Annotated in this window: 53 protein-coding genes and 1 tRNA gene (2 of these 54 cut by a window edge); 13 read left to right on the top strand and 41 right to left on the bottom strand. The window is 67.1% G+C overall.

Annotated elements, in window-relative coordinates; translation table 11 throughout:
• The 3 genes in view from X946_RS04380 to nirB are tightly spaced (at most 55 nt apart) and all read right to left on the bottom strand, a layout consistent with a single transcriptional unit that may run on beyond the window.
• Positions 1–2624: the 5' portion of a nitrate reductase gene (locus X946_RS04380; RefSeq protein ID WP_038744468.1), read on the bottom strand. The gene continues 232 nt to the left of window position 1, outside the view; the window shows 2624 of its 2856 coding nt (coding positions 1–2624); it begins with the start codon at positions 2622–2624; its stop codon lies off the left edge, out of view.
• Positions 2621–3016, bottom strand: coding sequence for a nitrite reductase (NAD(P)H) small subunit (locus X946_RS04375; protein WP_038744467.1), 396 nt, complete (start codon positions 3014–3016; stop codon positions 2621–2623). The genes X946_RS04380 and X946_RS04375 overlap by 4 nt, the downstream gene beginning before the upstream one ends.
• A 55-nt stretch (positions 3017–3071) precedes the next feature.
• Positions 3072–5516: a nitrite reductase large subunit NirB gene (gene nirB / locus X946_RS04370; RefSeq protein WP_038744466.1), complete on the bottom strand. Its 2445-nt coding sequence runs from the start codon at positions 5514–5516 to the stop codon at positions 3072–3074.
• A 393-nt stretch (positions 5517–5909) separates the two neighbouring features.
• Here nirB and maiA point away from each other — a divergent pair, with 393 nt between their 5' ends.
• Complete coding sequence (gene maiA, locus X946_RS04365; RefSeq protein ID WP_038744465.1) at positions 5910–6554, top strand: maleylacetoacetate isomerase; 645 nt, start codon at positions 5910–5912, stop codon at positions 6552–6554.
• 111 nt (positions 6555–6665) lie between these two features.
• Here maiA and ftsY read toward each other — a convergent pair whose 3' ends face one another.
• Entirely contained in the window at positions 6666–7964 is a 1299-nt protein-coding gene (gene ftsY, locus X946_RS04360) for a signal recognition particle-docking protein FtsY (RefSeq protein WP_038744463.1), read from the bottom strand.
• Between the two features lie 255 nt (positions 7965–8219).
• Here ftsY and rsmD point away from each other — a divergent pair, with 255 nt between their 5' ends.
• The 3 genes from rsmD to X946_RS04345 all read left to right on the top strand — a co-directional run bounded on the left by rsmD (position 8220) and on the right by X946_RS04345 (position 9785).
• Complete coding sequence (gene rsmD / locus X946_RS04355) at positions 8220–8846, top strand: 16S rRNA (guanine(966)-N(2))-methyltransferase RsmD (RefSeq protein WP_038744461.1); 627 nt, start codon at positions 8220–8222, stop codon at positions 8844–8846.
• A gap of 111 nt (positions 8847–8957) precedes the next feature.
• The gene (gene coaD / locus X946_RS04350) at positions 8958–9458 is read left to right on the top strand and encodes a pantetheine-phosphate adenylyltransferase (RefSeq protein ID WP_038744460.1); all 501 of its coding nucleotides are present in this window, start codon (positions 8958–8960) and stop codon (positions 9456–9458) included.
• A gap of 63 nt (positions 9459–9521) precedes the next feature.
• The gene (locus tag X946_RS04345) at positions 9522–9785 is read left to right on the top strand and encodes a YfhL family 4Fe-4S dicluster ferredoxin (protein WP_038744459.1); all 264 of its coding nucleotides are present in this window, start codon (positions 9522–9524) and stop codon (positions 9783–9785) included.
• A gap of 153 nt (positions 9786–9938) precedes the next feature.
• Here the strand turns inward: X946_RS04345 and hisC are convergent, their stop codons facing one another.
• The 8 genes from hisC to X946_RS04305 form a co-directional block, all read right to left on the bottom strand.
• Positions 9939–11006 carry a histidinol-phosphate transaminase gene (gene hisC, locus X946_RS04340; protein WP_038744483.1) on the bottom strand — a complete coding sequence of 356 codons (1068 nt, stop codon included), beginning with the start codon at positions 11004–11006 and terminating at the stop codon, positions 9939–9941.
• Positions 11007–11084: 78 nt separating this feature from the next.
• On the bottom strand, positions 11085–11690 hold the full coding sequence (gene pth, locus X946_RS04335; protein WP_038744458.1) for an aminoacyl-tRNA hydrolase: 606 nt from the start codon (positions 11688–11690) through the stop codon (positions 11085–11087).
• Between the two features lie 123 nt (positions 11691–11813).
• Positions 11814–12428, bottom strand: coding sequence for a 50S ribosomal protein L25/general stress protein Ctc (locus X946_RS04330; RefSeq protein ID WP_038744482.1), 615 nt, complete (start codon positions 12426–12428; stop codon positions 11814–11816).
• 163 nt (positions 12429–12591) lie between these two features.
• A complete protein-coding gene (locus X946_RS04325; RefSeq protein ID WP_038744457.1) occupies positions 12592–13548 on the bottom strand; it encodes a ribose-phosphate pyrophosphokinase in 957 nt (318 codons plus the stop codon).
• Positions 13549–13594: 46 nt separating this feature from the next.
• A tRNA-Gln gene (locus X946_RS04320) sits at positions 13595–13671 on the bottom strand.
• A gap of 54 nt (positions 13672–13725) precedes the next feature.
• Positions 13726–14607, bottom strand: a complete 882-nt coding sequence (ispE, locus tag X946_RS04315) for a 4-(cytidine 5'-diphospho)-2-C-methyl-D-erythritol kinase (protein WP_038744456.1) — start codon at positions 14605–14607, stop codon at positions 13726–13728.
• A gap of 34 nt (positions 14608–14641) precedes the next feature.
• A complete protein-coding gene (lolB, locus tag X946_RS04310) occupies positions 14642–15271 on the bottom strand; it encodes a lipoprotein insertase outer membrane protein LolB (RefSeq protein ID WP_038744455.1) in 630 nt (209 codons plus the stop codon).
• Entirely contained in the window at positions 15268–17088 is a 1821-nt protein-coding gene (locus tag X946_RS04305) for a tetratricopeptide repeat protein (protein WP_038744454.1), read from the bottom strand. The genes lolB and X946_RS04305 overlap by 4 nt, the downstream gene beginning before the upstream one ends.
• A gap of 88 nt (positions 17089–17176) precedes the next feature.
• On the opposite strand from X946_RS04305, the gene mutM reads away from it, so the two are divergent.
• Both mutM and mutY read left to right on the top strand, forming a co-directional pair.
• A complete protein-coding gene (mutM, locus tag X946_RS04300) occupies positions 17177–18007 on the top strand; it encodes a bifunctional DNA-formamidopyrimidine glycosylase/DNA-(apurinic or apyrimidinic site) lyase (protein WP_038744453.1) in 831 nt (276 codons plus the stop codon).
• Positions 18008–18015: 8 nt separating this feature from the next.
• Positions 18016–19122, top strand: a complete 1107-nt coding sequence (mutY, locus tag X946_RS04295; protein WP_038744452.1) for an A/G-specific adenine glycosylase — start codon at positions 18016–18018, stop codon at positions 19120–19122.
• A 323-nt stretch (positions 19123–19445) separates the two neighbouring features.
• Here the strand turns inward: mutY and X946_RS04290 are convergent, their stop codons facing one another.
• The 11 genes from X946_RS04290 to kdsD all read right to left on the bottom strand — a co-directional run bounded on the left by X946_RS04290 (position 19446) and on the right by kdsD (position 28695).
• Positions 19446–20078, bottom strand: coding sequence for an LON peptidase substrate-binding domain-containing protein (locus tag X946_RS04290; RefSeq protein WP_038744451.1), 633 nt, complete (start codon positions 20076–20078; stop codon positions 19446–19448).
• A 26-nt stretch (positions 20079–20104) separates the two neighbouring features.
• Positions 20105–20998, bottom strand: coding sequence for an RNase adapter RapZ (gene rapZ / locus X946_RS04285; protein WP_006024491.1), 894 nt, complete (start codon positions 20996–20998; stop codon positions 20105–20107).
• A 75-nt stretch (positions 20999–21073) separates the two neighbouring features.
• Entirely contained in the window at positions 21074–22042 is a 969-nt protein-coding gene (gene hprK, locus X946_RS04280) for an HPr(Ser) kinase/phosphatase (RefSeq protein WP_004195225.1), read from the bottom strand.
• A 128-nt stretch (positions 22043–22170) separates the two neighbouring features.
• Positions 22171–22680 carry a PTS IIA-like nitrogen regulatory protein PtsN gene (gene ptsN / locus X946_RS04275; protein WP_059575819.1) on the bottom strand — a complete coding sequence of 170 codons (510 nt, stop codon included), beginning with the start codon at positions 22678–22680 and terminating at the stop codon, positions 22171–22173.
• Positions 22681–22913: 233 nt separating this feature from the next.
• Entirely contained in the window at positions 22914–23270 is a 357-nt protein-coding gene (gene hpf / locus X946_RS04270; RefSeq protein ID WP_038744450.1) for a ribosome hibernation-promoting factor, HPF/YfiA family, read from the bottom strand.
• Between the two features lie 150 nt (positions 23271–23420).
• Positions 23421–24929 (bottom strand): RNA polymerase factor sigma-54, encoded by a 1509-nt coding sequence (locus X946_RS04265; RefSeq protein WP_038744449.1) that lies wholly within the window; start codon positions 24927–24929, stop codon positions 23421–23423.
• Positions 24930–25096: 167 nt separating this feature from the next.
• Positions 25097–25873: an LPS export ABC transporter ATP-binding protein gene (gene lptB, locus X946_RS04260; protein ID WP_038744448.1), complete on the bottom strand. Its 777-nt coding sequence runs from the start codon at positions 25871–25873 to the stop codon at positions 25097–25099.
• A complete protein-coding gene (lptA, locus tag X946_RS04255) occupies positions 25870–26535 on the bottom strand; it encodes a lipopolysaccharide transport periplasmic protein LptA (RefSeq protein WP_038744447.1) in 666 nt (221 codons plus the stop codon). The genes lptB and lptA overlap by 4 nt, the downstream gene beginning before the upstream one ends.
• Positions 26536–26553: 18 nt before the next feature.
• Positions 26554–27168, bottom strand: a complete 615-nt coding sequence (lptC, locus tag X946_RS04250) for an LPS export ABC transporter periplasmic protein LptC (RefSeq protein WP_038744446.1) — start codon at positions 27166–27168, stop codon at positions 26554–26556.
• Between the two features lie 4 nt (positions 27169–27172).
• Positions 27173–27712: a KdsC family phosphatase gene (locus tag X946_RS04245; RefSeq protein ID WP_038744445.1), complete on the bottom strand. Its 540-nt coding sequence runs from the start codon at positions 27710–27712 to the stop codon at positions 27173–27175.
• Positions 27712–28695, bottom strand: coding sequence for an arabinose 5-phosphate isomerase KdsD (gene kdsD / locus X946_RS04240; protein ID WP_038744444.1), 984 nt, complete (start codon positions 28693–28695; stop codon positions 27712–27714). Before kdsD ends, X946_RS04245 begins: the two co-directional genes overlap by 1 nt.
• Before the next feature lie 126 nt (positions 28696–28821).
• On the opposite strand from kdsD, the gene X946_RS04235 reads away from it, so the two are divergent.
• From X946_RS04235 to purU, 5 genes are all read left to right on the top strand, one after another.
• Entirely contained in the window at positions 28822–30831 is a 2010-nt protein-coding gene (locus X946_RS04235; RefSeq protein WP_038744443.1) for a monovalent cation:proton antiporter family protein, read from the top strand.
• A gap of 96 nt (positions 30832–30927) precedes the next feature.
• The gene (locus X946_RS04230) at positions 30928–31494 is read left to right on the top strand and encodes an adenine phosphoribosyltransferase (protein WP_038744442.1); all 567 of its coding nucleotides are present in this window, start codon (positions 30928–30930) and stop codon (positions 31492–31494) included.
• Between the two features lie 79 nt (positions 31495–31573).
• A complete protein-coding gene (locus X946_RS04225; protein WP_038744441.1) occupies positions 31574–32188 on the top strand; it encodes a LysE family translocator in 615 nt (204 codons plus the stop codon).
• A gap of 11 nt (positions 32189–32199) precedes the next feature.
• On the top strand, positions 32200–33051 hold the full coding sequence (locus X946_RS04220; RefSeq protein WP_038744440.1) for an NUDIX hydrolase: 852 nt from the start codon (positions 32200–32202) through the stop codon (positions 33049–33051).
• Between the two features lie 55 nt (positions 33052–33106).
• Positions 33107–33988, top strand: a complete 882-nt coding sequence (gene purU, locus X946_RS04215; RefSeq protein WP_038744439.1) for a formyltetrahydrofolate deformylase — start codon at positions 33107–33109, stop codon at positions 33986–33988.
• A 285-nt stretch (positions 33989–34273) separates the two neighbouring features.
• On the opposite strand, the gene X946_RS04210 is transcribed toward purU, so the two are convergent.
• Positions 34274–35359 (bottom strand): AI-2E family transporter, encoded by a 1086-nt coding sequence (locus tag X946_RS04210; protein WP_038744438.1) that lies wholly within the window; start codon positions 35357–35359, stop codon positions 34274–34276.
• A 218-nt stretch (positions 35360–35577) separates the two neighbouring features.
• Complete coding sequence (gene uvrA / locus X946_RS04205) at positions 35578–38445, bottom strand: excinuclease ABC subunit UvrA (RefSeq protein ID WP_038744437.1); 2868 nt, start codon at positions 38443–38445, stop codon at positions 35578–35580.
• 212 nt (positions 38446–38657) lie between these two features.
• Here uvrA and X946_RS04200 point away from each other — a divergent pair, with 212 nt between their 5' ends.
• Together X946_RS04200 and X946_RS04195 are read left to right on the top strand one after the other, a co-directional pair.
• Positions 38658–39845, top strand: coding sequence for an MFS transporter (locus X946_RS04200; RefSeq protein WP_038744436.1), 1188 nt, complete (start codon positions 38658–38660; stop codon positions 39843–39845).
• 113 nt (positions 39846–39958) lie between these two features.
• On the top strand, positions 39959–40507 hold the full coding sequence (locus tag X946_RS04195) for a single-stranded DNA-binding protein (protein WP_038744435.1): 549 nt from the start codon (positions 39959–39961) through the stop codon (positions 40505–40507).
• A 94-nt stretch (positions 40508–40601) separates the two neighbouring features.
• Here the strand turns inward: X946_RS04195 and X946_RS36630 are convergent, their stop codons facing one another.
• From X946_RS36630 to X946_RS04115, 16 genes are all read right to left on the bottom strand, one after another.
• Positions 40602–41045: a MoaD family protein gene (locus X946_RS36630; protein WP_269435066.1), complete on the bottom strand. Its 444-nt coding sequence runs from the start codon at positions 41043–41045 to the stop codon at positions 40602–40604.
• 29 nt (positions 41046–41074) lie between these two features.
• A complete protein-coding gene (gene moeB / locus X946_RS04185) occupies positions 41075–42247 on the bottom strand; it encodes a molybdopterin-synthase adenylyltransferase MoeB (protein ID WP_038744433.1) in 1173 nt (390 codons plus the stop codon).
• Positions 42248–42413: 166 nt separating this feature from the next.
• Positions 42414–43091, bottom strand: a complete 678-nt coding sequence (locus tag X946_RS04180) for a hypothetical protein (RefSeq protein ID WP_052145004.1) — start codon at positions 43089–43091, stop codon at positions 42414–42416.
• 35 nt (positions 43092–43126) lie between these two features.
• On the bottom strand, positions 43127–44125 hold the full coding sequence (locus X946_RS04175) for a methyltransferase (protein ID WP_038744432.1): 999 nt from the start codon (positions 44123–44125) through the stop codon (positions 43127–43129).
• 49 nt (positions 44126–44174) lie between these two features.
• The gene (locus X946_RS04170; RefSeq protein ID WP_038744431.1) at positions 44175–45515 is read right to left on the bottom strand and encodes an MFS transporter; all 1341 of its coding nucleotides are present in this window, start codon (positions 45513–45515) and stop codon (positions 44175–44177) included.
• A complete protein-coding gene (locus X946_RS36035; RefSeq protein ID WP_038744430.1) occupies positions 45512–46126 on the bottom strand; it encodes a hypothetical protein in 615 nt (204 codons plus the stop codon). The genes X946_RS04170 and X946_RS36035 overlap by 4 nt, the downstream gene beginning before the upstream one ends.
• On the bottom strand, positions 46123–46731 hold the full coding sequence (locus tag X946_RS29470) for a TIGR02466 family protein (protein WP_161788635.1): 609 nt from the start codon (positions 46729–46731) through the stop codon (positions 46123–46125). The genes X946_RS36035 and X946_RS29470 overlap by 4 nt, the downstream gene beginning before the upstream one ends.
• Entirely contained in the window at positions 46721–47488 is a 768-nt protein-coding gene (locus X946_RS34935; protein ID WP_038744429.1) for an aKG-HExxH-type peptide beta-hydroxylase, read from the bottom strand. Before X946_RS34935 ends, X946_RS29470 begins: the two co-directional genes overlap by 11 nt.
• A 1-nt stretch (position 47489) precedes the next feature.
• On the bottom strand, positions 47490–48140 hold the full coding sequence (locus X946_RS04150; protein WP_052145002.1) for a TfuA-like protein: 651 nt from the start codon (positions 48138–48140) through the stop codon (positions 47490–47492).
• Positions 48137–49363, bottom strand: coding sequence for a YcaO-like family protein (locus X946_RS04145; RefSeq protein WP_038744428.1), 1227 nt, complete (start codon positions 49361–49363; stop codon positions 48137–48139). Before X946_RS04145 ends, X946_RS04150 begins: the two co-directional genes overlap by 4 nt.
• A gap of 157 nt (positions 49364–49520) precedes the next feature.
• Complete coding sequence (locus tag X946_RS04140; RefSeq protein ID WP_038744427.1) at positions 49521–49835, bottom strand: hypothetical protein; 315 nt, start codon at positions 49833–49835, stop codon at positions 49521–49523.
• Between the two features lie 847 nt (positions 49836–50682).
• Positions 50683–50958, bottom strand: a complete 276-nt coding sequence (locus X946_RS04135; protein ID WP_038744426.1) for a hypothetical protein — start codon at positions 50956–50958, stop codon at positions 50683–50685.
• 165 nt (positions 50959–51123) lie between these two features.
• Positions 51124–51441 carry a hypothetical protein gene (locus X946_RS04130; RefSeq protein WP_038744425.1) on the bottom strand — a complete coding sequence of 106 codons (318 nt, stop codon included), beginning with the start codon at positions 51439–51441 and terminating at the stop codon, positions 51124–51126.
• A gap of 127 nt (positions 51442–51568) precedes the next feature.
• Positions 51569–52537: a hypothetical protein gene (locus tag X946_RS04125; RefSeq protein WP_038744424.1), complete on the bottom strand. Its 969-nt coding sequence runs from the start codon at positions 52535–52537 to the stop codon at positions 51569–51571.
• Complete coding sequence (locus X946_RS04120; RefSeq protein ID WP_038744423.1) at positions 52534–52977, bottom strand: hypothetical protein; 444 nt, start codon at positions 52975–52977, stop codon at positions 52534–52536. Before X946_RS04120 ends, X946_RS04125 begins: the two co-directional genes overlap by 4 nt.
• A 422-nt stretch (positions 52978–53399) precedes the next feature.
• Positions 53400–56129, bottom strand: the 3' end of a protein-coding gene (locus X946_RS04115) for a toxin TcdB middle/N-terminal domain-containing protein (RefSeq protein ID WP_038744422.1). The gene runs 3369 nt beyond the window's last position; the window shows 2730 of its 6099 coding nt (coding positions 3370–6099); its start codon lies off the right edge, out of view; the stop codon is at positions 53400–53402.

Raw genomic sequence — 56129 nt, 5'->3', positions numbered from 1 at the left:
ACGCGGCCCGCGAACAGCAGCAGGCGGCCGAGCGCGCCGACGCCCGCGCCGCTCTCGACGTACTCGCGCAGCGCGGCCGCGCCGTCCTCGGTCGCGCCCGCCGCGCCGGCGACCGAGAACGCGACGAGCGCGCCGTCGACGATTCGCACGCGCCGGCCGGTGCCGCGCCGCGCGTCGCCGTAGCTCATCACGTCGGCCGCTTGCGCGGGCAATTCGAAGAGCGCCTCGATTTCGCGTTGCAGCTCGGCGGGCGCGGGCTCGTACGCGGCGACGCGCCACGCGAGCCCCGTGTAGCCGTCGGTGCCGAACGGCACGCAGCTCGCATACGGGAAGCGCGCGAAGAACGCGCGCGCGGCCCGCTGGCGAGCGAGCATCGCGTCGGCCGGCACGCGCGCGGCGATCAGCCAGCGCCACGGCAGGTCGGCCTTCAGCAGCTTGATCGCCGCGTGCTTGAGCTCGGGCTGCTGCGAGTACGGATCGCGCGCGGGCGTCGTGAGCGCGTTGATGCCCATCGCCGCGCGATTGCCCGCGACGCCCGACACGTATTCGTCGCCCCAGTGCATCGGCGCGAACGCCTGACCGGGGACGATCGCGTCGTCGGCGCGCGCGGGCAGGAGCGCGCTGCCGCGCCGCGACGTCAGATGGACGAAGTCGTGCGGGCCGAGCGCGAGCCGGGCGCAATCGCCGGGATTGAGCTCGACGCAAGGCTGCGGCGCGTGTGCGAACAGTTTCGCGACCGAGCCGGTGCGGCTGCCGCCGTGCCATTGGTCGCGCAGGCGGCCCGTCGTCAGCGCGAAGCGGTAGCGCGCGTCGAGCGCCTCGGCGACCGGCTGATACGGCGCGGGCACGAAGCGCGCGCGGCCGTCTGCGGTCGGAAAGCGGCCGTCCGCGTACAGGCGCGCGAGCCCGCGCTCGGCGCCCGCCGGAAACGGCCATTGCTGCGGGCCGTCGCGCGTGAGCAGCGGCCACGACAGCCCGCCGATGTCGCAATCGCGGCCGACCGTCGTCGCGCGGTGTTCGTTCCACACGGCTTCGGCGTGCGCATGCGCAAAGAGGGTCGGGCGGCCGGGCGCGAGCCGCGCTTCGAGCCGGCGGCCCACGTCGGCGGCGATTTGCCAGTCGGCGCGCGCGTCGCCGTACGGCTGCGTCGCCGCGCGCACGCGTGAAATGCGCCGCTCGGAGTTCGTCACCGTGCCTTCCTTCTCGCCCCACGTGGCCGCGGGCAGCAGCACGTCGGCGTAAGGCGCGGTGCCCGTGTGCGCGTACGCGTCCTGCAGCACGACGAACTCCGCGCGTTCGAGCCCCGCGCGCGCGACCGTCTGGCTCGGGATCGAGTGCGCGGGGTTCGTGCAGACGATCCAGATCGCCTTCAGCGTGCCCTCGGCGAGCCGCTCGAACATCTCGACCGCGGTGAGGCCCGGCTTCGCCGGCAGATCGGGCACGCCCCAGAGGCGCGCGATTTCCGCGCGGTCGGCCGGGTTCGCGAGATCGCGGTGCGCGGACGCGAGCGTCGCCATGCCGCCCACCTCGCGGCCGCCCATCGCGTTCGGCTGGCCCGTCAGCGAGAACGGCCCCGCGCCCGGCTTGCCGATCTGGCCCGTCGCGAGATGCAGGTTGATGAGCGCGACGTTCTTCGTCGTGCCGGTCGCCGACTGGTTGAGCCCCTGGCAGTACAGCGACAGCGACGGCCCCGCGCCGAACCAGCGCGCGGCCTGCACGATGTCGTCCGCGCGCAGCCCGCAAACCTGCGCGGCCGCGGCGGGCGTCGCGTCGCGCACCGAGTCGCGCAATGCGTCGAAGCCTTGCGTGTGCGCGCCGATGAACGCGGAATCGAGCGCGCCGTCCCAGATCAGCACGTGCAGCATCGCGTTGAACAGCATCGTGTCGGTGCCGGGCTGCAGCGCGAGATGCAGCGTCGCGTCGCTCGCCGAATCGGTGCGGCGCGGATCGGCGACGATCACCTTCATCTGCGGATTGCGCGCGCGCGCGGCTTCGAGCCGCCGGTACAGGATCGGATGCGCGTACGCGGGATTCGCGCCCGCGATCAGCACGGTGGCCGCATGATCGAGGTCCTCGTAGCTGCACGGCGGCGCGTCTGCGCCGAGCGTCTTCTTGTAGCCGACGACGGCCGAGCTCATGCAAAGGCGCGAGTTCGAATCGATGTTGTTCGTGCCGACGAGCCCCTTCGCGAGCTTGTTGAAGACGTAGTAATCCTCGGTCAGCAGCTGGCCGGAGATGTAGAAGCCGACCGCGTCCGGCCCGTGCTGCTCGACGATGCGCGCGAAGCGCAGCGCGACGTGATCGAGCGCGTCGTCCCACGACACGCGCGTGCGCGCCGCGTCGCGCGACAGGCGCAGCTCGGGATGCGTCGCGCGCGTCTGCGCGTAGCGCTCGGGCGTCGCCGTCAGATGCAGCGTGCTGCCCTTCGAGCACAGGCGCCCGAAGTTCGCCGGATGCTCGGGGTCGCCGCGCACGCCGACGATCCGGTCGCGGCCGTCGGCGTCGCGCCGGGTCTCGATCACGACGCCGCAGCCGACGCCGCAATAGCAGCACGTCGAGCGCGTTTCGCGCACGGCGTCGGGCGTGTCTTGCGCGGCGGGCTGCGCGAGCGTCTCGATCGTCATGCGGCGGCGCCCGGCGACACGAGCGCGACTGGCTGCGGCGCGCTGTCGATGCCGAGCGTCGCGAGCTCGGCGCGATCGAGCAGCACCGCGTCGCCGTCGCGCTTCACGCTGAAGACGGTCGTGCAGCCGTCGTCGGGCGGCAGCGCGCAGCCGCTCGCGAACGCGACGTTCAGGCCGTGCAGCGGACACGTGACCTGCTCGCCGTGGACGATGCCTTGCGACAGCGGGCCGCCCTTGTGCGGGCAGCGGTCGAGCAGCGCGAACACCGCGTCGCTCGCGGTGCGAAAGAGGGCGATCGGCGCGCCGGCGTCACGCGTGAGAACGCGTGCGCCGAGCGGCGGGATGTCGTCGAGCCGGCAGACGGCGATCCATTCGGGTTGCGTGGCGGACATGATTCGAATTCCTTGCTGATTGACTGGGCTCGGATGCGGCGCGATGCGCGGCGTCTCACGCATCGGCGGGCGCGACCGCGATCGGGATGAACTGGCGCAGATCGACCCGCGCGTCGTTCGTGTCGTGCCACGGATCGGGCTCGTCCTTCAACGCGAACTGCAGGCGCTCCCAGAGCGCGCGGCGGTTGTCGGCGTCGTCGAGCACGCGCGCCTTCACGTGATCGATGCCGACGCGCTCGAGATAGTGCACGGTGCGCTCGAGATACCAGCCTTCCTCGCGATAGAGCTGCAGGAACGCACCCGCGTATTCGAGCACTTCCTCGTGCGTCTTCACCTTGCAGAAGAACTGCGCGACCTCGGTCTTGATGCCGCCGTTGCCGCCGACATAGATCTCCCAGCCCGAATCGACGCCGATCACGCCGACGTCCTTGATCCCCGATTCCGCGCAGTTGCGCGGGCAGCCGGACACCGCGAGCTTCACCTTGTGCGGCGCGTACATCCGCCACAGCGCGCGTTCGAGCTGCTGGCCCATCAGCGTCGAATCCTGCGTGCCGAAGCGGCACCATTCGGAGCCGACGCAGGTCTTCACCGTGCGCAGCGCCTTCGCGTACGCGTGGCCGCTCGGCATGCCGAGATCGCGCCACACGCCGGGCAGATCCTCCTTCTTCACGCCGAGCAGGTCGATACGCTGCCCGCCCGTCACCTTGACGGTCGGGATCGCGTACTTGTCGACGACGTCCGCGATCCGGCGCAGCTCGCTAGCGGTCGTCACGCCGCCCCACATCCGCGGCACGACCGAATACGTGCCGTCCTTCTGGATGTTCGCGTGCGCGCGTTCGTTGATGAAGCGCGACTGCGGATCGTCCTTCGCGTCGTGCGGCCAGGTGCTGATGCAGTAATAGTTGAGCGCCGGGCGGCAGCTCGCGCAGCCGTTCGGCGTGCGCCATTCGAGAAAGCGCATCGCGTCGGGCACCGACAGCAGCTTGTGCTCGCGAATCGCCGTGCGTACTTCGGCATGCGTATGATCGGTGCAGCCGCATATGGGCTTCGCCTTCGGCGACGCCGAGTAGTCGCCGCCCAGCGTCGACATCAGGATCTGCTCGACCAGGCCCGTGCACGAGCCGCACGATGCGGACGCCTTCGTGTGCTTGCGCACGTCGTCGAGCGTGAAGAGGCCCTTTTCCTTGATCGCCGAGACGATCGTGCCCTTGCACACGCCGTTGCAGCCGCACACCTCGGCGTCGTCGGCCATCGACATCGCGCGCGTCGCGCCGCTGTGGCCGGTGTCGCCCAGGCTCGTTTCGCCGAACATCAGCGTGTCGCGGATGTCGGCGATGTTGCGGCCTTCGCGCAGCAGCCTGAAGTACCACGCGCCGTCCGCCGTGTCGCCGTACAGGCACGCGCCGACGATCTTGTCGTCCTTGACCACGAGCTTCTTGTAGACGCCCGCGATCGGGTCCGACAACGTGATGTCTTCCGTGTCGCCGCCGCCGAGGAAGTCGCCCGCGGAGAAGAGATCGATGCCCGTGACCTTGAGCTTCGTCGACGTGACCGAGCCGGCGTAGCGCCCGATGCCGAACTGCGCGAGATGGTTCGCCGCGACCTTCGCCTGCTCGAAGAGGGGCGCGACGAGGCCGTACGCGATGCCGCGATGGCTCACGCATTCGCCGACCGCGTAGATGCGCGGGTCGTAGGTCTGCATCGTGTCGCTGACGACGATTCCGCGGTTGCAATAGAGCCCCGCGCTTTCGGCGAGCGCCGTGTTCGGGCGGATGCCGACCGCCATCACGACGAGGTCGGCCTTGCATTCGCCGCCGTCCTTGAAGCGCACCGCGCGCACGCGGCCGCTTTCGTCGCCGACGAGCGCCTGCGTTTCCTTCGGCATCAGAAACGTCAGGCCGCGCGCCTCGAGCGACGCGCGCAACAGGCTGCCCGCGGTCGCATCGAGTTGGCGCTCGAGCAGCGTCGGCGCGAGGTGAACGACCGTCACGTCCATCCCGCGCAGCTTCAGGCCGTTCGCCGCTTCGAGGCCGAGCAGGCCGCCGCCGATCACCACCGCGTGCGTGTGCCGTGCGGCGGCGTCGATCATCGCCTGCGTGTCGGCGATGTCGCGATAGCCGAGCACGCCGTCGAGATCCGCGCCCGGGATCGGCAGCATGAACGGATTCGAGCCGGTCGCGAGCAGCAGCCGGTCGTACGCGGCCTCGGTGCCGTCCTCGGCGATCACGGCGCGCTTCACGCGATCGATCTTCACGATCTTCTTGCCGACGTGGAGCGTGATGCCGTGCGATTCGTACCACGCGTAATCGTTGAGGACGATCTGCTCGAGCGTCTGCTCGCCCGCGAGCACGGGCGACAGCAGAATCCGGTTGTAGTTCGGATGCGGCTCGGCGCCGAACACCGTTATGTCATACAGATCGGGCGCCAGCTTGAGCAATTCTTCGAGCGTGCGCACTCCGGCCATGCCGTTGCCGACCATCACCAGCTTCATCTTCCGCATCGGGGATCTCCTGACTGGGCCGCTTGTCGTGGGGGCCCGTGATCGATTCACGGAAAATAGCAATCGCCATGCCACTTTTTATTTGGCCGCTATTTAAAAGGAAGGCGGGGGATCGGGCGGCGATCGCGCGCGTGCGCGTGGTGCGCCGGCGCACGGCTGGCGAGCCGTTTCGCACGCGAAGCGTGCATCGCGGCGGCGACGCACCAGCAAAGTGCCGCCGGATCGGCGGCGCGAAACCGGCGCGGCGCGAGCCGCGTTACACTTTCGGCCGTTGCCGCGGCGTTCGGCTCGACGACGCCGGCGGGCGCCCGCAACGCGGCGGCGCGTTGCCCGCCGCCCGTCGCGCGCGAACGCCGGCGAGAAGATCGACGATCGAGACTATGAGGGACACTGATGAAGCTCTATAGCTATTTCCGCAGTTCGGCGGCGTTTCGCGTGCGTATCGCGCTGCATCTGAAGAAGCTGCCGTTCGACTACGTGCCGGTGCATCTGCTGCGCGACGGCGGCCAGCAATTGACGGACGAATATCGCGCGCTCAACCCCGACGCGCTCGTGCCGACGCTCATCGACGGCGATTCGCCGCTGCAGCAGTCGCTCGCGATCGTCGAATATCTCGACGAAGCGTATCCGGACGTGCCGCTGCTGCCGAAGGCGCCCGTCGACCGCGCGTACGTGCGCGCGATCGCGCTGCAGGTCGCCTGCGAGATTCACCCGCTCAACAATCTGCGTGTGCTGAAGTACCTGAAGCACACGCTGAAGGTCGACGACTACGCGAAGGACGCGTGGTATCGCCACTGGATCGAGGACGGCTTCAAGACGCTCGAGACGCGTCTTTCGAGCGACCCGCGCACGGGCAAGCTGTGCTTCGGCGATACGCCGACGCTCGCCGATCTCTGCATCGTGCCGCAGGTGTTCAATGCGCAGCGCTTCTCGATCGGCCTCGAGCGGTTCCCGACGATTCGGCGCATCCACGATCACGCGATGACGCTCGACGCTTTCAGGGCGGCCGCGCCCGCCGCGCAGCCGGACGCCGAGTGAGCGCGGCGTCGGCCGCGCGCCCATGAAAAACGGGCGCCTCGGGGCGCCCGTTTCGTTGCGTGGCGGGCCGGATCGCCGGAATGGCGACCGGCTGGCGCCGCGCGGCGCGGATTAGCCGAGCAGCGCGTCCGAGAATTCCGCCGCGCTGAACGGCTGCAGATCCTCGACCTTCTCGCCGATGCCGATGAAATACACCGGAATCGGCCGCTGCCGCGCGATCGCGGCGAGGATGCCGCCCTTCGCGGTGCCGTCGAGCTTCGTGACGATGAGGCCCGTGAGGCCGAGCGCGTCGTCGAACGCCTTCACCTGCGTGAGTGCGTTCTGGCCCGTGTTCGCGTCGATCACGAGCAGCACCTCGTGCGGCGCGCCGTCGTGCGCCTTGCCGATCACGCGCTTCACCTTCCGGAGCTCCTCCATCAGATGCAGCTGCGTCGGCAGGCGGCCCGCGGTGTCGGCCATCATCACGTCGATGTTGCGCGCGCGCGCGGCGCTGACCGCGTCGAAGATCACCGCGGCCGGGTCGCCGCTCTCCTGCTGGACCACCGTCACGTTGTTGCGCTCGCCCCAGATCGCGAGCTGTTCGCGCGCGGCCGCGCGGAACGTGTCGCCCGCCGCGAGCATCACCGACTGGTCGAAGCTCTGCAGATGCTTCGCGAGCTTGCCGATGCTCGTCGTCTTGCCCGCGCCGTTCACGCCCGCGATCATCATCACGAGCGGCTGCGCGCGCCCGAGCACGAGCGACTTCTCGAGCGGCTCCAGCAGATCGACGAGCAGGTCGCGCAGCGCGTCCTTCACCTGCTGCGGATCGGTGAGGCGGCCCGTGCGCACCTTTTCGCGCAGCGCGCCGAGCAGATGCTCGGTCGCGTCGACGCCGGCATCCGACATCAGCAGCGCCGTTTCGAGCTCCTCGTAGAGCGCCTCGTCGATCTTCGTGTTGACGAACACGTTCGTGATGCTCGAGCTCGTCTTCGAGAGGCCGGACTTCAGCCGCGCGAGCCACGATTTCTTCGCGGTCGGCTCGGGCGCGGGCGGCGGCACGATCTCGACCGTCTCGACGACGCCGTCGCGGCCGTTCGCCGACGGCGTGACCGTCATCACGACGGACGGCGCGGGCTCGGCGGCCGCGCGCGCCGGCGCGGCGGCGGGCGGCTGTCGGACCGGCGATTCCGGCGCACTGACGGAAGGGGCGGCAGGCGGCGTTGCGGGCGCGGGCGTCTGTGTCTGTGTGACGGCGCGCGACGGCGCCTCGTCGCGCGGGAGCGCAGCGGCGGGGGCGGCGGGCGCATCGACCCGCGCGGCCTCGGACGCGGCCGGGCCGCCGGTGTCGTCCTGCGGCGCTTCGGGCGCTTGCTGCGGCTCGGCCGGTGCGGCGTCGGGCGCTTTCTTGAATCGTTTGAAGAAGCTGAACATGGTTTCGCTTGCGGAAGAGGCGGCGCGCGGCGCCGGGTGCGCCGGTCGGCAGGGCTTGGTGAGCGAGCCCGGCGGCGCGCGTGCGGCGTGCTCGCGCGCCGGAAACCCGGTATTTTATCAGGCGCCGGGGCTTCGCCGCGCGGCAGCGGCATGGCCTGCGCGCCGCTTGTGGTAACGTGCGCGTCATCGCGGCGCATCGCGCCGCTTCCGATCGGTTGATTCCGTTTCCAACGTTTCCGTCACGAATTCTTCGGTATGTCCCGTTCCTCTTCGGCGCGGCCGCCGGCGCAGCGAGCCCCAGCGGCCGGCCGCGGCAAGCCGCACACGATCCGCATCATCGGCGGCGACTGGAAGCGCACGCCGCTTCCGGTGCTCGACCTGGACGGCCTGCGTCCGACGCCCGACCGCGTGCGCGAGACGCTCTTCAACTGGCTCGGCCAGGATCTCGAAGGCCGGCGCTGCCTCGATCTGTTCGCGGGCAGCGGCGCGCTCGGCTTCGAGGCCGCGTCGCGCGGCGCGGCGAGCGTCGTGATGGTCGAGCGCCATCCGCGCGCCGCGCAGCAGCTTCGCGCGCTGAAGGACAAGCTCGCCGCGCGCGCGATCGAGATCGCGGAAGCCGACGCGCTGCGCATCGCCGCGGGCCTCGCGCCGCGCTCGTTCGACATCGTGTTCGTCGATCCGCCGTTCGGCGACGCGGCCGCGTTCGCGCGCGCGCTCGCGCTCGCGCCGGATCTCGTCGCGCCGGGCGGCTATCTGTATGTCGAGATGGGCGCGCAGCTCGATGCGTCCGCGCACGCGTCGCTCGCCGGCTGGCAGGTGACGCGGCACGGCAAGGCAGGCGCCGTCCACTATCATTTGCTGCAACGCGAAAATGATGAATAATGCGCGTTCCAAACGAGGCGCCGCGCGCAGTCGCGACGTGCGCCCATGTCGGCGGCCGCGCGCGACGCGCATGGCCGTGACCCCAATTGGCTCGATGACAGGAGGAGCGACATGGTAGTCGCCGTGTACCCGGGTACGTTCGATCCGCTCACGCGAGGCCACGAGGATCTCGTTCGGCGCGCGTCGAGCATTTTTGATACGCTGGTCGTCGGCGTCGCCGACAGCCGCGCGAAAAAGCCGTTCTTCTCGCTCGAGGAGCGTCTGAAGATCGCCAACGAGGTGCTGGGCCATTACCCGAACGTGAAAGTGATGGGCTTCACCGGGCTCTTGAAGGACTTCGTGCGCGCGAACGACGCGCGCGTGATCGTGCGGGGCCTGCGTGCGGTGTCGGATTTCGAGTACGAGTTTCAGATGGCGGGGATGAACCGCTACCTGCTGCCGGACGTCGAGACGATGTTCATGACGCCGTCGGACCAATACCAGTTCATCTCGGGCACGATCGTGCGCGAGATCGCGCAGTTGGGCGGCGACGTCAGCAAGTTCGTGTTTCCGTCGGTCGAGAAATGGCTGACGGAGAAGGTGGCCGCGATGGCCCAGGAGCCGTCCGCGTGAGCGCCGCGCGCGCGGCAGGCGGCCCGAAGCGGCCGGCCGCGCGCCGGCGGAAGTGAGACCAGTATGGCTTTGATGATTACCGACGAGTGCATCAATTGCGACGTGTGCGAGCCCGAGTGCCCGAACGGCGCGATTTCGATGGGCCCGGAGATCTACGTGATCGATCCGAACAAGTGCACCGAGTGCGTCGGCCATTTCGACGAGCCGCAGTGCCAGCAGGTGTGCCCGGTCGAGTGCATTCCGCGGGACCCGAGTCGTCCCGAGACGAAGGACCAATTGATGGCGAAATATCGCGCGCTGATCGCGGCGGAGAAAAACGGCGCGTGATGCGCCGCGGCGATTGACGGGCGAAGCGCGCCGGCGCGGAAAGGCGGCGGCGGGCTGTCCGCCGCCGTACCGTCGCCGCCATCGGTTTCGCTCGTGTTCGTACGTGTTCGTACGTGTTTGTGCGGTTCGTCGCGAGTCCGTGCCGGCGAGCCGCTACGCGAGCAACTCGCGCAGCGCCGCGACGAGCGTGTCGCACTCGGCGTCGGTGCCGACCGTGATGCGCAGGTGCTGATCGATTCGCGGCAGCTTGAAGTGCCGCACGAAAATCTCCCGCTGCTTCAGTTGCGTGGCAAGCGTCGCCGCATCATGGCGCGGGTGGCGCGCGAACACGAAGTTCGTCGCCGACGGCACGACGTCGAAGCCGAGCGCGGCCAGCGCGCCGACGAGCCGCTCGCGGCTCGCGATCACCCGCTTTCGCGTGGCCTGGAACCACGCGTCGTCCTCGTAAGAAGCCTGCGTCGCGGCCTGCGCGAGACGATCGAGCGGGTAGGAGTTGAAGCTGTCCTTCACGCGCGTGAGCGCATCGATCAGCGCGACGTCGCCGAACGCGAAACCGACGCGCATGCCGGCGAGCGAGCGCGCCTTCGACGCGGTATGCACGACGAGCAGGTTCGGGTAGCGGGAGATCAGCGACACGGCCGATTCCGCGCCGAAGTCGACATACGCCTCGTCGATCACGACGACCGAGCTCGGATTCGCGGCGACGATCCGCTCGATGTCGGAAAGCGGCAGCGCGCGGCCCGTCGGCGCGTTCGGGTTCGGGAACAGCACGCAGCCGGCGTCGTCGAGATAGTCGTCGACGACGATCGAGAAATCGTCGGCGAGCGGCACCGTCTCGCACGCGACGCGATAGAGCCGCGCATAGGTCGGGTAGAAGCTGTATGTGATGTCCGGGAAGCGCAGCGGCTTGTCGTGCCGCAGGAGCGCCTGGAACACGTGCGCGAGCACTTCGTCCGAGCCGTTGCCGGCGAACACCTGCTCGGGCGCGACGCCGTGATGCGCGGCGACCGCCTCGCGCAGCTTGCGCGCGACGGGGTCCGGATAGCGGCGCAGCGCCTCGCCCGTGTCGCCGAGCTCGCGCCGGATCGCGTCGACCGCGCGCGGCGACGGCGGATACGGGTTCTCGTTCGTGTTCAGCTTGACGGGATGCGCGAGCGCCGGCTGCTCGCCCGGCACGTACGGCTCGAGTTGATGGACGATGTCGCTCCAGTAACGGCTCACCACGTGGCTCCTGATGCGGTAAAACAACCAGCTTAACCGATGCGCGCGCGGCGCGAGAAGGCGGGAAGAACGCCCGACTCAGGCGCCGTTGCGATGCAGCTGCATCATCGCGCGCTCGGTCTCGCCCTTGACGACGGTGGGCATCACGGCGAGCGCGCGTTCGATCGCGGCGTCGATCACGTCCTGCTCATCCTTGCGCGGCGGCTTCAGCACGAAGTTCGCGACATCGGGTTTCGCACCCGCGCGCGCGCTTTCGGGAATCAGGTCGCGCGGATGGCCGATGCCGATCCGCAGCCGCCAGTACTGCTGCGAAGACAGATGCGCGGAGATGTCCTTGAGGCCGTTGTGGCCGCCGCTGCCGCCGCCGAGCTTCAACTTGACCGCGCCGGGCGGCAGGTCGAGCTCGTCGTGCGCGACGAGGATTTCGTTCGGCAGGATCTTGAAGAAATGCGCGAGCGCGACGACCGATTGGCCGGAGCGGTTCATGTACGTCTGCGGCTCGAGCAGATGCACTTCCTCGCCGTGGAGGCGCGCTTTCGCGTAGAAGCCATGAAAGCGCCGCTCGTCGCGCAGCGTCGCGCCGGCTTCGCGCGCGAGCTGGTCGACGAGCCAGAAGCCTGCGTTGTGGCGCGTCGCGGTGTATTCCGCCCCGGGATTGCCGAGGCCGACGATCAGTTTGATCATGATGAACGCTTGCCCGTCAGGGCTCGCCCTGGCGGGCTGCAAAAATGAAAAACCCGCCGGGCAAGCCGCGGCGGGTCGTCGACCGTCGTGCGAAACGGTTCGAAAGGCGGGTTCGAAGGGCGCTTAGGCGGCCGGCGTTTCGCCTTCGCCCGCAGCCGCTTCTTCCGACACGGCGCCAGCCGGGATCGTCGCCGAAGCGACCACCGGGTTTTCCGCGTCGCCGTGCGCGGTCAGCGCGACGCCGTTCGGCAGCGCGATGTCCTTCGCGTGCAGCGACTGGCCTGCTTCGATCTTCGACAGATCGACTTCGAGGAATTCCGGCAGGTCGGCCGGCAGGCACTCGATTTCGATTTCCGTCACGACGTGCGACACGACCGCGCTCGACAGCTTCACGGCCGGGCTCGTTTCCGCGTTCAGGAAGTGCAGCGGCACCTTCGTGTGCAGCTTCTTCTTCGGATCGATGCGCTGGAAGTCCACGTGCAGCACGAGCTGACGGAACGGGTGGTATTGCACGTCACGCAGCAGGACGCGTTGCGACTTGCCGGCCACTTCGAGGTCGAGGATCGACGAGTGGAAGGCTTCCTTCTTCAGCGCGTGCCACAGCGCGTTGTGATCGAGCTCGATCATTTGCGGGGCGGTTTCACCACCGTACACGATACCCGTGGTCTTACCGGCGTTGCGCAGGCGGCGGCTCGCACCCGTACCTTGCTGTTGGCGCTCGAAAGCGACGACTTTCATGTGTTTCTCCATTTGCTGCCCGCGACCAGGCAGTAAAACGGGGCCCCGCGACTGCATGAGGCCCCCGATCGAATGGCCGGGGGTTCGTCGGTCCCGGCCGATTGTGCAAAAAGCGAAGCTCGTCGCTTCGCTTTTGCGCTAAACCACTTTGCGGCGGATCGCTTTACGATTCCGCGAACAGCGACATCACCGAATCGCCGCGGCGAATCCGCGAGAACGTTTCGGCGAGAAGGCCCGCGCTCGACAGCGAGCGGATCTTCGGGCACGAGAGCGATTCGGCGGACAGCGGAATCGTGTCGGTGACGACGAGCTCGTCGAGCGCCGAGGCGGCGATCCGGTCGCCCGCACCGCCCGAGAGCACCGGGTGCGTCGCGTACGCGAACACCTGCTTCGCGCCGCGCTCCTTCAGCACTTGCGCGGCCTTGCAGAGCGTGCCCGCCGTGTCGACCATGTCGTCCATGATCACGCAGGTGCGGCCTTCGACTTCACCGATGATGTTCATCACTTCGGCGACGTTCGCCTTCGGACGGCGCTTGTCGATGATCGCGAGATCGCAGTTCAACTGCTTCGCGAGCGCGCGGGCGCGCACGACGCCGCCGACGTCCGGCGACACGACGAGCAGATCCGAGTAGTTCTGCTTGCGCAGGTCGCCCAGCAGGATCGGCGTCGCGTAGATGTTGTCGACGGGGATGTCGAAGAAGCCTTGAATCTGGTCGGCGTGCAGATCCATCGTGATAATCCGCTCGACGCCGGCGATTTCCAGCATGTTCGCGACGACCTTCGCGGAGATCGCGACGCGCGCCGAACGCGGACGGCGATCCTGGCGCGCATAGCCGAAGTAGGGGATGGCGGCGGTGATCCGGCCTGCGGATGCGCGCTTCAACGCATCGACCATGATCATCAGTTCCATCAGGTTGTCGTTCGTCGGCGCGCACGTGGATTGCAGGACGAAGACGTCCTTGCCGCGCACGTTTTCCTGGATTTCGACCTGGATCTCGCCGTCGGAGAAACGGCTGACCATCGCTTTGCCGAGGGGAATACCAAGAATTTTGACGACTTCCTGAGCAAGCGCGGGATTGGCGTTGCCAGTAAAAACCATCAGGCCGTCATGGCTGCTCATCGTGCACCTGCTTCGGGCTTAGGCGGGAAATGCGGGAAAGAAATTTTGGCAGGGGAGGAAGGACTCGAACCCTCGCATGCCGGAATCAAAATCCGGTGCCTTGACCAACTTGGCGACTCCCCTACACTTAACTTTGAGCTCCACCGGAAGTGTAGGCCATCCGACGGCGCAAAAACTTTATGACGCGAAAGCGAAGAGTGGATGCTCACTCAAGCTCTCGGCAATTGCGCTGTTCCAGCCGGCCGGCAGTTTGGCTTGCGCCGCTTCTGCTTCAGCCTTGCTCCTGAACGCTGAAAACACGCTAGCTCCAGAGCCGGTCATCCGCGCGGGGGTCAGATTATAAAACCATTCGACCACCTTTGCAACTTCCGCGTACTTGCTCGTCACAACTTGCTGCATGTCATTCCGGCCGAAGCTGTCCGGCCATCCTGCGTCGCAGCTTTGCTGTGCAAGAAAGTCCGTAATTGTGATGGGCTTTGAATCCCTTGTCAACGATTTATCGGAGAAAATCGCTGCGGTCGGAACATGAACCCGTGGCGTCACAACCAGGAACCAACGAGCCGGCAATTGTACCTGCTGCAATGCTTCTCCGATACCCTCCGCGAACGCATTTTTGCCGAACACGAAAAAGGGCACGTCGGCGCCGAGCTTCACCGCGAGCGATTGCAGTTCCTCTCGCGGCAAATCGAGTTTCCACAGGCGGTTGAGCGCAAGCAGCGTCGTCGCCGCGTCCGAGCTGCCGCCGCCGAGGCCCGCGCCCATCGGCAGGCGCTTGTCGATCTCGATGTCGACGCCGGCTTCGACGCCCGCGTGCGCCTTCAGCAGCGACGCCGCGCGCACGACGAGATCGGTTTGCTCCGGCACGCCCGGCACGTCGGTTTTGCGTGACACCTTGCCGTCGTCGCGCAGCGTGAAATGCAGCGTGTCGCCCCAGTCGAGCAGCTGGAATACGCTTTGCAGTTCGTGATAGCCGTCCGGGCGGCGGCCCGTGATGTGCAGGAACAGGTTCAGTTTCGCCGGGGCGAGGCAGTCGCGCAGCGAGCGGGTCGTATCGGTCATGCTTGAGGAAACGTTGTCGGGCAAAAGCGCGCGTTCAGTGGTCGAGCACGAGCTTGATGTCGAGCGGCGGCGTTTGCCGCACCAGGTTGATGCGCTTCACGCCGGCGGCGGGCGCATCGGCGTACGCGATGTAATCGATGGTCCAGCCGTCCTGGCGGATCTCCTTGATCCGCGTGCCGTCCTGCGGGTCGCGCACCGTCGTCGCGGGCGTCGCTGGCGCGGGCGTGGGCAGCAGCCAGTAGCGCAGGCCGTCGAGCGGCAGCGCGAAGCCGAGCGCGCGCTGCATCAGCTCGCCGACGTCGGGCGCGTATTGCGGCTGGCGATTCGGCAGTTCGAGCGACGCGCCGCTCGGCGCCGACTTCACGACGGCCAGCGTCTGGCCGAGCGGGCTGCGCAGCTCGAGCGACACGCTCGCGTCTTGCTCCTGCCAATCGAAATTGCCGTAGACGTTGCGCGGATTGCCGAGCTGATCCTGGTACTGGACCGCGAAGCGGCCCGTGTAAGCGCGGTTCTGCTCGGTTTGCAGCGCGTTCGGCGCGATGGAGGCGCTCGCTCGCTCGGGCTGCGTCGCGCAGCCGGCGAGCGCGATGGCGGCCGCCGCGGCGAGGACAAAGCCGCGCGCGGCGTGCGCACGCGACCGGGCAAAACGCGGCGTCGTCATCAAAGTCCGTTCACCTGAAAGCGCTTGAGCGTCTGCACGAGCGTATCGTTGTCGGGCTCGAGCTTCTGCGCGGCGCGCCACGCGGCGCGCGCTTCGTCCTGCGCGCCGCTTTTCCACAGCACTTCGCCGAGATGCGCGCCGATTTCCGCGTTCGGCTGCAGGTCGTAAGCGCGCTTCAGGACCTTCGTCGCGCCTGCCGTGTCGCCGAGGCGGTACTTGATCCAGCCGAGGCTGTCCATGATGAACGCGTCGTTCGGCGCGAGCGAGCTGGCCTTCTCGATCAGCTTATCCGCTTCCTGCAGGCGCAGATTGCGATCGGCGAGCGAATAGCCGAGCGCGTTGTATGCCTGCGGATTGTCCGGCTGCGCGCGCATCAGCAGGCGCAACTGCTGCTCCATCATCGTGTACTGGCCGATCTTCTCGCAGGCCATCGCGTAGTCGTAGCGCAGATCGGGATCGTCCGGGTAATCCTCGACCGCCTGCGCGAGCCGGTCCGCAGCTTCCTTGTAGCGCTTCGACGTGAAGAGGATCGACGCGTCGGTGCGCGCGATCACCGCGGCGTCGCGCGGGTCGGACACCTGCAGGTTAGCGAGCAGCTTGCGCGCCTCGTCGACCTTGCCCTGCTTCTGCAGGAGCTGCGCGCGCGTGACCTGCGCGGGCACGTATTGCTGGCTCGATTCGTCGACCTTGTCGAGCCATTGGCCGGCGAGCGCATCGTTGCCCTGGTCGAGCGCGATCTGCGCGAGATAGACGTACGCCTGGCCGACGTCCGCCCCAGGCTTCTTCTGCGCGACCTTCACGTATTGCTTCAGGTACTTGGTCGCGTCGTCGAGGTGCTTCTGCTGGATCTTGATGAGCGCGATCGCCATGAGCGGCGTCGGGTCGCCCGAATCGTTGCGGCGCATCGCGTCGAACTGCTTCTGCGCGTCGTCGAGCCGATCGTCGGCGAGGTAGAGCTGCGCGAGCGCGAGGCGGCCATCGCGCGATTTCGGATTCTGCTGGACGAACTTCTCGAACGATTCGATCCCGGTCGCGCGCTCGCCCGGACCCATCTGCGACAGCATCAGCGCGGCCGGCAGATAGTCGGGCTTGAGCCGCAGCGCCTCCTTCAGCGATTGCGTCGCGCCGTTCTTGTCGTCGGTCGCGAGCTGCTGGCGCGCGATCGCGATCCGCGCCTCCGGCCGGTTCATATCGTTCTTCAGCAGATCCTGAAGCACCGTCAGGCCGCCGACGCGGTTCGGGCCGCGCGCGAGCAGCGCCTGCAGCGCGATGATCGCTTCGCCGCGGTTCGCGCCCGTCGCGCGCGCGAGCTCCTGCGCGAGCATCGGCTGCGCGTCGGCCGGCTTGCCGCCGAGCACGAGGAGCGCGGCGTCGACCTGCGCGGCGCGGGGCGAATCCGGCGAATACTCGCGCCACAGATTCGCGGCCGTCAGCGCGTCCGCGGGGCTCTGCGCGGCGAGCGCGATCTCGGTCGCGCGCTGGGCCATCCGCGGATCGCGGGTGTCGCGCGCGAGCGCGAGGTAGGTCTGGTACGCGGGGGCCGGGAGATTGCGTTGCAGCGCGACCTCGGCCGCGAGCACCTGGTAGACGATCTGGCTCGTCAGCGAGACGTTCGGCAGATCCTTCTGCTCTTCCGGCAGCATCGACGCGAACGCGGCCCGAGGGGCGTCGTCGCCTGCGTCGTCCTGCGCGTGAGCGGGGAACGCGGCGAGCGCCCACGCCGCGACGAGCGCGGCGCCGATCGCGCGGCGCACCGGGACGGCGCGCGGGCCGCGCGCAGCGGCAGGGCGCTTCTGGGACAGCTTCGAGGGCAAGGTCATGGAAATCCGTTCAATGTTTCAGCCGATTGTAACGCGCTCGCTACAATACGCGCACCAATGCCATTAGCCAGATAGAGACCCGTAAAACATGCCAGAGTTGCCGGAAGTCGAGGTTACGCGCCGAGGCATCGAGCCGTTCGTCGCCGGGCGACGCGTGAAGCGCGTCGACGTGCGCACCGCGATGCTGCGCTGGCCCGTGCCCGCGGGCTTCGCCGAGATGCTGAAGTCGCGCGAGGTGCTGAGCGTCGAGCGGCGCGGCAAGTACCTGCTGTTCGAAGTCGACGCCGGATGGTTCATCGTCCATCTCGGCATGACAGGCACGCTGCGCGTGCTGCCGAACGACGCGCCGCCGCCCGCGCCCGCGAAGCACGATCACGTCGACTGGATCTTCGACGAGTTCGTGCTGCGCTTTCGCGATCCGCGACGCTTCGGCGCGGTGCTCTGGCATCCGCGCGACGCGGGCGACGTGCATGCGCATCCGCTTCTCGCGAGCCTCGGCGTCGAGCCGTTCTCGGCCGCGTTTACCGGCGAGCTCCTTTACAAGCGCACGCGCGGGCGCAAGGTGGCCGTCAAGCAGGCGCTGCTCGCGGGCGACATCGTCGTCGGCGTCGGCAACATCTATGCGTCCGAGAGCCTCTTTCGCGCCGGCATCCGGCCGACCGCGGCGGCCGGGCGCGTGTCGCTGCCGCGCTACGAGCGCCTCGCCGAGGCCGTGCGCGCGACGCTCGCCGACGCGATCGAGCGCGGCGGCAGCACGCTGCGCGACTTCGTCGGCAGCAACGGCGAAAGCGGCTACTTCCAGCTCGACTGCTTCGTCTACGATCGCGCGAGCGAGCCGTGCCGGGTGTGCGGCTCGCCGATCCGCCAGATCGTCCAGGGTCAGCGGTCCACTTATTTTTGTCCGAATTGCCAGCGTTGAAATAAATCTTGAAACCGCCCCGCATTCCCCCCGCGCCGCCCGCCGTCACGCCGCTTCACGCCGCCTTCGCGCCGACGCTGATCGCATGGCAGCGCAAGCACGGCCGTCACGACCTGCCGTGGCAGAACACGCGCGAACCGTACCGGATCTGGCTGTCGGAGATCATGTTGCAGCAGACGCAGGTGTCGACCGTCGTGCCGTACTACGTGCGCTTTCTCCAGCGCTATCCGGACGTCGCCGCGCTCGCGGCCGCGCCGATCGACGACGTGATGGCGCTCTGGGCCGGGCTCGGCTACTACTCGCGCGCGCGCAATCTGCATCGCTGCGCGCAGGCGGTCGTCGAGCTGCACGGCGGCGCGTTCCCGGCGTCGCCCGAAGCGCTCGCCGAGCTGCCGGGCATCGGCCGGTCGACGGCCGCGGCGATCGCGTCGTTCGCGTTCGGCGCGCGCGCGACGATCCTCGACGGCAACGTGAAGCGGGTGCTCGCGCGCGTATTCGGCGTCGAGGGCTTTCCGGGCGACAAGCGCGTCGAGAACGAGATGTGGGCGCTCGCCGAGTCGCTGCTGCCCGATGCGGCCGAACAGGCCGACGTCACCGCGTACACGCAGGGCTTGATGGATCTCGGCGCGACGCTTTGCGTGCGCGGCAAGCCCGATTGCGCGCGCTGCCCGTTCGCGGGGGACTGCGCCGCCGAGCGAAGCGGGCGGCAACGCGAACTGCCCGCCGCGCGCCCGAAGAAGGCGGTGCCGACGCGCCGTACGTGGATGCTCGTGCTGCGCGACGGCGACGCGGTGCTGTTGCAGCGGCGTCCGCCCACGGGCATCTGGGGCGGTTTGTGGAGTCTGCCCGAAGCGGACGGCGACGCCGCGCTCGCGCGGCGTGCGCGCGAATTAGGCGGCGCGGCGCTCGCGGCGCTCGCGCCGTTCACGCATACGTTTACGCACTTCAAGCTCGAGATCGAGCCGAGGCTCGCCGAGCTCGCCAGCGCGATGGGCGGCGCGTTGCAGGCGGCCGACGACGAGACGGCATGGGTTGCGCTCGACAAGCTCGACGCGTACGGCGTGCCGGCCCCGGTGCGCAAGCTGCTCGACGGGTTGAGCGGGTCGTTGCTTTAGGCGGGGAGCGGTCGCGCGGACGCCGAGGGGGCGGGCGATTCGATGCGGCGAACACGTGCGGCGAAAACATGTGACGTCGACGGCGAAGCGCAAGAGCGGCGGCCGCGTCCGGCTCGCTTTCCTAGCGGAGCGACGGCGCTTGCCGGGATTGCCGTGATTACCGCGAGCGTCGTGCGCGAACGCGTGAGTTGCGCGGACGAATCGAGCATTCGATCGGGCGCGCGCACGCGGCTCGTGCCTGGAACGCCGATAACGGCAACGACGCCGAACGCATCAGGTCGGCTTGCCGCGATGCCCGCGGGGCAACCGCGCGCATTGCGCGTCTACAGCCAGCCGTGACGATTCAGTTCGCGATGAACCGCGTCGATTCGCGCGCCGACGTCGGGAAACTCCATCAGCTTCTGCCGCGCGCGCAGATCGAGCGGCAGCACTTCCGCGAGCCGGTTCGACACCCACGTCGGATCGCCGAAGCGAAACGGCTCGACGAACGGCAATTCGGCGTCGGATTTGCGCAGGACGTCGACGATCCGCTCGAGCGCTTCCGCGCATGCGCCGAATTGCGCGAGCGCTTCGTCGCCTTCGAGCGGGATGTCGTCCTGCATCGGCTCGGCGATGCCCACGAGGAGGCCGTTCGCCTCGACCCGATGCGACAGCAGCTCGAAGCGCTGCGTGCCGATCGTGCGCAGGAACAGCATGCCGAATTCGCCGGTGTCGCATTCGACGATGCGCGCCATGCAGCCGATCGTCTCGGGCACCGATACTTCGCCTTCCTGAGCGACTTCGGGGCCGCTCTTCAGCAGGCACACGCCGAATGGCGCCTCGTCGCGCATGCACGCGCGCGCCATGTCCAGATAACGCGCCTCGAAGACTTTCAGGGGCAACTGTCCGCCCGGAAACAACACCGTATGCAGCGGAAACAGCGGCAAATCGATGAGGGTGGTCGACAGAGAGGACATGGCGGGCACGCGAAAAGTGAGCGGCGCTAGGTGACGAGCCGCGACGACGCGTCCACGGCGACGGGCGCGTCACGATGCCGCACGATCACGTTGGCCTGCCTCGAAAGACGCGCGGCGAGCGTCTCCGCGAGGAACACCGACCGATGCTGGCCGCCCGTGCAGCCGATCGCGACCGTCAGGTAGCTGCGATTATCCTCGCGGAAATGCGGCAGCCACTTGACGAGAAACGACTCGATGTCGTCCAGCATTTGATGGACGACAGGCAATGCGTCGAGAAACGCGACGACAGGCTGGTCGACCCCGGTGAGCGGGCGCAGCTCGTGGTCATAGTACGGGTTCGGCAGCGCGCGCACGTCGAACATGAAATCGGCGTCGAGCGGCACGCCGCGCTTGAAGCCGAACGATTCGAACATCAGCACGAGATCGTCGTTCTTCTGCTCGATGAAGCGCTTGACCCACGTGCGCAGCACGTTCGCGCGCAGATTGCTCGTGTCGATCTGGTGGCCGAATTCGGCGAGCGGCGCAACGAGATCGCGTTCGCGCTCGATCGCCTCTTCGAGCGATACGAGGAGGCCCACGTCCGCGTCGTGCGACGGCGAGCCCGACAGCGGATGGCGGCGGCGCGTCTCGGAGAAGCGCTGGATCAGCGCCTGCGTGCTCGCGTTCAGGAACAGCACGCGCACGTCGTGCTCGCGCGACAACGCGCGGATGAGGCCGGGCATTTCGTCGAGCGATGCGCTCGAGCGCGCGTCGATCGCGACGGCGAGCCGGTTCTGGCCTTCGTTGGCGAGGTAGCGGGCGAGCTCGGGCAGCACGTGCGGCGGCAGATTGTCGACGCAATAGTAGCCCGCGTCCTCCAGCGCGTTCAGCGCGACGGACTTGCCGGAGCCGGAGATGCCGGTGATGAGGACAATGCGCATGGAAAGAGAAAATCCTGACGTTTCATCATAGCACCGGCTCGTTGCGCCAGCGTGGCGAGCGGGAGCCGGCGCGGGTTACACGAGCTTGCCGGGAAACTGGCTGTCCGGGTCCTGCATCGCGAGGCGCTGGCGGTCCATGAAGTCGCGCAGCGTGTCGATGCCGCGCAGCTGCAAGATCGTGTTGCGCACCGCCGCCTCGACGAGCACCGCGAGGTTGCGGCCCGCCGCCACCTGGATCGTCACCTTGCTGATCGGCAGCCCCAGCACGTCGACCGTCTGGCTTTCGAGCGGCAGCCGCTGGAACTCGCCGTCCGGCCGGCGCACGAGTTGCACGATCAGCTTGAGCTTCATCTTCCGGCGCACGGCCGTTTCGCCGAAGATCGTCTTGATGTCGAGGAGGCCGAGGCCGCGCACTTCGAGCAGGTTTTGCAGCAGCGGCGGGCAGCGCCCTTCGACGAAATCGGGGCCAAGTCGGACGAAGTCGACCGCGTCGTCGGCGACGAGCCCGTGGCCGCGGCTGATCAGCTCGAGGCCGAGCTCGCTCTTGCCGAGGCCCGAATCGCCCGTCAGCAGCACGCCCATTCCGAGGATGTCGAGGAACACGCCGTGCAGCGTCGCGCGCGGCGCGAGGATGCGCGACATGTAGAGGCGCAGGCTGTCGATTACCGCGGCGGCCGACATCGGCGTCGTGAAGAGCGGCGTCGACGAGCGCGTGCAGCGCAGGACGAGCTCGGGCGGCGCGGCGGCGCCGCCGGCGACGACGAGGAACGGCGGCTCGAGGGCGATCAGCTCGGCCATGTGGCGCGAGCGGTCTTCGTCGGTCTGGCGCTGGTAGTAGTCGATTTCGGCTTCGCCGAGCACCTGAATCCGGTTCGGGTGGATCAGGTTCAGGTGGCCGACGAGGTCGGCGCTCGACGTCGCGTTCGCGACCGTATCGGCGGAAAACCCGCGTTCCCAGCCTTCATGCCCCGTCAGCCAGCTGAGCTTCAGCATGGCTGCGTTGTCGTCGAAGATGCTCTGGGCGTTGATGCTGGACGTATCCATGAGTCCGTCACTCCAAGGAGCCGGCGCCCGGACGCTGCAACGACGGTTGCGGCGCCGGCCCGGCGGCGGGCGGCTCGACTCGGCGGCGCGGGCCGCGACGCAATGGGGAACGAACCGCCCCGATCAGCTTAAGGTTGCCACTGAGTCAGGAGTTGATGCAACTCGTCGCGATCCGGTTCGGTGTGCAGACGCTCGCGAGTGTCGCGGTCGGACAGCAGTTGGGCAATTTCGGAGAGGATTTCGAGATGCGCCTGCGTCGCCTGCTCGGGCACGAGCAGGAAGATCAAGAGCGACACGGGCTGGCCGTCCGGCGCCTCGAACGGGATCGGCTCGGCAAGCCGCACGAACGCGGCGAGCGGGTGCTTGAGCCCCTTGATCCGGCCATGCGGAATGGCGACGCCTTCGCCGAGGCCCGTCGAGCCGAGCCGCTCGCGCGCGAACAGATTGTCGGTGACGGTGCTGCGGGCGATGCCGTTCTGATTCTCGAAGATCAGCCCGGCTTGTTCGAAGACGCGTTTCTTGCTGGTGACGGAGAGGCCGACGACGACGTTCTCCAAAGGCAGGATTTTGGCTAAGCGATTCATGTTGGCAGGCATAGGGGCGGCCTGGGGTCTCCTCGCGGCGGACTGATTTTCCATGTCGGTCAAAAAGGACGGCGTTTGGCGACGGAGACCTGTGAAGCGCGGCGAACCGGTTCATCGCCCCCGATAATAACCGACACATTATAGAGCACTGCAGACGGCGCAGCGCACCGTGCAAAGCGCCGGGAATCGCCCGGGCGCCGCACATGCGCGCGTCGCGCCACAGCGGTTTGCACAATAAAAAACCGCCCGTCGAGGCGGGCGGTTCGGCCGGCGCTGTCGCGCCGCGCTCATTGCGGCGGAAGTTCGATCTGTTCGACGGCCTGATGCTTGATCGGCTCGTGCGCGTGCGTCTGCAGGCGCTCCATGTGCTTGACGACCTGGCGGTCGAGCTTGTCGATCAGCAGATCGATCGCCGCGTACATGTCGCCGTTCGCGCTTTCGACGAAGATGTCCTTTCCCTTCAGATGCAGCGTGATTTCCGCCTTTTGCCGCTTGTCCTTCTCCTTGTGGTTGTCGACCGTGAGGATCACAGCGCCATCAATGACCTGATCGCTATGCCGTAGCACCCTATCGAGCTTGGTGATCACGTATTCGCGGATAGCAGGCGTGACTTCGAGATGGTGTCCACTGATCTTCAGGTTCATAGTGCTTCTCCAAGCTAATGACCACCTTCCGCATAGAGGCGGCATGCCTGCCGGTTCCGCTTGCCGCCGCTCGGCGCGCGAGCGAATCGGTCGGCAGGCTTTGCCGTCGACTATGCGGCGGCCGGAAAACACCCGCCGCGTGGCGACGGGCTACAAAGACTTGCGCAGATTCACCGCCGGGATCTTGAGGGCTTCGCGATATTTGGCAACCGTGCGGCGCGCGACCACGAACCCTTGTTCCGCTAGCAGCTCGGCTATACGACTATCCGAAAGAGGGGATTTGGGGTCTTCGGCTCCTATCAGTTGTTTGATGAGGGCGCGGATGGCCGTCGACGACGCGGCACCTCCGGTGTCTGTCGAAACGTGCGATCCGAAGAAGTACTTAAATTCAAGTGTGCCGAACGGGGTCAGCATGTACTTGCCGGTTGTCACACGGGAGACAGTCGATTCGTGTAGGCCCAGCGTATCAGCTATTTCCCGCAAAACCAAGGGGCGCATCGCAATTTCGCCGTGCGCGAAGAAATTCTTCTGACGTTCGACAATCGCCTGCGCGACGCGCAGGATCGTCTCGAATCGCTGCTGAATGTTCTTGATCAGCCAGCGCGCTTCCTGCAGTTGCTGCTTGAGCGAGCCCGTGCTCGGATCGCCGCGGCTGTTGCGCAGGATGTTCGCGTACAGGTGGTTGATCCGCAGCCGCGGCACGACTTCCGGATTGAGTTCCGCCTGCCAGTTCTGGCCCGTCTTCTTCACGATGATGTCGGGCACCACGTAGTCCGCTTCGGCCTTGCCGTACGCCGCGCCGGGGAACGGCTCGAGCGAGCGGATCAGCGCGTGCGCGTCGCGCAGTTCGTCGTCGGTCGCTTTCAGTTGCTTGCGCAAGCGCGTGAAATCGCGCGCGGCGAGCAGCTCGAGATGCTGCGACACGATATCGAGCGCGAGCGCGCGCGTAGGGGACGGATCGAGGCGCAGCAGCTGCAGCTTCAGGCACTCGGATGCGGAGCGCGCGCCGACGCCGGCCGGATCGAAGCTGTGCAGGAGCGCGAGCGCCGCGCTCAGTTCGTCGACGTCGACTTCGAGCTCCGCCGGCAGATCGGAAAGCACTTCATCGAGCGGCGCCGCCAGATAGCCGTCGTCGTCGAGCGATTCGATCAGGAACGTGACGAGCGCGCGATCGCGCGGGCTCGCCTGCGTGACGCGCAGTTGCGCCATCAGATGGTCGCGCAGCGAGGTCGACGTTTCGTGGATCTGCATCGGCGGCAGATCGTCGTCGTCGGAGGCGGCGGGCGAGCGGCCGAAGTCGTCGAGGTTCCATTGGTTCGCGTCGCCGCTGTCGGCCGAATAGCTGTCGTATTCGTCGACGCCGGCGGGCTCGTCGCGCTCGGTGCGCTCATTCGTCGCACTCGTGCCGTTCGACGCGCCCTGCATCGGCTCGGGTGCGGGCGACGCGGGCGTCTGCGCGATCACCGAGCCGTCGGCCGCGACGCGCAGCGGGCTCGCGATCCAGTCGTCGTCGTTTTCGAGCAGCGGGTTCTGCGCGATCGCCGTCGCGACTTCCTGTTGCAGTTCGAGCGTCGATAGCTGCAGCAGCCGGATCGACTGTTGAAGCTGGGGCGTGAGCGCGAGATGCTGCGACAGGCGGAGTTGGAGGCTGGCTTTCATGGCAAAAAGGGAGTCATGCCGGAAGTTTGCCACGAGGGCGGCGCGTTGAGGCATTCGGGATGACGCTTGGCGCGCGGATGCGCACGCCCGGCGCATGCCGAACGTGCGGAGGGACGGCGCGGATCGCGCCTGGGAAAGGACGGCCGCGGGATCGTGTCCCGCGCCGCTCACATGCGGAAGTGCTCGCCGAGGTAGACGCGCCGCACGCTTTCGTTTTCGATGATTTCCTTCGGAGCGCCGGACGCGAGCACCGAGCCGTCGCTGATGATGTACGCGTGATCGCAGATGCCGAGCGTCTCGCGCACGTTGTGATCGGTGATCAGCACGCCGATATTGCGCTGCTTCAGGAACTTCACGATCTTCTGGATTTCGAGCACCGCGATCGGATCGACGCCCGCGAACGGCTCGTCGAGCAGAATGAAGCTCGGGTTGCTCGCGAGCGCGCGCGCGATCTCGACGCGGCGGCGCTCGCCGCCCGACAGCGACAGCGCCGGATTGTCGCGCAGGTGCGCGATCTGCAGCTCTTCGAGGAGCGCCTCCGCGCGCGCGCCGATCTCGTCCTTGGACAGCCGCTTGCCGTTGTCGCCGTGCTGCAGTTCGAGCACCGCGCGGATGTTCTGCTCGACGGTCAGCTTGCGGAACACCGACGCTTCCTGCGGCAGGTACGACAGGCCGAGCGACGCGCGCTTGTGGATCGGCATCAGGCTGATCGGGCTGCCGTTCAGCGAGATGTCGCCCGCGTCGAGCGGCACGAGGCCGACGATCATGTAGAACGACGTCGTCTTGCCGGCGCCGTTCGGGCCGAGCAGGCCGACGACTTCGCCGCTCTTCACGTCGAGCGATACGTCCTTGACGACGGTGCGCGAGCCGTAGCGCTTCTTCAGGTTGCGCACGACGAGCGAGCTCGACGTGCCGGCCGGCTGGCGATTGGGGAGCGCGTTCACGGGTTCGGTGCTCCCTGCAGGCTGTTCGACGGCGAGAGCTGCGCGGGGCCGCCGGACAGCGGCGCCGAGCCGCTGTTCTTCGGCGTCAGCATCGCGCGCACGCGCCCGCCCGGGTTGCCCGGTGCGACGACGTCCTTGCCGCCGCGCGCGGTGTAGAAGTCGCGCTGGCCGTCGTAGGTGATCACGCTGCCGTGAACCGTGTCGGCGACGGTGGACAGGCCTTGCAGGCGGCGCACGGTCGCGTTCGTCGTCAGCGTGGTCAGATCCTGCTTGCCGTCGTAGTCGATTCGCTCGGCGTCGCCGTCGATGTATTCGTCGAGGCCTTCGCGCTTCTGGCGAAACGATGCGTGCTTCTTGCCGGAGGCCGTCGCGGTCGCGTACTGGTAGCCCTGCGCGTCCTGGCGCACCTCGACGCGGTCGCCCTTGATCAGGATCGTGCCCTTCGTGATGACGACGTTGCCCGTCGCGACCGTGACCTGCTTCAGGTCGTCATAGGTCAGGTTGTCCGCTTCGACGTTGATCGGCTTGTCGCGGTCGGCCTTTTCGGCATGGGCTGCGGGCGCGACGCCCGCGAGCGGTGCCGCGACGAGCGCCGCCGCGAGCACCGCGCGGACGACGCGGCGTGCGCCGCTCTGGAATAAACAAGGGAACGATTCGTTCATGCAGTCCCGCGTGGTGAGTTACTTGGGTTGGCCTGGAGCGCCGCCGGACGCGTCGGAAGAGGCGATCGTGCCGCGCACGTTGCCGTAGAGTTCGATGACTCGGGTGACGTTGTTGTACTTCATCCCGGCGGCGGCGTTCGCGATCGACAGGCCGCGCTGAAGTTTAACCGGCTTTTCGGTCTCGATCACATCGTCGTTGACCAACACCCGGAAATGCTCGGAATCCGCCTGCATCGGCGGGTCGCCCGCGCCCGCTGCGCGTACGATCCGCGCTTCGTCATACAAATCGACGATCGACACGTCGCCGTTGACGACGCCGCGCTTGGCGGTCGCGGTCACGGTCGGCTTGCCGGGCTGGAACGCGCGCAGCGCGGGCTGAGTCAGGTCGCTCGTCTCGTCGTCTTCGTAGTGGACGAGGCCCGCCGCCGCCAGCCGGTACTGGGTCGAGCCCGTCTGGTCGAGCTCGGTGACGGAGAAATTGTCCGCGAAATAGTCGGGCGTGTGCGATTTCGGCCGCACGACCGCCTCGCCGGGCGGCGGCAGCGTCGCCTGCAGCAGCCAGTACGTGCCGCCCGCGAGCGCCGCCATCGCGACGAGCGGGATCATCGAAGTCAGCCGGAATTTGCCGTCCATCCGCTCAGACTCCGCAGGCGGCCGCGAGCAGCGCGTCGTAGCGGTGCTGCGCGCGCAGGATCGCGTCGCACACTTCGCGCACCGCGCCGTGGCCGCCGCGAGCCTCGGCGACCCAGTGCGCGCGCGCGATCACGTCCGGATGCGCGTTCGCCGGCGCGGCCGCGAAGCCGCAGCGCAGCATCACCGCGAGGTCGGGCCAGTCGTCGCCCATGTAGCCGCACTCGGCGGCCTCGAGGCCGAGCGCGCGCAGCAGCTCGCCGAACACGGCGAGCTTGTCCTCGACGCCCTGATGCAGGTGCGCGATCCGCATTTCCTTCGCGCGCGCGGCGACCGCTTCCGAGCGGCGGCCGGTGATGATCGCGGTCGCGACGCCGGCTTCGCCGAGGAGCTTCACGCCGTGGCCGTCGAGCGTGTTGAACGACTTCATCGTGTCGCCCGTCGCGGTGAAATGGAGGCCGCCGTCGGTCAGCACGCCGTCGACGTCGAAAATCATCAGCTTCACGCGGCTCGCGCGCTCGGCCGCCGTGACAGGGGGCGCAGACATCAAATCACCTTCTTCGAGAACAGATCGTGCATGTTGAGCGCGCCGATCAGCGCGCCCCGCTCGTCGACGACGAGCATCTGGTTGATCCGGTGGCGCTCCATCAGTTCCACCGCCTCGACGGCGAGGTGATCCGGCGCTATCGTGCGCGGATTGCGCGTCATTACGTCGGCGATCGGCAGGCGGCGGAAGTCGCCGTCGCGCTCGAGCACGCGGCGCAGATCGCCGTCGGTGAAGATGCCGGCCACGCGGCCCGCGTCGTCGACGACGGCCGTCATTCCCATCCGCTTCGCGGTGATCTGGAAGAGGGCGTCGGCGAGCGTCGCGCCGAGCGGCACGGCGGGCACCTCGTCGCCCGTGCGCATCACGTCGCGCACGTACGTGAGGAGGCGCCGGCCGAGCGCGCCGCCCGGATGCGAGCGCGCGAAATCGTCGGAGCCGAAGCCGCGCGCGTCGAGCACCGCGACCGCGAGCGCGTCGCCGAGCGCGAGCGCGGCCGTCGTGCTGGCCGTCGGCGCGAGGTTCAGCGGGCACGCCTCCTTCGCGACGCCCGCGTTCAGGTGGACGTCGGACAGCGTCGCGAGGCTCGACGCCGGGCGGCCCGTCATCGCGATCAGCTTCGCGCCGAGGCGCTTGATGAGCGGTAGGATTGCGACGAGCTCCTCCGATTCGCCGGAGTTCGAGATCGCGATGAACACGTCGTCCTTGGTGACCATGCCGAGATCGCCGTGGCTGGCTTCGGCCGGGTGAACGAAAAACGCGGGAGTGCCGGTGCTGGCGAGCGTCGCGGCGATCTTGCGGGCGATGTGCCCCGATTTGCCGATCCCGGACACGACGACGCGGCCGCGGCAATTCAGAAGCAGCCCGACCGCGGCGACGAATTCGCCGTCGAGCTGGTCGGCGAGCGCGCGCACGGCGTTCGCCTCGATGTCGAGCACGTCGCGGGCGAGCGCGAGCGCCCGATCATCATTGATTTTCGCTATCATGCGCGGAGTATAGCAAAGGCGTTTGTTCGCCGCGCCGGGCCCCTTGCGCCCATCTTCCCGAGTAGTCTCCCGGCCCAACCCGGCGTCCGTCATGCGGCGCCGACGACGAACGAGGACGCTTCGCCCGTGATTTCCCCGCTCGAAATGACGCTTCTGCTGCTGCTTGCCTCGGTGGCGGGCGTCGTCGTGTTCCGATCGCTGAACCTGCCGCCGATGCTCGGCTATCTGACGGTCGGCATCCTGGTCGGCCCGCATGCGCTGGGCTTCGCGGCCGATCTCGAGCGCGCCGAGCACCTCGCCGAATTCGGCGTCGTGTTCCTGATGTTCTCGATCGGCCTCGAGTTCTCGTTGTCGAAGCTGCGCGCGATGCGCCGGCTCGTGTTCGGGCTCGGGCTCGCGCAGGTGCTCGGCACGATCGCGGTCGCGCTGCTGCTCGGCGCGCTCTTCGAGCGCTGGATGCATATCACGTGGGAAGGCAGCGTCGCGCTCGGCGGCGCGCTCGCGATGTCGTCGACGGCGATCGTCTCGAAGATGCTCGCCGAGCGGCTCGAGATCGAGACCGAGCACGGCCGCAACATCTTCGGCGTGCTGCTGTTTCAGGATCTCGCCGTCGTGCCGCTGCTCATCGTGATCGCCGCGTTCGGCGGCGAGTCGTCGAAGGATCTCGCGATGTCGCTCGGGCTCGCGGCGGTGAAGATCGTCGTCGCGCTCGCGCTGCTGCTGATCGTCGGCCAGCGTTTCATGACGCGCTGGATGAACGTCGTCGCGCGGCGGCGCTCGCAGGAGCTGTTCGTGCTGAACCTGCTGCTCATCACGCTCGGCGCCGCGTTCATCACCGACCGCTTCGGGCTGTCGCTCGCGCTCGGCGCGTTCATCGCCGGGATGCTGATCTCCGAGACGCCCTACCGGCATCAGGTGGAGGAGGACATCAAGCCGTTTCGCGACGTGCTGCTCGGCCTCTTCTTCGTGACGACCGGGATGCTGCTCGACCCGAGCGTGATCTGGCGGCATCCGTTCCTCGTGCTCGCGTTCTTCGCCGGCCAGGTGCTGCTCAAGAGCGTGATGATCACGGGGCTCGCGCGCGCGTTCGGCGCGACGCCCGGCGTCGCGATGCGCACGGGGCTCGGGCTCGCGCAGGCGGGCGAATTCGGCTTCGTGCTGTTGAACCTGATCCTCGATCGGCATCTGGTCGACGCGACGCTCCTGCAGTCGATCCTCGCGTCGATGCTGTTGTCGATGCTTGCCGCGCCGTTCCTGATCCAGAACGCGGACCGGATCGTGATGCGGCTGTCCGCGGCCGAATGGATGCAGCAGTCGCTGCAGATGACGCGGATCGCGACGCAGAGCATCAAGCAGAAGGGCCACGTGATCATTTGCGGCTACGGCCGCGCCGGGCAGAACCTCGCGCGGATGCTCGAGCAGGAAGGGATCGCGTACGTCGCGCTCGACCTCGATCCGGACCGCGTGACGGCCGCCGCCGCGGCGGGCGAATCGGTCGTGTTCGGCGACGCGGCGCGCCGCGAGTCGCTGCTCGCGGCGGGCATCCACCGCGCGGCGGCCGTGGCCGTCACGTACGCGAACACGCCGTCCGCGCTGCGCGTGCTGCACAACGTGCACGAGCTCGAGCCGACGCTGCCCGCGATCGTGCGCACCGTCGACGACGCCGATCTCGAGAAGCTGCTCGCCGCCGGCGCGACCGAGGTGATCCCGGAGATCGTCGAAGGCAGCCTGATGCTCGCGTCGCACACGCTCGTGCTGATGGGCGTGCCGATGCGGCGCGTCGTGCGGCGCGTCGAGGAGATGCGCGACGAGCGCTACAGCCTGCTGCGCGGCTACTTCCACGGCGCGGACGACGCGGACGACGACGACCACGAGCAGGTGCGGCTACAATCGGTGCCCGTCGACGCGCGTTCGGACGCGGTCGGCCGCTCGCTGGCCGAGCTGGGGCTGTTCGCGCTCGGCCTCGAGGTGACCGCGATCCGCCGGCACGGGATTCGCGGCGTCGAGCCCGACCCCGAGACGAAGCTGCGCGCGAGCGACATCGTCGTGCTTCGCGGGCTGCCGGAAGCGCTCGCGGAGGCCGAGGAGCGGCTGTCGCGGCACCGGCGCGACGGCGGATCGGCCGCCGCGGCATGAGGCCGCGCGGCCGCTGATTTTTTGGCGTGGTTTTGGGGTAGTCGAGCGATCGGCGGGCGGCGCGAGATTCCGGCGCCGTTTTTTTCGGAGATTTTCATGATGTCCACGTCGTCGGACGCGCAGCTCGATTCCGTCGAGTTCATTCGCAGCCGCATCCGCACGGTGCCGAACTGGCCGCAGCCGGGCGTGATGTTCCGCGACATCACGCCGCTTCTGCAGAGCGCGAAGGCGCTGCGCGTGCTCGTCGACCTGTTCGTCGAGCGCTACGTCGACGCGAAGCTCGACTACATCGCCGGCCTCGACGCGCGCGGCTTCATCATCGCGCCGATCGTCGCGTACGAGCTGTCGGTCGGCTTCGTGCCGATCCGCAAGGCGGGCAAGCTGCCGTACAAGACGCAGCGCGAGTCGTACGCGCTGGAGTACGGCACCGCGGCCGTGGAGATTCACGAGGACGCGTGCCGGCCGGGCGAGCGCGTCGTCATCGTCGACGACCTGATCGCGACGGGCGGCACGATGCTGGCGGGCAAGAACCTGCTCGAGCGGCTCGGCGCGGTCGTCGTCGAAGGCGCGGCGATCGTCGATCTGCCGGATCTCGGCGGCTCGGCGCTGCTGCGCCAAGCCGGCCTGCCGCTTTATACCGTGACCGAATTTTCCGGACACTGAGCGCGGCGCGCCGTCAGCCCATCCGGTTCAAGTTGCAGTCAACGCCAGTTCATCGTCCACCGATACAAGCGAGCTCACGATGCCGAACTTCATGCTGTTCCTCGCCACGTCGATCGCGATTACCGTCGCGCCCGGCCCCGACAACCTGCAAGTGCTCGCGCGCGGCATCTCGCAAGGCCGCGCGGCCGGCGTCGTCGCGGCGCTCGGCTTCGCGTCGGGCGTGCTGTTCCATACGACGCTCGCCGCGTTCGGCGTGGCCGCGCTGCTGCGCTCGTCGCCCGTCGCGTTCCATCTGCTCAAGCTCGCGGGCGGCGCGTATCTGATCTGGATCGGCATCAAGGCGCTGCGCAGCAAAGGCCTCGCGACCGCGCACGAGCGCGCGCCGCAGCCGCTGTCGACGATCTTCCGCCAGAGCGTGATCGGCAACCTGCTGAACCCGAAGGTGACGCTCTTCTTCGTCGTGTTCCTGCCGCAGTTCGTCGATCCGCACGGCGCGCAGCCCGTTGCGCTGCAGATGCTCGAGCTCGGCGCGCTCTTCATGGCGCAGACGGCCATCGTGTTCTCGGTGTTCGGCGCCGGCGCGGGCGTGATCGGCACGTGGCTCAAGCGCCGCCCGCGCGTGGGCGTGTGGCTCGACAGGCTCGCGGGCGCGGCGTTCATCGCGCTCGGCCTGCGTGTCGCGCTGAAGGACTGACGGAGCGCGCGATGACGTTTCCGTGCATCGCCGCCGCGCGCCGCTTCGATCCGGCCGCGCACGTGCCGTTCCGGATCGCCGGCCGCCGGGTCGGCTGGCTGCGCCGCGACGACGTCGCGCGCCTTGCGCGCTGGCCCGACGTGTTCGAGTTTCCGGCGGGATGCGTCGAGCTCGCCGCGCGCTACGACAGCGTCGACGCGCGCAGCATGGCGCTCGCGAGCCCGATCGGCGCGCTGGCGGCGGAAGGCGCGATTCCCGGCTGGCGCGACGAGATCTACGCGATCCGCAACCGTTTCGACGATCCGCCGCTTGCGTACATCGAGCGGGCGGCGTCGCGCTTCTTCGGTACGATGACGTACGCGGTGCATCTGAACGGCGTCGTAGAATACGCGCCTTCGGCGCCGCTCGCGATGTGGCTCGGCCGCCGCAGCGCGACGAAGGCGACCGATCCGGGCATGCTCGACAACGTCGTCGCGGGCGGCATCGGCTGGGGGCTCGGGATCGAGGACACGATCGCGAAGGAATGCTGGGAAGAAGCGGGCATTCCGGCCGAGCTCGCCGCGCGCGCGATTCCCGGCCGCGTCGCGCACGTGCTGTGCTCGCTGCCGGAAGGCACGCAGGCCGAGCAGATCTTCGTCTACGATCTGCCGCTGCCCGCCGATTTCGCGCCCCACAATCAGGACGGCGAAGTCGCCGAGCATCTGCTCGCCGGCGTCGACGAAATCGTCGCGTGGCTGCGCGCGGGAGAAGCCACCGTCGACGCGAGCCTCGCGATGCTCGACAGCCTGCTGCGCCACCGCGCGATCTCGCACGACGACGCGCGCGGGCTCGACGCGCTGTTCGCGCCGCCGCCGCTCGGCTGAGCGCGGCACGAATCCATTGTTCGCAAGATTAGAGTAAGAGAAGGGAGTCCCGGTCATGTCGGCCGATCACAGCTTTATCCTGAAACTGTCGTGCCCGGACCGGCGCGGCATCGTTCACGCGGTCTCGGGCTTCCTGCTCGAGCGCGGCAGCAACATCCTCGATTCGGCGCAGTTCGGCGACAGCCGCACCGGCGAATTCTTCATGCGCGTGCATTTCGAGCAGACGGGCGGCGCGCCCGCCGCGGCCGCGCTCGACGGCCTGCGCGCCGAGTTCGCGCCGCTCGCCGAGCAGTTCGCGATGCGCTGGGAGCTGCACGACGCGTCGGTGAAGCCGCGCGTCGTGATCCTCGTGTCGAAGATCGGCCATTGTCTGAACGACCTGCTGTTCCGCTATCGCACGGGCCAGTTGCCGATCGAGATCTCGGCGATCGTGTCGAACCACAAGGATTTCTATCAGCTCGCCGCGAGCTACGACATCCCGTTCCATCACTTCCCGCTCGCCGCGGGCGCGTCGGCCGACGCGAAGGCCGCGCAGGAGGCGCGCGTGTTCGAGGTGATCGACGAGCATTCGGCCGATCTCGTCGTGCTCGCGCGCTACATGCAGATCCTGTCGTCGAACATGTGCGAGCGGCTCGCCGGCCGCGCGATCAACATCCATCATTCGTTCCTGCCGAGCTTCAAGGGCGCGAAGCCTTATTACCAGGCGTTCGACCGCGGCGTGAAGCTGATCGGCGCGACCGCGCACTACGTGACGACCGATCTCGACGAGGGCCCGATCATCGAGCAGGAAGTCGAGCGCGTCGATCACAGCATGACGCCGGACGAGCTGACAGCCGTCGGCCGCGACGTCGAATGCGTGACGCTCGCGCGCGCGGTCAAGTGGCACGTCGAGCATCGGATCGTGCTGAACGGCACGAAGACGGTGGTGTTCCGCTAAGCGGGCCGCGTGCGTCTTCCGGCCGGTCGGCGTGCGTCGGCTCGGCTGCGGGAGGCGCGCGCCGCCTCGCCGCGGCCGAACCGCGACCGAAATAAAGAAGGCCGCGTCCGGTGACGGACGCGGCCTTTGCCTTCTTTGGGTTCGCCGCGGCGCGTTCGCGATGACGCGTTCGCGCGACGCGGCGTCTGCGCGGGCGCGTTCGCGACGATGCGTTCGCTACAGCGTTCGCGCCCGCAACGGAATTCGCCGACGCATCCCGCCGGACGGCCGCGCGGCGCGCGCCGCTCAGATGAGCCGCAAGTAGATCAGCTCGCGCTTGATGTACGCATAGAAGATCGGCGCGGCGATCACGCCGGGCACGCCGAACGCGGCTTCCATCACGAGCATCGCGAGCAGCAGCTCCCATGCGCGCGATTCGATCTGCCCGCCGATGATCCTCGCGTTCAGGAAGTATTCGAGCTTGTGGATCACGACGAGGAACACGAGCGACGCGATCGCCGTGCCCATGCTGACCGACAGCGACACCGCGACGATCAGCGTGTTCGAGATCAGATTGCCGACGACGGGCAGCAGGCCCGCGATGAAGGTGACGAGCACGAGCGTCTTCGACAGCGGTAGCCGCTGATGGAAGACCGGCAGCGCGGCGAGCAGGTAGATCGCCGTGAAGAACGCGTTGAGCGCCGAGATCTTGATCTGCGCGAACACGATCCGGCGGAACGCGTCGGCGAAGCGCGAGATCCGCGTGACGAGCGCGGTCGACAGCGGCTGGCGCGGTTTGTGGCGATCGACGCCGATCGCGATCATCGCGCCGATGATCATCCCGAACAGCACATGCCCGAACCCGCGCGCGACGCTCTTGCCGCCTTGCTGCAGCTGATCCATGTGCTTGTTCATCAGGCCCGCCGCCTTCGCGCGCATCTGCTCGGCGTCCACGGGCAGCAGGTTCGCGATCCACTCGGGGGTGCGGGTGCGCGCCTGGTCGATGATCTGCATCACCTGGCCGAGCAGATTCTGCGCGTTCGGCACGGTGTGCTCGAAATGCTCGATGACCGCGATCGTGAGGCTCGCGAGCCCGCCGACGATCGCGGCCGACAGCAGCACGACCGCGAGCCAGCGCGCGCGCTGGCTCGACATGTGGCGTTCGATCGCGGGCGCGATCATGTGGACGAGCTGATAGACGAGCAGGCCGGCCAAGAGGCCGCCGAGCAGCTTCAGGTGCAGGACGAGCCACAGGCCGACGAGGGCGAGGAGGTAGCTGCCGATCTCGATCGCCGAAAGCTTCGGCAGGCTGAAATCGCTCGTCAGCCGGACGCTGCGCAGGTGCGGCTCCCGCGTCTGCGGCTCGCGCGGCGGCTCAGATTGCTTCTCCATGACTATCCCTGTATTCGGAGGCTACTCGGCGCGCTTGTGGCCGCAAGCGGGCGTAACCCTGTATCGCCGCGAAGTATAGCAACGATTATCGACCTAAATATTAGGATCTTGTAAGGAAGAATGTAGCGCCGTATCGGCCGCGCGAGGCCGGCACGGCGCCGCGCGCCGCGCGCGAGCCGGGCGGCCGCCGGACGTTGCGCCCGGCGGCCGCGTCCCGCTTACTTGCCGCGCTTGAGGAGCGGCGCGAGGTACTTGCCGGTGAAGCTCGCCTTCGTCTTCGCGATCTGCTCGGGCGTGCCTTGCGCGATGATCTGGCCGCCGCCCGCGCCGCCTTCCGGCCCGAGATCGATCACCCAGTCGGCCGTCTTGATCACGTCGAGGTTGTGCTCGATGATCACGACCGTGTTGCCCTGGTCGCGCAGCCGGTGGATCACTTCGAGCAAGAGCGCGATGTCGTGGAAGTGCAGGCCGGTCGTCGGCTCGTCGAGGATGTACAGCGTGCGGCCCGTGTCGCGCTTGGAGAGCTCCAGCGACAGCTTCACGCGCTGCGCCTCGCCGCCGGACAAAGTCGTGGCCGACTGGCCGAGCCGGATGTACCCCAGGCCGACGTCGAGCAGCGTCTTCAGCTTGCGCGCGACGACGGGCACCGCGCCGAAGAACCCGTACGCGTGCTCGACCGTCATCTCCAGCACTTCGCTGATGTTCTTGCCCTTGTATTGGACTTCAAGCGTCTCGCGGTTGTAGCGCTTGCCGTGGCAGACGTCGCACGGCACGTAGACGTCCGGCAGGAAGTGCATCTCGACCTTCAGCACGCCGTCGCCCTGGCACGACTCGCAGCGCCCGCCCTTCACGTTGAACGAGAAGCGGCCCGGATCGTAGCCGCGTTCCTTCGACGCCGGCACGCCCGCGAACAGCTCGCGGATCGGCGTGAAGACGCCCGTATAGGTGGCCGGGTTCGAGCGCGGCGTGCGGCCGATCGGCGATTGATCGACGTTGATCACCTTGTCGAAGTGCTCGAGGCCCTCGATCGACTCGTGCGGCGCCGGCTCCGTGGCCGAGCCGTACAGGTGGCGCGCGACCGCGTTGTACAGCGTGTCGTTGATGAGCGTCGACTTGCCGGAGCCCGATACGCCGGTGATGCAGGTCAAGAGGCCGACGGGCAGATCGAGGTCGACGTCCTTCAGGTTGTTGCCGTGCGCGTCGACGATGCGCAGCATCCGCTCGGGATCGGGCCCGATTCGCTCGTCCGGATACTCGATCGTGCGCTTGCCGACGAGGTACTGGCCCGTCAGCGAATCGCCGTTCGCCTGAACCTGCTTCGGCGTGCCTTCGGCGACGATCGCGCCGCCGTGCTCGCCCGCGCCCGGGCCCATGTCGACGACGTAATCGGCCGTGCGGATCATGTCCTCGTCGTGCTCGACGACGATCACCGAGTTGCCGAGGTCGCGCAGGTGCTTGAGCGTCGCGATCAGGCGGTCGTTGTCGCGCTGGTGCAGGCCGATCGACGGCTCGTCGAGCACGTACATCACGCCTGTCAGGCCCGAGCCGATCTGCGACGCGAGCCGGATGCGCTGCGCCTCGCCGCCCGACAGCGTTTCCGCGCTGCGCTCGAGCGACAGGTAGTCGAGGCCGACGTTGTTCAGGAACGTGAGCCGCGCGACGATTTCCTTGATCACCTTGTCGGCGATCTCGCGCTTCGCGCCGTCGAGCGTGAGGCCGTCGAAGTAGCCGAGCGCGTCGCGCAGCGGCCAGCCGCTCACTTCGTAGATCGCGCGCGCGTAGTCGCCCTGGCCGACGCGCACGAAGCGCGCCTCGCGGCGCAGGCGCGTGCCGTCGCACGACGGGCACGGCTGGTTGTTCTGATACTTCGCGAGCTCCTCGCGCACCGCGGCCGAATCGGTCTCGCGGTAGCGTCGCTCGAGGTTCGGGATGATCCCTTCGAACACGTGCTCGCGGATCGTCGTGCGGCCGCGCTCGTTGATGTACGAGAACGGGATCGTCTGCTTGCCCGAGCCGTACAGCAGGATCTTCTTGATCTTCTCGGGCAAGTCCTCGAACGCGGTGTCGATGTCGAAATCGTAGAACGCCGCGAGGCTCTGCAGCATCTGGAAGTAGAACTGGTTGCGCCGGTCCCAGCCCTTCACCGCGCCCGCCGCGAGCGACAGCGACGGGTGCGCGACGACCCGCTTCGGATCGAAGAACGTGATCTGGCCGAGGCCGTCGCATTCGGGGCACGCGCCCATCGGGTTGTTGAACGAGAACAGGCGCGGCTCGAGCTCCTGCAGCGAGTACGAGCACACCGGGCACGCGAACTTCGAGCTGAACAGGTGTTCGCGGTCGGTGTCCATCTCGAGCGCGATCGCGCGGCCGTCGGCCAGGCGCAGCGCGGTCTCGAACGATTCGGCGAGCCGCTGCTTCATGTCCGGGCGAACCTTCAGGCGATCGACGACGACGTCGATCGTGTGCTTGTCGTTCTTCTTGAGCTTCGGCAGCGAATCGACTTCGTGGATCTTCGCGACGCCTTCGTTCGCCGCGCCGCCGCCCGAGCGGACGCGAAAGCGCACGAAGCCCTGCGCCTGCATTTCCTCGAACAGCTCCGCATGCTCGCCCTTGCGGTTCGCGACGACGGGCGCGAGGATCATCAGCTTGGTTTCCTCGGGCAGCGCGAGCGCCGCGTCGACCATCTGCGACACGCTCTGCGCCTCGAGCGGGATCTCGTGATCCGGGCAGTACGGCGTGCCCACGCGTGCGTACAAAAGCCGCAGATAGTCGTGAATTTCGGTGACGGTGCCGACCGTCGAGCGGGGATTGTGCGACGTCGCCTTCTGCTCGATCGAGATCGCGGGCGACAGGCCCTCGATCAGGTCGACGTCCGGCTTCTCCATCAACTGCAGGAACTGGCGCGCATACGCCGACAGGCTCTCGACGTAGCGCCGCTGGCCTTCGGCGTACAACGTGTCGAACGCGAGCGACGATTTGCCCGAGCCGGAGAGGCCCGTGATCACGATCAGTTTGTGCCGCGGAAGGTCGAGATTGACGTTCTTCAGGTTGTGGGTGCGCGCCCCACGGATACGTATTTGTTCCATGAACCCGGCGGAAGATGAGAGAACCAAACCTGCTACTATAACGACTTTTCGAGTCCGTCGTTTCAGGCTCCCAACCAATTCCCGCGCCACCCGGCAGCGGGCTTTCGCGACGCCCGGGCCGCAGCGAGGCGGCGCGCGGCGGCAGGCGGCCGGCCCGGATCTCCCGCCGCCCGGCAGCGGGCGGACCACCGATTCAATCGAACACACGCCCGATGTCCAATCCGTCCGCTACCTCCACTCGCATGAGCGCACCCGAGCTGCGCGCGACCGCGTCGCTCGCGGCGATCTTCGCGCTGCGCATGCTCGGTCTGTTCATGATCATGCCGGTGTTCTCCGTCTACGCGAAGACGATCCCGGGCGGCGACAACGTCGTGCTCGTCGGCATCGCGCTCGGCGCTTACGGCGTCACGCAATCGCTGCTTTACATTTTTTACGGCTGGGCGTCGGACAAGTTCGGGCGCAAGCCGGTGATCGCCGCGGGCCTGCTGATCTTCGCGCTCGGCAGCTTCGTCGCGGCGTTCGCGCACGACATCACGTGGATCATCGTCGGCCGGGTCATCCAGGGAATGGGGGCGGTATCGTCGGCGGTGCTCGCGTTCATCGCGGATCTGACGTCCGAGCACAACCGAACGAAGGCGATGGCGATGGTGGGCGGCTCGATCGGCATGTCGTTCGCGGTCGCGATCGTCGGCGCGCCGATCGTGTTCCACTGGGTCGGAATGAGCGGGCTCTTCGCGATCGTCGGCGCGCTGTCGATCGCGGCGATCGGCGTCGTGCTTTGGGTCGTGCCGGACGCGCCGCGGCCCGTGCACGTGCCGGCTCCGTTCGCCGAAGTGCTGCACAACGTCGAGCTGCTGCGCCTGAACTTCGGCGTGCTCGTGCTGCACGCGACGCAGACCGCGCTCTTTCTCGTCGTGCCGCGCCTTCTCGTCGACGGCGGGCTGCCCGTCGCGTCGCACTGGCAGGTCTATCTGCCGGTGATGGGGCTCGCGTTCGTGATGATGGTGCCGGCCATCATCGTCGCGGAAAAACAGGGAAAGATGAAGCCCGTGCTATTGGGCGGAATTGCGGCTATCCTGATCGGCCAACTGTTGCTCGGCATGGCAACGCATACGATATTGATTGTCGCGGCAATCCTGTTCGTCTACTTCCTGGGCTTCAACATTCTGGAGGCGTCGCAGCCGTCGCTCGTGTCGAAGCTCGCGCCGGGTTCGCGCAAGGGCGCGGCCACAGGCGTGTACAACACGACGCAGTCGATCGGGCTCGCGTTGGGCGGCGTGGTCGGCGGCGTGCTGCTGAAGCACGGCGGCGCGGACACGGTGTTTTTCGCGTGCTCGGCGCTCGTAGCCGTGTGGCTTATAATCGCGGCCGGCATGAAACAGCCGCCGCGCAAAGCCTGACACGCGAACGCCCTTCGAAGCGCACGGCGTGTTGCCGCTCCGGCACACGCCGGCCGATGAAGCCGTGAACGGTTTTGCCGCGCTGTTTGGCATCGAATCAACTGGAGAAACACATGGCATCCGTCAACAAGGTCATTCTCGTCGGCAATCTCGGCGCCGATCCCGAAGTGCGTTATCTGCCGAGCGGCGACGCGGTGGCGAACATCCGCCTCGCGACGACCGATCGCTACAAGGACAAGGCGTCCGGCGAATTCAAGGAAATGACCGAATGGCACCGCGTCGCGTTCTTCGGCCGCCTTGCCGAGATCGTCAGCGAGTATCTGAAGAAGGGCTCGTCGGTGTACATCGAGGGCCGCATCCGCACGCGCAAGTGGCAAGGCCAGGACGGCCAGGACCGTTACTCGACCGAAATCGTCGCGGACCAGATGCAGATGCTCGGCGGCCGCGGCGGTTCGGGCGGCGGCGGTGACGAAGGCGGCTACGGCGGCGGTGGTTACGGCGGCGGCCGCGATACGGAGCGCAGCGGTGGCGGTGGCGGTGGTCGCGCGTCGGGCGGCGGCGCGGCGGGCGCGCGCAACGGCGGCGGTGGCGGTGGCGCGAGCCGCCCCAGCGCGCCGGCGGGCGGCGGTTTCGACGAGATGGATGACGACATTCCGTTCTGAGACGCCCCGACCGTCTCTCTTCGAAGCGGTAGCCAGAAAGCTCGCAGCCCTCGTGGTTGCGGGCTTTTTTGTTGGCAGTGCGTCGCGGCGCGGGCTAGCCGCCGGCCACGGCCGGCAGGATGGTGATCGTATCCCCGTCCCTCAGACGAGCAGAAAGGCCGCCGTTGAAGCGGATGTCGTCGTCGTTGACATAGATGTTGACGAAGCGATGCAGTTGATCGCCCTGCATCAGTCGTCGTTGCAGGCCCGGGTAGTTCCGCTCGAGGTGGGCGATGGCTTCGATGACGGTCTGGCCGTGCGCTTCGACGTATTTCTGATCGCGCGTCAGCGAGCGCATGATGGTCGGAATCTGAATCGTAATAGTCATGGCGGGCAAGAAAAGGGAATCGGTTGGGCGGGAAGCGGGGGCGTCGGCAACACGGCGAGGTTGCCGACCGATGCCTTCCGCAGTTGTTTCGGCCGTGCGAACGCTCTGCATGTGCCTTCGCGCGCGCCCCGGCCGCAATGCGTCGGCGTCGCGCGCCGGATTCGTCTGCATCGCAACGGTTGCGTCGACGCCCGACGCGCTCAATATGACGGCAGCGACGGATCGATCAGGCGGACCCAGGCGAGCACGCCTCCGTCGAGATTGCTGACGTCCGTGAAACCGGCGCGCCGCATCGCCTGCACGACTTCTTGCGAGCGGGCGCCGCCTTTGCAGTAGATGACGGTTCGCCGAGATTTGTCGAGCGTCGTCATGCCGCCGGCGAGCATCTGCTGTTTCGGGACGAGCCGCGCGCCCGGAATGCGAACGAGATCCCACTCGTTCGGCTCGCGCACGTCGATGAGCTCGAGCGGCGCGCCGGCGTCCAGCAAGCGCTTGAGTTCCGCAACGTCGACGCCGGGCGCGATCGTCTCCCCGTTCGGCGGCTGCCGCACGGCGGGATTGCAGAAGTGCCGATAATCGGCGAGCGCGGTGATCGGCTGGCGCCCGGGCGCACGCCGCAGCGGCAGGAACCGGCAGCGCATCTCCAGCGCATCGTAGACCGCAAGCCGGCCGAGCAGCGAATCACCCGCACCCGTGATGAGCTTGACGGTTTCGGTCGCCATGATCGACGCGATCGATGCGCACAGCACGCCGAGCACGCCGCCTTCCGAGCACGACGGCGCCAGTTCCGGCGGCGGCGGCTCGGGATACAGATCGCGGTAATTGACGCCGATGCCGCCCGGCGCCGCTTCCCAGAACACCGACGCCTGCCCCTCGAAGCGATAGATCGATCCCCAGACATACGGCCTGTCGGCCAGGACGCAGGCGTCGTTGACCAGGTAGCGGGTCGCGAAATTGTCGGTGCCGTCGACGACGATGTCGTATTGCCGGAACAACGGCACGGCGTTGTCGTTGTCGAGCCGTTCGTCGTGAGCGCGCACGTCGACATGCGGATTCAGATCGAGAATCGCGTCGCGTGCGCTGTCGGTCTTCAAACGGCCGACCGTCGACATTCGGTGGATGACTTGCCGCTGCAAATTGGAGATATCCACGCGATCGAAATCGACGATGCCGAGCGTACCGACGCCCGCCGCCGCGAGATAGAGCAGCACGGGCGAGCCGAGCCCGCCCGCGCCCACGACGAGCACCCGGCTTCCCTCGAGGCGCTGCTGACCTTGCAGGCCGATCTCGGGAAGCAGGATGTGCCGGCTGTAGCGGGACAATTCCTCGCGGGATAACGGCGGGCGTCTCGTGACGAGCGGGGGCAGTTTCATGGGGCGTGGTCCGATTGCGATTGAAGGCGGTGGGGGGCGCGATGAGCGAGCCGATTCGCTGCCCGCGCGCCCGCGATCGCTCCGGACGGGCGAGCTGCCGAGAACCGCGGATGCGGAGGTTCGACGAGCGCATGGGATCGGCGATCACGATGTCGATGGCGGCGTCCTAGTTTTCCCGCTTCAGAAACCAGTCGCTTTGCGACAACGCCGAATCCCCCATGCCGATTTCCATGTACGCCTTGCCGCTTCGGCGGCCGATCTGCAGGCAGGGAAACGGGTATTTCCCGAGCGGGTTGTTCGTATAGAAAAACGGGATTCGGCTGCGATGCGGCTTCAATATGTCGGGCCCGCACACCACGTCGTCGTAGTGATCGAATGCGAATCGCGGGTGCCCGATATCGAAGTCGTCAATGCAGATCACGCCGCGATCGATCAGCTCCAGCTCTTGCCCGAGCGGCCAATCGTCGTACCAGTGCGCGTCGAGATAGACGAAGGGGCGCTGATATTTCGGCAGATGGCGGCGGAGAAATTCGCGGGAATCCGCATGTGTGGCGGTGACGTTTGCCTGCGCGCGCAACCGGACTTGCGCGAACTTCGCGTTGTCGGGATCGATGTCGCAGGTCAAGACGGGCAGGTCCGGGTAAGCGTGGCTGAGATAGGCCGTTGTGTCGCCGCGGAAGCTGCCGGTTTCCAGTATGGCGTCGCATCGATGGAAGCGAATGAGGTAATCGGCCTGGAGCGCCACGGTGATGTCGAAGCCGAACGGCCCTCCGCCGTCGCTCAGATGATCTCCGCCCGTTCGCTCGACTTTGTAGAAATTGCTGTAGACGTTGGATGCGTTCATGGTGGCAGCCGAAGCAGTGAGTGGATCGATGGGGACTAGCGAGAGAAGAGCCAGGTTCGTTCGTTGATCTGCGTGCGTACCGGATAGCCGGCATCCGAGAAGATCGATCCGATTTCGGACTCGGTGTAGCTTTCCCAGTGCGGCGAGGTGGCGGCCATGTACGCGTTGTCGATGAAGCAGGGGCGGGGCCCGGTGCGCGCGTCGTTCAGGAATCGATTGATGACGAGCATCTTGTCGACGTGCTCGAACGTGTTCCGGGCCCGCTCGAGCAGCATCCGGACTTCGTCGGGCGGAAGATAGTGGAGCGTTTCGCGGAATATCGCCATGTCGACCGCGGGCAGCGGCGCACGGCGATCGTCCTCGCGGGCTGCTCGCCGCAATTCGAACGGATGGCATTGCACGCGCTCGCCGACGCGCATCAGCGACGCGACGCGCCGCGCGACGCTCAGGACGTCGGGCCGATCGAGCAGCACGACGCGGCAGCGCTCGGAAAATTGCGCGAGCGCCATGCCGAATACCCCCGCGCCGCTCGCGAAGTAGGCGACGTGGCTGTCGGGACGCACCTGGCCTCGAGCAACGAGGTCGCTCCAATCCTGCATCGCGAGTCTCGCTTCGTCCGGCCAGGACACCAGGCTCTTTCTCGCATAATGAACCCACTCGGGCTGAAAGGCCGCAGACGTGACGTCGATCGCGGGCGCGTCGTCCCGCAATGCCGAATCGAGGTTGCGCAGCGCTTGGAGCCACTTGTCGTAGATGGCCGCGCAATAGCCCGTCCCGTCCGGATGCAGGAACGTCGCGGCTTCTTCGCTCGCGCTATAGCGCGTGTCCGAATCCCGTTCGACGAGCCCGATCAGGACCTGCGAGTCGAGCAGCACGCTGGCCGCGCGCCGCGATAGCCCGAGCTTCCGCGCGATCGCCTCCGCCGGCGCCGGCGCGCGCGTGAGCGCCGAATACAAGCCGACGCGCAAGGCGGCGAAGAATGCATGAGGCAAGATGCTTTGCGCAAAGATGATTTCCAGGGAGTTCGGGCTCATGGTATGGGTCGATGGAGTGGCGAACCGGATTGCCTGCCAGGCTGATCCGTCAGCCGGCCATCTCGCGGCCGCCGGCGTCAGGTTTGAGGAACGCAGCGGGATATAGCCGCTGATACGCGTTTTCGGCGTCGCGCTCGGTCATCTCGAGAACCTTGCGCGAGTTCGGAATGAAGTAGATCGCGACCGCCGACACGATGCAGATGCCCGCGATCGATCCGAGCGCCGCGTCGATTCCCGCGCGTTGCGTGGCGAACGTGACGAAAGCGATTCCGGGCGTGATCGAAAGAGAGACGAGAAACGATGCGGTGGCGAACATGCGGGTGCGATAGTGCTTCGGCGTGGCCACCGCGCGCAGTCCGCCGATATTGACGAAGATCGTCATCATGAACATCCCGCCGATGAACAATGCGCCGCTCATGACGACGGGCTGACGCGTGACGGTGAACGAAAAGATCATCGCGGCGAGCGCGGCCATCGACAGAAACACGGCATGCTGCTTGCCGACGGCCCGGTTGAGCCACATCACCACGCGCATGCCTCCGACGAACATGCCGGCGCAAAAAATGCCGTCGAAGATGCCGAGCATGCTGGCGGGGAAGTTGAGCACCTGAATGACCAGGTAAGGAAGCGCGACCAGAAAAAACGCGGGGAGCGCGAAGTTCGCCATGCACGTCATGACGCAAAAATAGAAGTCGACCTTCACTTGATAGAAGGTGCGGAGGCCGGCGGCGGTCTTGCGCGCCCATGACGAGAGAAACGACATCGCGCCGGGCTGCTCGGCGCGATTGTCGTCGTCGATTCGAAGCGGAACGAAGATCAAGCAGGAGGCGCCGGCGAATGCCGCCGAGGCGAGCAGGGTTCCGGCCGCGCCGAGGACCGACACCATTGCGCCCGCCATGAGCGGGCCCAGCAGCTTCGTTCCGCTTGCGAGCGCGCCCCGTTGCGCCATGACTCGCGTGACCTGCCCCGCCGGCGCGATGGACGCGATCGCAACGTTGGTCAACGGTTCGATCGCGCCGACGAACAGCGACAGGACGATCGACAAGAGCATCGCGAGCGGGAAATGATACGGACCGAATCCGGCCCACGCCGCGAGGATCGCAATCGTCGCGCCCTGAAGGCACACGGCCGATCGCAGCACCTTCATCGGATTCCACATGTCGCCGAGGGCGCCCACGCCGAGCGTCGACGTGGTCTGGGCGAAGGTCATCGCAGCGAGCAGGCTGCCGAATTCGACCACCGAGCCGTTGATCTTCAGCACCCACCATGCGAACGCGTAACGGAACGCGTCGCTGGCGAGCCCGACGCAGACGAGGCCGATCTGGAGCCGCGTCACGTTGACCGAGATCGATTCGATCTTCAGGATCTTCAGGATTCGATTGGCGTTCATGCCGAGGCGCGCGAACGGTCGGCGCGTTCGATGTCGTTTACGTCCGGGCGCCCGTCGAGATCGAGTTGACGGTGCTCGGGCCGATCGTGCGCGCCGGGCCGCTTCATGACCAGTTTGGCGCGCAACAGGCGGATCTCGTGACCGGCGTTGACGGGGAGAACCGCGCAGCGCAGCCATGCCGGGTAGCAGACGTATGCGCCGGGCCGCGCGACGAATTCGAACGGCCGGCCATACGGCAGGCCGGGAACGAAGACGCTGGCGCAGCCCGCGCGGGGGTCGCGGATCATCAAGGTGCCCGAATAATTCGCCGGTGGCGCGGCCTCGTCGCTCGACACGTCGAGCACGACGATGACGATGTGCGTCGCGTCGGGCATGTCGTCGCACAGCGCTTCGAGGTGTCCTGCGTACCAGGTCTCGATCCGCGGCTCGCGGAGTTCGGCGTCGCCGAGCGCCCGCGCGTGCGGCGCGTCCGCGACGATCGGGCCGATCGCGTCCTCGAGACGCAGGATGCCGGCCGGATCGGCGGCGCGCTTTTGGGCGGCGGCCAGCGCATCCGGCGGCATCGTTCCCGACAGGATGTAGGTGGGCCATTCGAGTATCAGGTCGATCATCGGCTCATCCTCGGCATCAGGTAGATGTTGAACGGCACGCAGATGCGCTCGCCGGCCTCGTAGTGAGGATGCACCCAGTGCTCGAGCCAGCTCGGGAACAGCAGCAGCGATCCGCCGACCGGGCGGATCGTCCGGATGCTGCGCGCGGTCACGGGCGCGGCATGGCGAGGGTCGATGAATTCGATCGCGCCGTCTCGCGCGGCGGATGCGCAGCCGGCCGGGGTGCGAACGTAATACACGCCGGACCAGACCGAGCTGTGGTGGATGTGATGGTTGTGGTGATGCCCCGCGCGATTGATGACGCTCCACCCTTCCAGGATGACGTCGAAGTCGTCGGTGGTGATGCCGGACAGCCGGTTCATCTGGCGCATCGCGGTGGTGATGCGCTCGACGAGGAACGTCCTGTCGGCGTCGTCGTGACCGAAGAAGTCCGCCGCGGATTGCCATGCGTCGGCGTTGCTGGCCTTCGCGCTCGGCTCGGTCGACGCGCGCTTCGAGATCGCGTCGGCGAGCCGCGCGTTGATCTCGGCCGCGTCGTCGAGCACCTGCCGGTAAATGAACACGGGCCAGCACTGCCACAGTGACGGAGCAATTTCACGAAACAAGATCGCCTCTCCTGGGGAATCGTTCATTGGATCGGGCAAGGAGCGACGCGATTTCGGCGCCGGCCGGAAGCAATGAATCGTGCGGCAGCGCGCGCAGAATGCCGACGCAGCCGTCCAGATAAGTGAGCAGGTCGCGGACGCGCCGTTGCGACGGCGCATCGGCCTGCCTCGCGTACCAATGCGCGAGCGTCGCGGCGACGTGCGCCGCGCCGATGACTTCCGTCGGATTGCGATTGGCGGTTCCGGAAGGCAGGACGAAGACTTCCCGGTAGTCGATTCGATGAAACGGCATCAGTTCCTCGAGGAAGTACATCCAGTTATGGCAATGCTCGTGGATGATCTGCTCGCAGAGTTCTCGTGGCGTGGCGAATGCGGCGTCGGAGAGGAACACGCGTTGCGGTGTCGCGTAGCACGAGCACCCGATCACGTCGCTGCTGTCGAGCCGGTGGTATTTCACCGGGAACAGGATCAGCCGCTGCCATTCGGGCGCCGCTTCGACGATGCTCGCGCGCGCCGATCGCACCTGCTGCAATTGCAGGGCGGAGAGCGGGAGCAACGGGAGATCGCAACCGATGCCGGCGGCGCCTCGAAGCTTCAGGGCTTGATCGGGATCGAGCCAGTCGGCGTCGATGGCGGGACCGACGATGTCGTCGCCCAGGATTTTTCGCACCCGGCCGATCAGCGTCAGCAGCAGGTCCGATTTGAACGGCTCGTCGAGGAAAGGGAGTCCGTGAAAAATCTCGTCGATTTTTTTCATGTCAACTTGCCCAGGGCTCGTCATGGAGGAAGTTCTCCAGGTCCCGCGACTTGACCCGGTAGCGCTGCGGATCGCCGAGCGCGCGAAGGAGCGCGCTTCGGTCGATGCCCTGTTGCGCGGCCGAATCGATCAGCGTCTCCCAGGTCCGCTCGCCGAACCATCGTTCGCGCAGATCGCCGATGATTCGCGCTGCCTGTTCATCGGACAAAATTTCGCGGGCGACCAGGTGGCGCGCACCTTCGCGCAAATGAACCAGCGGCTCCGAAATCGGCGCGTACGGAGGGCGAGGCGAGTGAAGCATCATCACTTCGTCATCCGGAAGATCGGGATCGTCGACGAAGCGCTGCGCCACCGAGCCATACGGCGTCATGCCGTACCGTTGCAATTCCGCGGCGCGTATGGCTCCCATCGAGGACAGCCCGAAGACGCGCACGCCGGCGTCGAGCATTTCCAGAATCTCCCAATGGGCGACGGACGGCACGTCTCCAAAGCGGCCGTCGATCAATGCGACGGCCGCGCCGCGCGAAAGCGTGCCGCCCAACGCGCGGATGTCGCCGCGCGCGGCCGGTCCGTGAATCACCAGATCCGGGCGGACCAGGAGCCGATTCGGCAAGCCGAACGCGGTGGGGCCGACGAACACGTGGCAGATCACGGCCGCCCTCCCGTCGAGCGAATGTAATCCAGCAGGCGCCGCCCCACCTTGCCGGTGGCGCGGGAGAAGTGCTCCATTTGCGGAATGACGACGCGCACCACCTGGAGAGGATCGTCCGGCTGCGTGAAACGATGGCGCAGGACCCGCGCAAAGCCGGCCGAGCGGATCTTGTCGATCAGCCGCGCGACGGCGTGCTCGGGCGAGCGCTTGCGGATGTCCTGTTCCGTGACCTCGATGCCGCTCGAATACGCGTCGAGGATGTGTTCGATCTCGGCTTTGCTGGCGTCGTACGTCTTGCTTTCCGATGGCGCGAGACGTTCGTCGAGATCGTCGCGGCCGCCGTGGATCACCGTCAGGCGGCTTTGAACCGCTTCCAGCAGGGCGGCGCGAGCGGCCGACTGGAAATCCGAGTGGCACGCCGTCCCGCCGTTCACGTACGACAAGCTGGCGCCCTCCGTGGCCGCCACGACGGCGTCGACGAAAAAGAGGCCCATGTCGTACCGGGAGCGCATCTTGAGCGTCAGTCCCGCCGCGTCGATCCGCTGCGCAAGCTCGGCCGCGTCCCCGGCCAGCAGGCGCAGCGGCGTCGCGCGGGAGCGGGGCGAGACGGTGTCGAACGACTGCTGATGCCGTTCGACCACCTCGCAGATCGCGTGCAAGGTTGCTTGTTCGATCGTCGTTCCGCACGCCATCCCGCAACTGGTGGCCCGCAGGAAGTTCGCTCCGTACGGGGGCGGGCACGGCATGAACACGCACTCCATCGGCACGAATACGTCGCCCGCGCCCGAGAGGTTTTCGAGCGGCACCCAGCCGATGGGTTGCGTGCGCTTCAACGTCGCGCCCAGTTCCGGGCAAAAGTCGAGTATCGAAATGCCGTGCTCGGCCTGCATGGCGGCCGAGGACGCAAAATGCGCGGTCTCGGCCGGTATCCGCTCCGCATGCCAATACTCGATCGCCTCCATGATCGCGCTGATCCTGGCCGCTTCGCGCGTCATGCCTTTGCCGGCATTGACGGCGAGCGTCAGCGACAGCGGGCGAATGGCCGAATACACCGGCACGCCGATGACGTCCATCCGCGTGATATCCGTCACCCGCGTGATTCCGCAGCGTTCGAGATAGGGTTGCGTCAATGCCAGCGTTTCGGCCAGGTCATGTGACGACGGCGGCATGAACGACTGATTCGAAGATGAGGATGTCTCGAAATAGACCGGATGTTCTTGCATCACACTGCCTGTATGAAAAGCAAATGTGGCATGTCAGTCATGCGCAATAAAGATGGAAATCATTGAGGCGATAAATGAATCGATAATCGCCCGACAGTAAATGCTGCACTGCGGGGCGACTTGAATCATTTAGGGGTGATTCGTCGAGACGAAAGGATCAGTTCTTGAAGACCTTTTTCGATTCGATCGTTTCGTCGATGGTGCTGCGACTGACGATTTCCTCGACCCTGGCGCCGTCCTCGCTCTGGATCGGCCGGGACAGGCGGACGGAAACCTCGGCGCGGATCTGGAAGTTGTTTTGCACGGCGGCGCTGTGAAATTGCGCCGTTTCGCGCAGGCCGTCGCGGAACAGATCGACGAGACGTTCGATGTCGCCGTCGTTCAGATCGATGCGTTCGATTTGAGCACGTTCCTCGTCGGTCGTGCGGCGCGTGATGTTTTCATACGGGAAAGGTCCAGCGACGATACTCATATATTGCTCCTCAATGGATAGATCAACATAAGAAGACATCAGTCAGCATGAAGTCGGATTGCCGCCATGGAATTTTTGTAAATAATCAAAAAAATTGATTATCCGGTTTGACAAATATCCAAGGCCTGGGAAGGCTAGCATGTTAAATAAACAAACAGCAAGCTAATTTAAAGGTTCCTGTCTAAGATGACAGGTTATTGATTCGGCGCCTGAATTGAATCGAAAGACATGGCCCTAATTCACGGTAATGGCGAGTTGCACGAAAACCGCGATGTTCGGAGGGCGGCGTGCCGTGTGAAATCGGTTCGACGGCGCTTCGGCGGCGTGCATGGATCGCACGCGTGCGGCCTTGCGCGATACGCGGCGTGAAACGATCGGCCGGTTAGTGAGGACGGGTGGTCCGGCTGGCGCCGCGCGTGCTCGCATGCGGCATTCGGAATATTCCGCGTTTGTCGAGATTGTCGCGTTTATTGCGTTGATCTCGTTGATCGACGCGCATCGGGAACGAGAGATCCTCGGATTTGTGCGACGCGTAACCGGCGACGGCCGAACGTTCAACAGGATGTCGCCGAGTTACGCAGTGCGCGCGGCGCCGCGCCGGACACAGGCGCGCCGAGCGCATGTTCGATTCAAGTGTCGGCGATGGCCAAGGTTGCCCGTCTGCATTGAACGTTCGCGAATGAGTTTGCTGCGGTCGTCGCGCGATCGATGGCGGCCCGCCGACGGCATGCGGGACGTTTCCGGTTCGGATGATGTCGGAGCCGTCGAGATGCCGGCTTCGCGCATGCAGCGGCGGACGATTTCGGCGTACGCGTTCGGGCGGCAACGCATCGCGTGCCGGTCACGCTCAGGTGTGCTGGCTGTCGTTCGCTTCGTCGAACGCGCCCGTTTCTAAATCGTTCTTGAAGTGCTGGAGCCAGTCGCTCGCGTCGCCGAGCGGATATTCCTTCGTCACGTGCGTCGAGCGTCGGGTGATCGTGACGAAGCCCATCTGGCCGAAGTTTTCGTCGCTCTTCGGGTCCGTCGTGTCCGTTTCGCGAAGCGCGAAATCGCTTCCCGACAGGCCGCGGCCGTGCAGCGCCGCGAGATAGTCCTTGTGTTCGTTCGGTTCGATCAGTCGCATGGTCGTTCTCCCGTGCGTTCGATGTTCAATGAGCGCGCCGCGCGTTTCGCCGCGCCGACGCGATCGGCGTCGCGCGCCTCACGCGCGGCGGGGCCGACGATCGACCTACGTCGTCTCGCGTGGCGGGGCGTCGTGCGGGGCGGCTTCGTGGCGCGGGAAGGGGCGTCACCGACGCAGGCCCTTCATGTTTTCCGCTTCCATGGCCGCTCGCCATTCCTCGTTTGCCTCGATGGGGTCCATCTCGTCTTCCACCGACGACATCGCGCGTTCGGCGACCGCTCGCGTCTCGTCCGACAGGAAATCCGCCGCGCCGGCATCCTCCTCCGGCGGCAGCATCATGTCGCGAATCATCGCCTGCAGTTCAGGCGTGTCCCACGGTAAGCCGCGCTGAGTTCGAATCTTGATGTAATGCCTTACTTCAGCGTTCTGCTCGGGCGTCAACGGCAAGCCGCGGAAGGTGCTTTCAGGGTCGGGAGGAATCATGGTGTGTTCTCCGGCTTTGGCGCCTTTAGTTTAGCGCTGTGGGACGGCCGGAGGGGATAGCGGAAGTTGATCCATGCGGAGATTCGCGCCTGTTCGGCCGTCGGTCGGCATGCGCACCGGTGTGTCGTCACGCGCCGTTCGTCGTTCGCGTCTTGCCTTCGTCGCCGGCTTTCGGATGCACGTACGGCAATTCATGGGGAATCCCTTGGCGCAGGAAATTGCTGATCGCCTGGTTGATCCGCCTCTCGGAGGCCAGGTTGTCGGCCATCGGAAAATGCAGCCCCTTGACCATGTCGAACCGGTGGATGTCGATGGCCGCATTCATCACCGCGCCGAAGGCGGCGGCCGATTCCACCGCCGCGCGGTAGCCGAGGCATGCCATCGCGACGAACCCGAAGGGCACCAGAAGCCAGTATCCGTGACGCAACAGGAATCCGAACGACACGAGTGCGCAGACGACGAACGTGGGCACGAGACGAACGGAAACGTCGAGCTGGTTGCGGGCGCTATCGACGAGGCGGCCCAGCCCCTCGCCGATGTGCGGGTAGAGCCTCGGCCAGACGGTCACGGCGTCGAGCCCGTAGCGGCTGGTCGCGAGATCCTCGGCCGCTCGGAGCGCGTTGCCGAGGCTCGTCGGAAGCAGCCGGTCTTCGGCGGGGTAGTACTTGAGCAGCCGGCGCGCCGCCGAGTCGACTTCCGATTTCCGGCTCGGTGTCGGCGGCTGTTCGATGTTTTGCACGATGGCGACCAGCGCGTCTCTTTTCTTCTTCTGCCGATTCAAGAAGAACTTCCCGAGGCGGCTGGATGACGCCAGTTTTCCCCAATAGCCCTCGAGCACCCGCACCAGCGCTTCCTGCAACGGCATGGTGAGGAGGGACAATACGAGCACGGCGAATATCAGCCCGAGCGATTGGGTCAGGTCCAGTTCTCGTATCGCCTTCGCAAAACTCGCCCATGACGGGGACGCCGCAGGCGCGCCCGACGCATTCAGTCCCACGATCAACACGGCCACCGACAGGATCGGCAGGAACGCGACGAGGAAGAACCTGGCGCCCAGCTCCTTGAATCCCGCTTCGAACAGCGCGTCGAACTTCATGCCGGGGACCCCGCCGCGACTTCCATTTCACGGGGCGAATGGCCGTTCTGACACTTGGGCGGCGGCACGCCGTCGAGTGGAATGATGTCCACCTGGCGATGACATTCCGGACATTCGTATGTCCGCAGCACGAATCGGGCGACGCCCGGCAGCGATCCTTGTCCGGCGCCGCCGAAACTGGTCAAGAGAAGCTGAAAGTCGCCGGAACGTTTCGCCTGCGCCATCGATTTCTTCGTCACCAACGCCGAGATCGATTCGAATTTGGGATTGGCTCGGTGGATATAAAGTTTTACGACGAATTCAGGATGGGCGTCCAGGTAGCCGCTTATCCAGTCGAAAGTCGCGGTGACGTCGGTTTTAACCGGAATCCCGATGCGAGCCGATACGGGCTCCACCGTCTCGGCCTGAATGGCGTCGAATATTTGCCTGAACGCTTTCATCGCACTCTCCAGCCTCGCGGCATCTCGCTTCGGCGCCGGCGTCCGGTTCAGTCGGCCGGTCGCGCCTGTCGGGGCACGCTCGAAATCGAGCGCGTGCGGCCTCGCGCGAAGCCACACGCGCCGATCGGAGCGGCGGGCGCTTGCGTCGACGCTCGGTCGCGTGCGCGCGGGTTCAAAAGCGCCGACGCGTCGAGCGCGCGAGACGACGCGCGCTCAGGAGAGCGAACGGATCTCGGCGAGGTTCCGCGTGAGCGAGCTCGCCGCGGGCGAGCATTGCGCGGCGGCAAGCGATCGCCGACATTCGACGCCCGGCGATGCGTGCGATGCGTGCGGCGTCGAGCGCTTCCCATTTCGTTTTCTGTCTCGTTTCCCATGTCGTTCCGTTTGCGAGCACGGCGAACCGCGATCCGGGTTCGTTTGCGTCACCCCGTGTTGCTCGGATTCCCCGATCCGAACGCCTTGTTGAACGCCGTCTCGAAGCTGTTCACGCCGTTCGCGTCGACGATTTGCGCCATCGTCGCCGCGTAGTCGATGAAGTAGGGCGCGGCGCCGAGCAGCAGCGAGATCTGGTGCGCGTAGCTGAGCCCCGCCTGGTCGAGCGCCATCGACGTGTCGACGAGCCCCGCGAATCCCGCGTCGTTCAGCACGCCCGGCCCGAGCCATCCGATCGGAATCGAGAACCAGCCCGCCGCCTGTTCGTTCGTCGTCACGAGGTTCGGCAGCAGGCCGAGCATGTTGCTCGCGTTGAAGCCGTTCGGCATCGACAGTTGCGCGAGCGATTCGGTCACGCCCGCTGCGTTGTCGGCCGAGTTGATCGCCGTCGACGTGCTCGTGAAATCCGTGAACTTCTGGCCGAACGCGCCGATGTTCAGGAAGTTGTCCGGCTTCGCCGCGCCGCTGATGCCCGTGCCCGCGATCGCGCCGATGCCCGCGCCGAGCAGCGTGCCGAGCACCGCGCCCCATGCGGCGCCCTTCGCCATCGCGATCAGCATCGATTCGGCGTTGCCCTTGCCGCCCGCATAGCCGATCGCGAGCCCCGTGCCCGCGCCCGCGAGCGTGCCCTGGATCGCGCCCGCCGCGACGAACGACAGGAATGTTTTCGTGCCGCCGATCAGCGTGTCGATGCCGGCCGCGGCCGCGCCGCCGAGCGCGCCGCCGATCAGCGACGTCGCGCCGCCCAGGAACGCGCCGAGGAACGCGCCCGCCCACAGATTGCCGCCCGCCTTCTGCGCGGCGAGCTCGCCCGCGATCGCGCCGCCCAGGCTGCCGAGCGCGACGCCCGCGAGGAGCCACCCGCCGATGTTCGCGGACAGCACGCCGAGCGCGACGAGTGTCGCGCCGCCCGTGAAAATCGCGCCGACGACGCAAGCCGCCGCGAGGATCGCGACGCCGATGATCTCGAGCACGCTCAGGAAGCTGCAGCCGTTCGGGTCCGCGAGCAGGATCGGATTGCCGAGGCAGTACGCGTACGGGTTCCACGAGCCGACCGTGTACACGCTCGTCACGACGGGGTCGGGGCTGATGAACTGGCCTGCGCGCGGGTCGTACCACCGCAGGCCGTGGCAGACGAGGCCCGTCGCGTCCGTCGCGCCGAGCGCGAGCGCCACCACGGCGACGCCGCCCGCAAGCGCCGCGCTGTCGGCCGGGCGCGCGTAACCGAACGGCGTTTGCCGCACGCGCGTGCCGTACGCGCCGTTCGAATCGGTGACGAGATCCATCACGCCGAGCGCGTTCGGATGCACGAAGGTCAGCGCGCCGCCGATGTCGGCCGCGATCCGCTGCCTGCCGAACGTGATCCATACGATCGCCGCGTCGCCCTGGAATTCGATGTCCTCGGTCGGGCTGAAGTAGGTTTGCGCGCCGTTCTTCGTCGAGCGCGCGCGGCGGCCCTGGTAGTCGTACGTGTGCGCGATCTGCGTCGCGTCGGGCAGCGTCACGCCGCTCAGATGATCGGCCGCGTCGAACGCCGCCGCGCCGAAGCGGCCCGTCGTCATCCGGCCGGCGGCGTCGAACGCGATCGCCGCGCCGCCGATCGACGCGAGCCGGTGCGTGCCCGGCTCGTACGTCAGCGCGCCCGCGTCCGTGGCGGCCGTCGCGTTGAACGCGTCGTCGAAGGTCCAGCCGTGCGTGTCCGCGGCCGTCGCGCCTTGCCGGTAGTTCGCGCTCGTCAGGCGGCGCAGCGCGTCGTAGCCGAAGTCGACGCTGTCGTCCGCGGCGTTCGCGCTCGCGAGCGTCGTGGCGAGGCCGTCGCGGCGCGTGAGCGTCGTGTCGCGCAGTACGTTGCGCGATGCGTCGAGCACGCGTATGCGCGCGATGCCGCCCGCGTTCGCCGCGTAGTCGATCAGCGTCGACGCGCCGTTCGCGTAATCGATCGACGTCAGGCGTCCGAACAAATCGTAGGCCGCGTCCTTCACGACGCCCGATGCGCTCACGAGCCGCCCGTCGGCCGCATAGCCGTAGTCGATCGTACGGGCCGCGCCGCCCGGCGCGGTCGCGGGCAGCGTCGCATTCGCGAGGCGACCGAGCGCGTCGTACGCGCGCCGCGTGACGAAGCTTTGCCCGGTGGCGGCGACGGTGCGCGCGGTGGTCGTCTTGCGTCCCGCTTCGTCGTATTCGAAGACGACCGCGCCGATCTCGTCGGTGATGCGCCATACGCGCGTGAAGCGATTCGCGGTAATGCCGTCGGCGGGCGGCGCGCCGCTCGCGTCGGCATATTCGTAGCGCACGCGCGGCGTCGCCTCCGCGTCGTGATACACGTTCGTCACGCGGTTCATCGCGTCGACGTCGGTGCGCACGATCTGGCCCGCCGCGTTCGTGCGCGCGCGCTGGTTGTCCGATGCGTCGAGGAAAAACACCGTGCGGCCCGTGTCGGGGCTTTGCTGCGCGAACACGCGGCCGAGCAGGTCGAGCGTGAACGCGACGTGCGCGCCGCCCGGCAGCGTCACGTCGCTGACCTTGCCCGACGGCGCATAGCCGTAGCGCTGCTCGACCCAGTGATCGCCCGCGTTGCGCGCGACCGACACGAGCTGGCCCGCCGCGTCGTACACCTGCCGCTCGACGTCGGCCGCCGCGGCGCCCGGCCATGTCTCGCTCGTGATCACCGTGTCGCCTTCGCGGCGGCTCGTCACGACGAGCCCGTCGGGCCGCGTGAG

The sequence above is a fragment of the Burkholderia sp. ABCPW 111 genome (assembly GCF_000773065.1).
Classification (GTDB): domain Bacteria; phylum Pseudomonadota; class Gammaproteobacteria; order Burkholderiales; family Burkholderiaceae; genus Burkholderia; species Burkholderia savannae.
This window is presented reverse-complemented; position numbering and strand designations above follow the sequence as displayed.

Excerpts from the sequence above, each read along its gene's own strand:
- X946_RS04375 (WP_038744467.1), bottom strand. The coding sequence starts at position 3,016 with ATGTCCGCCACGCAACCCGAATGGATCGCCGTCTGCCGGCTCGACGAC.
- nirB (WP_038744466.1), bottom strand. The coding sequence starts at position 5,516 with ATGCGGAAGATGAAGCTGGTGATGGTCGGCAACGGCATGGCCGGAGTG.
- maiA (WP_038744465.1), top strand. The coding sequence starts at position 5,910 with ATGAAGCTCTATAGCTATTTCCGCAGTTCGGCGGCGTTTCGCGTGCGT.
- ftsY (WP_038744463.1), bottom strand. The coding sequence starts at position 7,964 with ATGTTCAGCTTCTTCAAACGATTCAAGAAAGCGCCCGACGCCGCACCG.
- rsmD (WP_038744461.1), top strand. The coding sequence starts at position 8,220 with ATGTCCCGTTCCTCTTCGGCGCGGCCGCCGGCGCAGCGAGCCCCAGCG.
- coaD (WP_038744460.1), top strand. The coding sequence starts at position 8,958 with ATGGTAGTCGCCGTGTACCCGGGTACGTTCGATCCGCTCACGCGAGGC.
- X946_RS04345 (WP_038744459.1), top strand. The coding sequence starts at position 9,522 with ATGGCTTTGATGATTACCGACGAGTGCATCAATTGCGACGTGTGCGAG.
- pth (WP_038744458.1), bottom strand. The coding sequence starts at position 11,690 with ATGATCAAACTGATCGTCGGCCTCGGCAATCCCGGGGCGGAATACACC.
- X946_RS04330 (WP_038744482.1), bottom strand. The coding sequence starts at position 12,428 with ATGAAAGTCGTCGCTTTCGAGCGCCAACAGCAAGGTACGGGTGCGAGC.
- X946_RS04325 (WP_038744457.1), bottom strand. The coding sequence starts at position 13,548 with ATGAGCAGCCATGACGGCCTGATGGTTTTTACTGGCAACGCCAATCCC.
- ispE (WP_038744456.1), bottom strand. The coding sequence starts at position 14,607 with ATGACCGATACGACCCGCTCGCTGCGCGACTGCCTCGCCCCGGCGAAA.
- X946_RS04305 (WP_038744454.1), bottom strand. The coding sequence starts at position 17,088 with ATGACCTTGCCCTCGAAGCTGTCCCAGAAGCGCCCTGCCGCTGCGCGC.
- mutM (WP_038744453.1), top strand. The coding sequence starts at position 17,177 with ATGCCAGAGTTGCCGGAAGTCGAGGTTACGCGCCGAGGCATCGAGCCG.
- X946_RS04290 (WP_038744451.1), bottom strand. The coding sequence starts at position 20,078 with ATGTCCTCTCTGTCGACCACCCTCATCGATTTGCCGCTGTTTCCGCTG.
- rapZ (WP_006024491.1), bottom strand. The coding sequence starts at position 20,998 with ATGCGCATTGTCCTCATCACCGGCATCTCCGGCTCCGGCAAGTCCGTC.
- hprK (WP_004195225.1), bottom strand. The coding sequence starts at position 22,042 with ATGGATACGTCCAGCATCAACGCCCAGAGCATCTTCGACGACAACGCA.
- ptsN (WP_059575819.1), bottom strand. The coding sequence starts at position 22,680 with ATGGAAAATCAGTCCGCCGCGAGGAGACCCCAGGCCGCCCCTATGCCT.
- hpf (WP_038744450.1), bottom strand. The coding sequence starts at position 23,270 with ATGAACCTGAAGATCAGTGGACACCATCTCGAAGTCACGCCTGCTATC.
- X946_RS04265 (WP_038744449.1), bottom strand. The coding sequence starts at position 24,929 with ATGAAAGCCAGCCTCCAACTCCGCCTGTCGCAGCATCTCGCGCTCACG.
- lptA (WP_038744447.1), bottom strand. The coding sequence starts at position 26,535 with ATGAACGAATCGTTCCCTTGTTTATTCCAGAGCGGCGCACGCCGCGTC.
- lptC (WP_038744446.1), bottom strand. The coding sequence starts at position 27,168 with ATGGACGGCAAATTCCGGCTGACTTCGATGATCCCGCTCGTCGCGATG.
- X946_RS04245 (WP_038744445.1), bottom strand. The coding sequence starts at position 27,712 with ATGTCTGCGCCCCCTGTCACGGCGGCCGAGCGCGCGAGCCGCGTGAAG.
- kdsD (WP_038744444.1), bottom strand. The coding sequence starts at position 28,695 with ATGATAGCGAAAATCAATGATGATCGGGCGCTCGCGCTCGCCCGCGAC.
- X946_RS04230 (WP_038744442.1), top strand. The coding sequence starts at position 30,928 with ATGATGTCCACGTCGTCGGACGCGCAGCTCGATTCCGTCGAGTTCATT.
- X946_RS04225 (WP_038744441.1), top strand. The coding sequence starts at position 31,574 with ATGCCGAACTTCATGCTGTTCCTCGCCACGTCGATCGCGATTACCGTC.
- X946_RS04220 (WP_038744440.1), top strand. The coding sequence starts at position 32,200 with ATGACGTTTCCGTGCATCGCCGCCGCGCGCCGCTTCGATCCGGCCGCG.
- purU (WP_038744439.1), top strand. The coding sequence starts at position 33,107 with ATGTCGGCCGATCACAGCTTTATCCTGAAACTGTCGTGCCCGGACCGG.
- X946_RS04210 (WP_038744438.1), bottom strand. The coding sequence starts at position 35,359 with ATGGAGAAGCAATCTGAGCCGCCGCGCGAGCCGCAGACGCGGGAGCCG.
- uvrA (WP_038744437.1), bottom strand. The coding sequence starts at position 38,445 with ATGGAACAAATACGTATCCGTGGGGCGCGCACCCACAACCTGAAGAAC.
- X946_RS04200 (WP_038744436.1), top strand. The coding sequence starts at position 38,658 with ATGTCCAATCCGTCCGCTACCTCCACTCGCATGAGCGCACCCGAGCTG.
- X946_RS04195 (WP_038744435.1), top strand. The coding sequence starts at position 39,959 with ATGGCATCCGTCAACAAGGTCATTCTCGTCGGCAATCTCGGCGCCGAT.
- X946_RS36630 (WP_269435066.1), bottom strand. The coding sequence starts at position 41,045 with ATGCAGACGAATCCGGCGCGCGACGCCGACGCATTGCGGCCGGGGCGC.
- moeB (WP_038744433.1), bottom strand. The coding sequence starts at position 42,247 with ATGAAACTGCCCCCGCTCGTCACGAGACGCCCGCCGTTATCCCGCGAG.
- X946_RS04180 (WP_052145004.1), bottom strand. The coding sequence starts at position 43,091 with ATGAACGCATCCAACGTCTACAGCAATTTCTACAAAGTCGAGCGAACG.
- X946_RS04175 (WP_038744432.1), bottom strand. The coding sequence starts at position 44,125 with ATGAGCCCGAACTCCCTGGAAATCATCTTTGCGCAAAGCATCTTGCCT.
- X946_RS04170 (WP_038744431.1), bottom strand. The coding sequence starts at position 45,515 with ATGAACGCCAATCGAATCCTGAAGATCCTGAAGATCGAATCGATCTCG.
- X946_RS36035 (WP_038744430.1), bottom strand. The coding sequence starts at position 46,126 with ATGATCGACCTGATACTCGAATGGCCCACCTACATCCTGTCGGGAACG.
- X946_RS34935 (WP_038744429.1), bottom strand. The coding sequence starts at position 47,488 with ATGAAAAAAATCGACGAGATTTTTCACGGACTCCCTTTCCTCGACGAG.
- X946_RS04145 (WP_038744428.1), bottom strand. The coding sequence starts at position 49,363 with ATGCAAGAACATCCGGTCTATTTCGAGACATCCTCATCTTCGAATCAG.
- X946_RS04140 (WP_038744427.1), bottom strand. The coding sequence starts at position 49,835 with ATGAGTATCGTCGCTGGACCTTTCCCGTATGAAAACATCACGCGCCGC.
- X946_RS04135 (WP_038744426.1), bottom strand. The coding sequence starts at position 50,958 with ATGCGACTGATCGAACCGAACGAACACAAGGACTATCTCGCGGCGCTG.
- X946_RS04130 (WP_038744425.1), bottom strand. The coding sequence starts at position 51,441 with ATGATTCCTCCCGACCCTGAAAGCACCTTCCGCGGCTTGCCGTTGACG.
- X946_RS04125 (WP_038744424.1), bottom strand. The coding sequence starts at position 52,537 with ATGAAGTTCGACGCGCTGTTCGAAGCGGGATTCAAGGAGCTGGGCGCC.
- X946_RS04120 (WP_038744423.1), bottom strand. The coding sequence starts at position 52,977 with ATGAAAGCGTTCAGGCAAATATTCGACGCCATTCAGGCCGAGACGGTG.